Source organism: Yersinia vastinensis (assembly GCF_902726565.1).
GTDB lineage: Bacteria > Pseudomonadota > Gammaproteobacteria > Enterobacterales > Enterobacteriaceae > Yersinia > Yersinia vastinensis.
Map to the genome: position 1 here is coordinate 111,591 of NZ_CACVAF010000002.1, position 57,671 is coordinate 169,261.

Genomic DNA, 57,671 nt, shown 5'->3' on the forward strand with positions numbered 1-57,671 from the left:
TTTAGATATTATTCAGGGTTTATTAATTGGTGCGATTATAGGTTCCACTGATGCCGCCGCAGTCTTCTCGCTATTAGGGGGTAAAGGTCTGAATGAGCGCGTCAGTGCAACGCTGGAGATTGAATCGGGTAGCAACGATCCGATGGCAGTCTTTTTAACCATTACTCTGATCGCCATGATCTCCGCCGGTGAAACCAGCCTCAGTTGGATGTTCCTGGTCCACTTAATACAGCAATTTGGCTTGGGGATTTTTATTGGGCTAGGCGGCGGTGGGCTGCTGCTGTTGCTCATTAATCGTATTGAGCTGCCAAGTGGCTTATACCCATTATTGGCCGTCAGCGGCGGGATTTTAGTCTTCTCACTCGCCACGGCCATGAATGGTAGTGGCATTTTGGCGGTCTACCTCTGTGGCTTGTTGTTAGGTAACCGCCCAATTCGCAACCGCGCAGGCATTTTGCAAACCTTCGATGGGTTGGCATGGCTCAGTCAAATTGGAATGTTCGTCGTATTGGGGTTGTTACTTAACCCAAGTGAATTGCTGCCAATTGCCATCCCGGCGCTGATCCTTTCATTGTGGATGATTCTGTTCGCCCGCCCCCTGTCGGTGTTTATCGGCTTACTGCCCTTCCCAAGTTTTAATCTGCGGGAACGCATCTTTATTTCATGGGTTGGCCTACGTGGTGCAGTACCGGTTATTTTGGCCGTATTCCCGATGATGGCGGGTATTCCCAATGCGAATTTATTCTTCAATGTCGCCTTTTTTGTCGTGTTGGTCTCGCTATTATTGCAAGGTACCAGCCTGTCGTTCGCTGCGCGTAAGACAAAATTGGTGGTCCCCCCAGCCCTGGCTCCGGTGGCGCGTATTGGTTTAGACATTGATAAGAATAATCAGTGGGAGCAATTTATTTACCAACTCAGCTCCGACAAGTGGTGCATTGGTGCTGCCTTGCGTGATTTAAAAATGCCGGAGGAAACCCGAATTGCCGCACTATTTCGAGGAAAGGATCTGTTACACCCAAATGGCAGTACCCGCCTGAAAGAAGGCGATATCTTGTGTGTCATTGGTCAGGAGCATCATCTACCTGCTCTGGGGAAACTGTTTAGCCAATCCCCCAGCATTCAATTGGACGAGCGCTTCTTTGGTGATTTTATTCTCGATGCTGATGCAAAGCTTCATGACATCTCTCAGATTTATGGCCTCAATCTGGAGCCCGGTGTCGATAAGCAACAAACCCTCGGCCAATTTGTGCTTTATCTCTTTGGCGGCGAACCGGTTATCGGTGATCAGATTGAGTGGGATGGATTAACTTGGACCATTGCCGAAATGGAGTCTGATCGCGTCAGTCGGGTTGGGGTGAAGATAGTGACGGATAAAGCCTGATTCTCACACTGCGACTCTGGCATGCCGTAGCTGATTACACGGCATGCCAGCATAATCTGTCACTCAACATTAATCATCCAGCCGACCCCAAATTTATCCGTCAGCATCCCAAAGCCCTTAGCCCAGAATGTTGCGCCAAATGGCATAATCACTTGCCCTCCTTCAGATAAACCGTTGAATAGCGCTTCGCCTTTATCCATATCGGTCACATTAATTGAGAGTGAATAGCCCTTATGTGGGCTGTCACCGTCACTTGCACAACCATCAGACGCCATGATCACATTACTACCCACTTGTAAGCGGGCATGCATGATGGACTCAGGATTAGTACCGGGTGGGCAACTTTCGGGATCAGGAATATCTTTATAACGCATCATCGCAACTACATCGCCGCCCAATTGCTCGGCATAAAACTTAACGGCGTTTTCACAGTCACCATTAAAAAATAAATAAGGCTGAATCAACATGATTTTGCCCTCGTTAAAGCCCCTGAACACAATCATTGTGATGCAGAGGCCAGATAGTTATCACTAGCAATAATTGCTGGCAGTGACTTATTAGTGTAGTGCTGTAGTGACAAAAATGGTGAGGAATGCTCTCATTTTAAACAATCGTTTTGTGGCAAAAAGTTACACTCTGCTCGGCTTAATGCGGTTAACCAAAATAATCCCCACACAGACCAATACCAAGGCGATAGCATTTTTCCACTCGAGAATACTTTCGTTCAGGAAAATGGCCGACAGTACAGCTCCGGATACGGGGATAAGGAAGTTGAATGGGGCAACCATACCAACTCGGTTATATTTGAGCAGTAGACTCCATAATGCAAAAGCCGCTGACGATAACAGCACCAGATATGCCAGTAACAATAATGCCTGCCATCCAAATCCACTTAAGTTACCGCCAAAGAGATAACCGCCAACCGTCAATACCAGCCCGCCAATCGCCAATTGATAGCCTGTCATCACAGTCGTATCCATGGTTTGCGAAATACGTTTACCGTAGATACTGGCTGCTGAAAGAATGAATGCGGCCAAGACCACACTGCCTTCCCCCATCAGCGAAAAATTGAAGTCCATCAAGTCGGAGCCGAAATTAACCACCATGACACCGGCAAAACCTAATGCGCACCCAATAATTTTATTGAATGTCAGTCGGTCATTTTTATAAATGTAATGAGCTAATAGCACACTGAAAAATGTGCCAGTTGCATTCATAATTGACCCTTTTACACCCGTGGTGTATGCCAAGCCAATATAGAAAAAAACATACTGCAAAGCTGTCTGAGTTAACCCCAAAATAGCAATCTGCTTATACTGGCCTTTTCTAAGGCGCCCAATTGCCTTACCACTGGCAATTGCAAAAATGAGCAGCACAATCCCGGCCAATAAAAAACGATAACCCGCGAAAACCATTTTGCTTGGAATATCATCTGGAGCAATATGAAATAGCGCATAACCATTTTTAATGGCCGGATAGGCGCTCCCCCAAAGCAAGCAACAGAATGTTGCGACGAGAAAAACAAATTTTTTATTCGTAAAAAGCGGAGGACTACTGTCCACGTCAACATCCTTTTCAATCATGAAATGAAACATTGTTTCGTTATAACCATTTCTCATTAAAAAGTCCTGTCTGATGTCACCTTTTCCCTAAAAAGATCACAACCCTACCGTTGCTTCGCATCAATTGCCCATGATTAGCCTAAAACCCTCACAGGTCTCAGTGCGGTTTGCACAATATGTGTACAGCCATGTGGACATTTATTTACCATTTAGGCGGGCAGGTCGCGTAGCGCAATGTTTGCACTAACAATCAAAGATCGTGTACGATGTTGTTTTAACTAAATAACTTTGGTTTTTATTATGTTAAAACTCTTTAACGTAAACTTTAATAATATGCCGGAAAGAAAGCTGGACGAGGTCTTTTCACTCAGAAAAATAACATTCAAAGATCGGCTCGATTGGAAAGTGACCTGCATTGATGGCAAAGAAAGCGACCAATATGATGATGAGAATACCAACTATATATTGGGAACAATAGATAACACCATTGTTTGTAGTGTTCGATTTATTGAAATGAAACACCCAACAATGATAACAGGGCCATTCTCTCCTTATTTTTCGGATGTCGATCTGCCTATTGATGGGTTTATCGAGTCCAGTCGTTTTTTTGTGGAGAAAGCATTAGCCAGAGATATGGTGGGTAATAATAGTTCTCTGAGTACGATACTTTTTTTAGCCATGGTCAATTATGCAAAAGATCATGGATATAAAGGGATTCTCACTGTCGTCAGTCGAGGAATGTTTGTCTTGCTGAAACGCTCTGGCTGGAATATCACAGTGCTAAACCAAGGTGAATCGGAGAAGAATGAGGTTATTTACCTTTTACACCTTGGTGTTGATATTGATAGTCAACAAAAGCTAATAAATAAAATACGGAGAATTCATAAAATAGAACCCCGTACTCTTGAAAATTGGCCTCTGGTCGTGCCCGACATTGTTAAATAGATTTAATTAGCTTTAACTCAATGCCAAGTCTTATTGCATGCTTGGCATTTAAAACACCTAGTTTTCTGACCACATTGCCAATGTGGAACTTAACTGTACTTCTTTTTATACCTAATATTATTGAGATTTCAGAGTAAGTTTTACCCACGCTAGCCCAATACAGAATTTCATTTTCTCTAGGGGAAAATATGTCTCTCTCAATTTTATTATTACACGGCTGATTCTTTTCATCATTATTATGATAAAGACCTAACATTTTTTCATGTGTAAAAATGAGCAGCATTTGAATTTTTTCTTTATTTATTTCAATAAGTTCATCAAAGAATATGCTGTCATCACTGCCATTAGAAATGTTTAATGTTGCCATATTATTACTATTGTCGTGAAGCACAAAAGTATAGCCATTAACAATATTATACTCTCTAGCCAACTTAAACACGGCTGAGTCTGTTGATTTTTTATTAATAACGGAGTTGTCATCCCATGCAAAAGGGGAAATTTTGTCTTTCGCGGTCAAGATAACAGGATCAATAAGATGATAACTATTCTTTTTGTATTTTTTCACCCAATCTAATGGGTAGTTAGAAATAATAGTAGGATGCAAAGGTGTTTTCTTATTTATAACTAAATAAGAGTAGCGGAGATCACCATAAGACTTTATTCTTCTTTGAATATAGTTTTTTATGTCTTCATTAATACTTTCATTATCAAAATAATCAATTATCATAACAGACCAAATTCACCCAATGCATAATGTAACAATACATTTTTATCACATTGTTTTCAATAGAAAATACAGTATAGAATCCCCACACAGACATTTCTTATATAAAATTCGCTTATTCGATAAACTAAAAAAAACCTAGACCAAAGGTTAGTTTTGTAAGCTGGACTTAAGGCTAGCTATTATTATAGCCCTATGTTAATTAAACTGTTTTTGCTTTACAGAATTAGTTTTCAATATAATAGAACTAATATCTTAGCGCACTGGCGCTCAGAAAGTTAGTCTGCAAAGAATATATTTTCGCCAATACCAGGTTTTACCCCGCCATCTGGATGCTTTTACATTCAGATGGCGACCATCTCCTCCTAAAGTGCTCCCCCCATACCGGTGAAAATTCCGTCAATTCATCGCCACAAAACTCACCAATGTGTACGACTTTTCAACAATTATTTTACCGTTTTCATCACGCGCATGCGTATTAGCAACCCATCTTATGGCTTCAACTGCACCTGTTCGTAAAAAATATTCTTTAATGACATATAAACATTAAACATATTAATGTAATCTAGATAAAGTTGACTTAAGTCATGTCACTAACACAAATTAATCGTATGATAAATAAACGGTTATAATGTTTCCCTGGTGTTGGCCGAATTGGCATCCCTTACCAAATGAGATTGGTAAGGGTTTTTTTTGCCTATTATTTGGGTTAAATGCGAGGAGGAACTAAGGTGTTTGCTGCATGATCTGCGCTAAGGTGATGGCACGGATTATCATCGCGCGGTCAATCTCTGGGTTATCACTCTCAAGGAGCCGCTGCCAAATAGCGATGGCTTCACCATAACGGGCATGGGTAAAACCGTCGTTGGCTTGCAGCATCAGCGCGGTATATTGCAAAGGATCTTTTGCCAACGCCCGCTCTAACCAATAGGCCACATCGCCAGTCATTCTCTGCCCTGACTGGTAATAAAATATGGTCGCCCGCGCCGCATCTAATGCCGCACTGGCTCCCTGCAAACGTTCAGCTTGTTGCAGCGCAATCAGCGCATCCTCAAACTCATTACGATATAAATAATATTGCGCCAAACTGAACCACAACTCTCCCTTATCGGGTTCCTGACGGATGCGTTGCTGTAACCGAAATAGCGCTGGGTCATTGCTCTGTTTGTCCAGCATCGTATTCAGCCGCTTGGCTTCTTGTTGACGCAAAGCCTCCTGCTGTACCGCCGTGTAATGTCCTAACTGTTGATATCCCAGCAGAATAAGCAGGAGTACCAACAGACTAAAGCCTAAAGGCCAGCGCCAACTCAAACGACCATATTGCACCAACCAAGGCCACCAAAGGCCCATCAGAATGAGAAGTAAAAATATTGCCAGACCGGCAGCCAGTATCATTAGTGTGCCCCTCGCGAAGGTGAGCGAGCTCGGCGCCTGACTCGCCACACGACACCCCCCAAGACACAGATTAGTAGCACGCCAGGCCCAAACCACAGCACCAGCGTTGCCCCTCTCAGTGGAGGTCGATAAAGAACAAAATCACCATAGCGCTGAGTCATCTGGGCCACTATCTCTTCAGAACTGTGCCCGGCCTCTACCAGTTGATAAACCTCTACGCGCAAATCTTGTGCAATCGGTGAGGTTGACTCCAGCAAGTTCTGATTTTGACACTGCGGGCAGCGCAGTTCTTTGGCCAACGCTAATGCCCGCTGTTGATTTTGTGGCGAGCTAAAATGATAAGTGTCCACTAAATCTGCCGAAACCCCGGCTGAAAATAGCAGAGATAGCATCAGCAAAAAGGTTTTCATGGTGCTCCTGTCGTTGCTGATTGCGCCAATAGCGGCATAAACTGCTGCTGCCATATCTCTTGCGTCATCACTCCTGCATAGCGCTGGCGAATAAGGCCATTGGCATCAATTAGCCAGGTTTCAGGCGTACCATAGACCCCCATTGCCAAGGCTAACGTCCCTTGCGGGTCATACAAGCTCTTTTGGTAAGGATTGCCATAGCGCTGAAGAGTATTCAATGCTGCTTGACGAGAGTCGCGGTAGTTCAATCCATAGAACTGCACGCCATGTAGCCTGCTGGAAATCTGGGCCAATGCCGCCATTTCTTGCTGACAGCTAGGGCACCAACTGGCCCAGACATTAATCACGGTCACCTTACCCAGCAGTTGCTCCCGGGTGAGTTTTTGTGTTGGCTGCTCTAATTCAGATAATGAAAAAGCCGGGAAAGGCAGATTTTGCTCTGCTAACTCAATGCGATGCGGATCTCGGCTTAAGCCACTGTAAAGCACAATACCTAAAATCAAACCCAGCAGAGGAACAATCAACCAAGGCCACCGTTGTTTCATTTGACCTCCTTACTTTCATGGGAGCCGCGGGTTCGATGCCATAGCGCCAGTAATCCCCCGAAGACCATCATCAAAGTGCCCCCCCAAATCCAACTCACCAGCGGTTTATGATACAAACGCACGCTGTACTCCCCACGCCCGAGGCTGTCGCCTAAAACCGCATAAAAATCAGCCAATGGGCCACTGACAATAGCAGGTTCAATCATCAACATTTCTCGTACACTGTAGTGTCGCCGTTCAGGGCGTAGCGTCGCTATGGGTTGTCCTTCATGGCTTACCGTGATGAGCGCCCGTTCACTGGTATAGTTTGGGCCAACTAATAGCTCCGTTTCATGATATGTAAATTGATATCCCGCCAACGTAGCCTGACGACCAGGAGAAAGGCGACTGCCCTGCTCCACCGAGTAATATGCGGCAAACAGCATCCCCAACAAACTGACGGCAACGCCACCATGTATCAGCCATGAACGCCAACGTATCTGAGGTGCAAAAAGAGGGGCGGACAATGCCCAGAGAGCTAAGGCTACACCCGGAATCATTCCCGGATGCCAAGTTTGGCTCAACAACCCCGAACTGAGTAATCCACCACTGAGCGCTAATAATGCAGGAACCATAAGACGCCAGTAGTCTGTTTTGGGGCTTTGCTGCCAATGAGCAAAAGGTACACACCCCATCAATAACAGCATTAGCAGGACAAAAGGTGTCAGTGTCTGGTTAAAATATGGCGCACCAACGGATAATGTCCCCAGCCCTAATGCACTGAAAATCAACGGATATAGTGTACCAATCAGCACAGTGATAGCCGCAATCCCCAATAACACCAGCGCTGCCAGTAACAGTGTTTCCAATGAGAACACGTTAAAATCGGCACGACGAGGATTTCCGCGCACGCGCAAGGCAAATAATGTCAATGAAATCAGTGTTACAGTGCCAAATAATGCCAGTAAAGCCTCCCCTCGAGCAGCATCAACAGCAAAAGCATGCACTGAGGTCAACACCCCTGAGCGAACGATAAAAGTTCCTAACAAACAGAGTTGGAAAGTCACCAATGACAGCAAAATTCCCCACTGATGATACAAACCACGACGCGCGCTGATAGCTAACACATGCAGTAATGCCGAGGCGGTCAGCCAAGGTAATAGCGAAGCATTTTCGACCGGATCCCAGAACCACCAGCCGCCCCAGCCCAATTCACTGTACGCCCACCACGCACCTAACAAAATGCCCGCAGTCAGTAAGCACCAAGACGCCAGTACCCACGGGCGACTATAGTGCGCCGTATTTTGACCATAACTCCCCTCCAGCAAAGTCGCCATAGCAAAAGCAAAACTGATAGCAAAGCCGCTATAGCCCAGATACAACAAGGGGGGATGAAATATTAGCGCGAGATCTTGCAACATGGGGTTCAAGTCGCGCCCCTCGGCCAGAGTGGGAAACAATCGCTCAAATGGATTAGAGAAAAAGAGGATAAACAGGCTCAAAATAACCAGCAGCCAACCCATAACACCGAGGGCGCGGGCCACAAAACGCAGTGGATAGTGGCGACGAAACACCGTCAGTACACTGCTCCACACACTCAATACAAACAACAAAAACAACATGGAGCCTTCATGCCCACCCCAAATGGCTGCAATCTTATAAAACAACGGAAGCTGACTATTATTATGCTGCGCAACATACAGCACCGAAAAGTCATCAGTGACAAAACACCACCCCAGTGCCAATAAGGTTAGTGCGATAAATAAAGTGATGCCATAGCTGAGCGACGGCAACCAACACAGCAAAGGTAGCCGCCGCCCATGTAAAGCAATAAAGGGCACACAACCGAGCAATAGCGCCAATGACGTCGCTGCCAGCAGTGACAACAGCCCCAACTCACCTATCATGCCATTTTACTCGCCACTGAATTTTTCCTATCACATCACACGACCGTCATCTGACCGGCATAAAGAATGAAAAATCGTAATATAAAGACCCCGAACAAACTCAGGCCAGAAACGGCGAGTAAGAATGAAACCCGATGTCGTACGTTATGGCTGCAATAGCGGTTTAACGCCATTGGCAGCACCATGCCGCAACCTATCACCCCAAACCAGAACATCAATGCCCAGAAACCGCCACCGAGTGCCACCGTCACAGCCACTTCTTTTTGACCGCCACCGAACCAAAGCCCCGTGAAGAATGCCAGCAACAGAAACAGCTCCAGCCAGACCACCGGTTTCTCCAACCGATGCACAAAAGCCAAGGCTGGGCTGTGGGGAGGCTCTTTGAAAAAAGTGACCGAGCACAGCACCATTGCGGCGATACCAGAAGAGACACCCGAGAATAGAAATAACACCGGCAAGACCGGATTATTCAGTAATGGATAGCTCTTCAATGCGGATAGCAGAAAACCGGTATAAGCACCCAGCGCTACGGCCAGAAACATCATCACCGGTTCGAGTTTGCGTTCAATCGGGGCCAACCGGTGAAGCAACGTACCGACCCACACTAATTTTCGATAAGGCTGTAGTAAAGCCGTTAACCAATGACGAAATATCACCGCCAGCCAGACCAAAAGCACCACCATATAAAGCTGAAACAGCATGACCCCCAGCGACATCACTGAACTGGTGCTGTAGAAAAACATCAGTTTCCAGAACGTCCAAGGTCGAGTGAGGTGCAGAATCAAGATAAATAGGCCCAAGATAACCGCCAGTGGCGCGATAATCGCCGTGGACTTAAGCAGCCCGCTCTGTGGAGCATCGTCCCCCAATACACGCTGCTTAACCAGCAGGCTTACCACAACCATGCCAGCAGAAACGCCTATCAAAAACAGATAGATGGCGATCGGCCAATCCCAGACGAGTGAGTCAAAATGAAATGGCGTATTCAGTTCAGGATTCATCCGGTTATCTCCCCGTACTGGAAAGGAACTCGATATAGCTTCGGTTGTGTTCCCAGATGTAGCTTGGCGCGATAGACGGTGCGTTGATGTAACAGCTTCACCAACTCACTGTTAGGGTCATCCAGATTGCCAAAAATCAGTGCTTTGGTTGGGCACGACAGCACGCAAGCCGGTTGCTTGCCTTGCTTGAGATTGGTTTTCCGGCAAAAATCACATTTGTCGGCGGTCTTCGTCACTGGATGGATAAAACGCACCCGATACGGGCAAGCCGCAATACAGTACTGGCACCCGACACAAAGATCAGGATCAACATCGACAATCCCGGTCTCCTTGTCACGGTATGATGCACCTGTTGGGCACACGTCCACGCACGGTGCTTTATCACAATGTTGGCAAGAGTGGCGATAGAATTGATATTTCACCGCCGGAAACTCGCCAATGGGTTGGCTGCGAATAATGCTTAAGCGCGAGACTCCGTCCGGCACATGATTAACTTCACGGCAGGCATCCATACATGCCGTGCAACCAATACAGAGGGTTTCGTCATGCAACATGCCGTAGCGGACGCCATCAAGAGTGCCACTGACAGCCAGCGAACGCCGGGATGAACCCGTCATGAAAATCAGCGCCCCCATACCAACGATAAAATGACGACGATTCGTATTCATGGCGCGTCCTTCGGTATCAACTCCTGCTGGCGGCGGTGACAATCCACACAGATTTTGACCCGCCCTTTATCATCCAAACCATGCATTGGATCGGTTTTCGGGTGCAACTGATGACAACTGACACAGGAAAGCTTCAGCATATGCACATCATGTGGCCAGAAAGCTTCACGCAATTTCTCAGGTTGGTGACAACTCATACAAACACTGTTTTGTTGCGATACGCTGTACATTGCCTTATCCGCATTCAACATATCGCTGTTAAAGCGCATCACATCTTTGACGCCATTACGGTGCAAAATCGATGCTTTACCATGGCAGTTAGTACAGGTAACCGCTAATTGTGTGTTCGGATTTATGGCGCTGGCATGCTTGCCGTGCAGCTCATCTTTTTGCTCTTTATGGCATTGGACGCAAGCAGCATCCGGATTACGCTGCGGCTCAACAACATGACGCGAGTCGGTTGCTTTCAGCGTATCAGCCTGTGTTGTGGCAAGTGCCGGCAACTGATACAAGGCCAACACTGTCAGCAACACTGCGTGACAGAATGAACGTAAAACGCGCATAGTTATTCCACCTTTGCTATGGCCCCACACTGGAGCCAGTTTGTCCCTGGAATAGCTCCGGCTGGCGTTCTCGCCACACCGGAACGCCTCTTACTGGCTCAAACGGCCCGCTTTTTTGGCTTGCTCATCCCAAGCAGGCACCACTTTTTGCAGAAACTCCTGCTTCTCACTGTTCAACTTGTCCATATCCATCCCCAAGGCTTTTTGCGCATTGAGTTTGGTGGAAATGTCTGGCAGTGGAATTTCGTGGCTAATCCCTTTGGTGGCAAGTAAACGTGCTAGCTTGGTGCGGGCATCGGCCGCTTTATTCAACGCCCCGCCGAGCACCCTCAGGCCAACATCTGGTGCATGCATATGGATGCCGTGAGAGGCGATGGCATAATCCCAACGCCATTGCGCGTGACGAATATCTTGCATAATCGGCTGCATTTCCTGCTCAGTCGCCCCAGCATCCCAAGCCGCTTTCGCTTCGTAATGCGCATGAACCAACTGCTTCTCAACATTCAGTTTCAGCTCCTGAATGCTGGCTTTACGTTCGGCCACAATATCCTGCAAGGTTTTTTTGTCTTGGGTATGGCAGTTAACACAAGTGGTCTCGAAGCTATCAAATGGATTGCGGATTTGATGGTCGGTATACATTTTGCCTGCTGCGTTTTGGATTTTCGGCATGTGACAATCGATGCAAGTAACATTATTTTTACCGTGGATACCCGCACGTCAAGTTTCATACTCTGGATGCTGGGCTTTTAACATCGGTGTTTTCGAGAGTGGATGAATCCAATCGGAGAACGCAATTTCATCGTAATATTTCTCCATGGACTCCACATCGGTGCCTTTATCCCATGGGAATTTCACTGCTTTATCTTTACCGGCAAAGTGATATTCAACATGGCACTGGCTACAGACCATGGATTGCTGGTCTAAACGGCTGGCATGCTCAAACGGTTTATTGATAGATTGCAGGGCGCGCTCGGTATAAGGGCGTGATAACACCAATGCCGGTTTCCCCGCAGCAAAATCAGCCGACGCGGTATCATGACAATCAGCACAACCGAGTTGGTTGACCACTTCCGGCCCCCCTCTAGCCCACGTCCCTTTAAAATACCCGTCCTCGCCTTGTTCATTGATCAAGCGTGCAACATCTGGGCTTTTACAGCTCCAACATGCCATGGGTAATGGGCCATCTTCTGCAGTTTTTGGCGCAGCGGTTCGCAAGGTTTCGCGCACATCGGTGACGGCAAAAGCATGCCCACGAGGTTTGTTATAGTCTTTCGCGAAAGGATAACCCGCCCATAGAATGACCAGATTGGGATCTTCCGCCAAAGCATCTTCTCGTGGTCCACTCTCTTTGGTTTTCAGCCAAGAGGTGAATTGATCCACATGTTGCTCGGCGAATTTATCATTACGGGCCTCAATCGGCGGCGTTGGCGCAGCCGACAAAGTCCATACCCCGCCCAGAACGAAAAAAGCCAATATCCCTACCGACATCTGCCTTATAAATTTGCTCACAATATGTACTCCAGTGTATTTTTCCATACCGGACGCTACCAATGTCCGCACCAGACAGTTATTTTTATATTTTTAGACCCGCAATAGGATGAAACGCATTCGGTCAATAGACCCCCATGACGGATATCACCCTGTGGGGTTGTGGAGATAGTAAGGGGGATTTTCTGCAAATTATTTGTAGTAATGAGAATGCTTGTTTTAGATCAAACAATTATTGTGTGGGTATTCGCTTTTATGAACTAGCTCAAAAAAAACTCACTCCATCGATCAAATATTTCATAAAATCAACAATATACCTCTTTAGAGGTAGGTGATGACAATACTGTCTGATGGGGTCGCCCAACCCTAAAAAAAATATCTCCCTTAACGGATATCGATAAGGGAGATATTTCAAGAGGGTGTGGCGGGAAAAACTTATTTTCCTTGTTGGCGGAATTGCGTCACGGTATCCCAAGCAACCTGTTGTAAAGCACGAGCGGTCTGTTCTGTCATGTCGCTGTCTACCGGCAGCGCGCCCCCCACTGGAGATTGATCATAAATGGTGGCAAACAGCACACTGGCAGCCAGATAAGTGCCCGCCAAAGAGGGGTGATTACCATCACTGTGGTACAAATCTATCTCTGGATGAAGTTCGATTGCACGGCTAAACGCTAAACCGATTGGAGCAACGTAACCTCCTGTTTTACTGGCAATATCAATATAGGCTTTCGCCAACTTGTCCGTTTGCTCCTTTTTATCCTTATTGGCCCATGTCATGAAATAGACAACTTTAGATCCGGCTTGATGGGCGGTATCCGCCATTGTTTGGGCTGAATCAGTAAAATACTGGCGTGACTCGGCTTTGGCTGAAATAGGCTCCATAGAGTTACCCTGTAGAATAACCACATCCCATTTGCGAAGAGAATTCTGGAAATTCAGGTTAGGAACATGCCACCCTAATTGCCCACTGGAAATGGTAATTCCTCGGAACATATAGTCTTTCGCTTGATCAGGCAGTAATGAACGGCTTAAATCACGCAACCGGGTATTCACATGGTTGTTGTAATGCATGTATGAATTACCGTAGAGCGCGAATGTTTTTCTTTCTCCGTCCATTTTAGCTTGAGGCTGTGGCGCAATAAGCGTATCAGCCTGAGCACTGGCCATCGTGATTAATCCACATGCCAGCAACAACATTATTTTCTTCATTATTTTTATCCTCAGAAGTCGTAGCGTAACCCAAGAATAACGGCGTCATCGTTAATTTTGAGGTTGTTATTGGCCAGTACTCTGTCATAGGTCAGCGATAGATAAGCATTTTTAGCCACGGTTAACTGTGCTTCTGCTCTCCAGCCCTCTTTTTCGTAAATATCTTTGCCGTCTTCATCCAAGAAGCTATATCCCCCCAGAATTTTAATATGTTTAAACTGATATGAGGCCACTGAATCAAAACTGAAATAATCGTTGTCTGGCTTGTCATCACGTTCGATGGAGAGCTTACCAGCCGTTATCGCTAAAGACATGGCATCGTAATCAAGCTGTAATCCGCCCATTATTTGTTGATGTTTCTTACGGCCATCGGTGGTTTTTTTCTGCGGGTTTTCTTTACGTGTAAACTCACTGACAGCGACGGCTGGTGTTATTTTTAGATCACCCACCTTAATCATTTTGCGATAACTAATCATCATGCCGTTATCAAGCCCTTCATTGTCGCTGTTACCGTTACCTGCGACGTAGGCGGCCTGAATTTGGTGCCCGTCAAATTGACCATTCCACTGAAGAGTGGCGTCCTGACGGTTATATTGGAATGAAGTATCAATTGTGCTAATACCGTAGTTATAAACATTTGGCGTAAAGTTTTTATATTTGTCAGTCATTCTCATCACCTGATACAGCGGGTTCTGAGTACGTCCACCAATTAAGTCACCATAGCGCGCATGAGACACACCGAGCCAGGCATAACGAGCATCCAGATCTTTATCCTTGGTTTTATTATCGTTTTTCTCGGTTCTCACCTGCCATTCCAGACGACCAATAATTTTAGTATCTTCAAGCAATGGAAGATCACGAGTAACATAGATACCTAAGCGCCCGCCCAGTTGATTTCGCACATCATCTCCAGCGAATGAAGTATCACCATGTGCAAACTGATATTCCAAACGCCCATATATATCCAGCGTCGTTTCATTATTTTTATAGACGTTCATCGCTAATGCAGATGAACTCATACAGGTTAAAACAATAATCGGCATTATTTTAATTTTCATATTTTACCTATAATTAAAAACGTGTAGAGCACCCCAGTCAGAAAATTCAACTGATAAGAAGATAAAAATATTTTTTATCGTGGAAATTATTAATATCAAAAAGCAATGTGGGGTATGGGAATATTTCTTTCTCATTTTAAAACGTGATATTCCGCCCAAAACATTAATCAAATCTAATTCAAAACATAATTTCACCGTCAAATTTAATAAGTGATAAATAAAAGTTAAGTAATTAACCATTCTTTGTATTATACAAAAAGTTAGCAATATTACTTTTGTGTTAAGTTTGTCACGTTTTCAGTAATAAAATGGAGGTAACAGAAGGGAAATTCATATTCTCATTTTTATCATCAAGAAATTAGACCAGACTTTCAGCCAGTAAACAGATATAAATAGAACCAACTCACTGATATCGTTCATCTACTTATTTTGGAGTCAATAATGCGAGGTAGTCATAGTTCAGTATTTGATTCGGAACTGTATTCGTCCTTGTTTACTCACCCGGAAATGAAACAGATTTGGTCTGATGAGAATTTAATTCGCTGCTGGCTGGCATTTGAAATGGCGGTAGCCCGCGTACAAGCAGAATTAGAGATAATTCCGACACCAGCGGCTGAAGAGATCGTCGCGACTTGCCAATCGTTAGAGATTGATTGGCCGCGATTAGCAGCAGAAACCCGTTCAGTTGGAATGGCGATAAAACCGCTGGTTGACCAAATCACTGATGCTGGCACACCGCTGGTAAAAAAATATCTCCATTGGGGATGTACCACGCAGGATTTATTAGATTCTGCGCTAGCCATGCGTATGAAAGAGACATTGCTATTGCTGCGCCGTCAGTTGATTGAGCTGGGAGAGTGCCTGAAAACCATGGCGCTGGAACATAAAAACACGGTCATGGTCGCCAGAACCAATTCTGTGGATGCCTCTGCCACCACTTGGGGATTGCAGGTCAGCAGTTATCTGAGTGAGCTAACTCGCCACATTCATCGCCTTGATAATCTCTATCCAACTGCCATTACCGGTCTATTTGGTGGCGCAGTAGGAAACCTTGCCTCCGTAGGTCATCACGGGATGGAGACTCGAGATAATCTAATGAAATCGCTGGGATTATCTTCACCAGTGGGCATGATGAATGCCAGCCAAGATAATGTGGTCCAAGTCGTGCAGTTTTTTGCCTTGGTACACGGCACCCTGTGCCGAATAGCCAATGATGTGGAAACGATGGGCAGGCCCGCTTTTGGCGAAGTCAGAGAAGGTGAAGGTGGTGGTGGCTCCAGTACCATGCCGCACAAAACAAACCCTCGGGCCAGTAATATGATCCAAACCTTGTCCCGTATGGGTTGGATGTATGCCTCAGGTGCGACCAACTTGCTTGACCAGCAAGATGTGCGAGCCGCCTCAATGCGGGTACTCAATTGGACGCTGCTACCTGAATCGGCGCTCAGTCTTTCCACCAGCCTTGATCGCGCTTGTCGCCTTATCACTCATCTGGTGGTTGATAAGCAAAAAATGAATGACAATTTCAATACATCGAAATATTTCATTATGTCAGAGTCCGTATCAATGAAACTGGCTGATAAAATTGGCCGGGATCAGGGATACAACATAATGAAAGCGTTATTAAAAGAGGCAGATGGCACCCAAGACTTGCTGCAATTAGTGCTCGGTAATGCTCAAATTCGCGAGTTCTTAACAGAAGAAGAGATTATTGCCGCTTGTGATCCATCTTCTTATCTTGGCTGTAATGACGCGCTGATAGAAGAGACGGTGGCATTTTTTGATGCCACGAATAAAGAAATACCGTCAACCAATTGATTTAATACTAAAGATGCCCCTGAGAATATCCCTCGGGGGAATCTTAACCCCCTTACTTAGGTAAGGGTGAAAAGAGTTCAAAAAAGACAAATAGCTCTTCCAACTGCTCAAAATTTCCTTCACCCTCCCCTTTTTCATATGCCAAATGCAGAACTAACTCGACAAAAAAGAAACTGATAATTCTGCTTTTAAACACCGACTGTACATCGCTTGGCAACACAAACTGTAGATTACAGAATTTACCATAAGGATTTGATTCTGAATTAGTTATCAGTACCACTACTGCATCTTTCTTACGAAACCACTCTGTCACGCGAATGACAACACGGTTAAATCGATAATAGGAGAAAGTGATCAAAACATCTTTACTGGATATATTCAGCAAAGCTTTCGGTAAATCACCGACATCGACAGAGAGAAGTGTCACCTTATCCCTAAAATATTTAACCAGTGTGGTGAAATGTTTCGCCATCGCATGAGACGAAGAAGGACCAATAACATAGAGATGCCTATCGGTGTCCAAAATAAGGCTGATAAACTGATCCAGACTCTCAATATCAATATTATCCTTGAAGCTATCAAACAACATGGTCACATTTTTATTAAACTCAGAAACAATCTCTGCTGTGGTGATGTTGGTTTTCTCTTGAGCACGAGAAACCAGCTCAAAGGGGGGGACCAGTTTCTGCTGTGACAGAGCCTTTTCCAGCTCGCGCCTGAAAGATGAATACCCTGTGAACCCCAACTTATTTAAAAAACGCCCGACCGTGGCTTTACTCACCATTGCATTACGCGCGAGATCGACAATGCCATGAAAAGGTAATTCATTAAAATGCCCTTGAATATAAGCATCTAGGCGACATTCCGATTCTGTTAATGAATTTAATTGTATTGTTTGTGAAATATATTTCTCAAGTGTCAACAAATTATTAATTTTCATCCATTATTGCCTCTTGACATCCAATTTGACTCACTGACATATAAATATATTTCTGAAAGAATATCATTGTTAATGATCATGCAAACTACAGGTAAAATGAAATCATTAATCGATGTAACAAAGAATTTCAAGTTATGAGACACTGCGCACAAATTACTGTGAGAAAACTATTTTCTCATTCTGCCAACGGTTGCTTACTTCTACTATGACAACATTATAAGCAGGCATACAGATTAACCGTTCCCGCCTGAGATATATCTGTAAAGTTTTATTTAACAGTGGTTTTTCCACTCGGGAAAACAAATAAAAAGGGCTCATCTCATGATTGCATTTATAATCGCAATAGTGATTACTATCATTGCTGCATGGTTAATCATTAAGAATTATCAACCTCAAACGGTGTTGCTGCTGGCCGGTATTTCTTTACTGACTATCACCGCTATTTTTTACCCAGACCATAGCATTTTATACGATAAAGCGAAGTCAACAGGTTCTGTTTGGGTTGATATTTTTGCCTTTGCAAAAAATTCACTCTCCACTCAAGTGGCTGGTATCGGTTTGATTATCATGGCAGCCGGCGGTTTTGCTAGCTATATGGACCATATTAAAGCCTCAAATGCCATGGTAAATGTCTGCATTCGCCCTCTGCAGCTGATTAAAGCACCTTACCTCATTCTGGCTCTGGGTTATATTTGCGCACAGCTGCTACACGTGGCTATCTCCAGTGCCGCCGGATTAGCCATGTTATTGTTGGTGACTTTCTTCCCGGTGCTAGTGCGCTTAGGTGTCAGTAAAGCTGCGGCAGCATCCATGATTGGTCTTTGTGCCTTTATGGATCTCGGCCCTGCAGTGGGTACAGCTAACCTCGCAGCAAAACATGCAGGTATGGAAACGGCCATCTACTTTGCCCATTATCAGATGCCGGTGGCGGTTGGCGTTATGATAGTCGTGTCAGTCTTAGTCTTCTTTACTGCTAAATACTATGACAAGAAAGATGGCCACACGGTCGTCGTTCAAGAGGTGAATAACGTCGAAACGGCCGACGAGGAGAAAGTGCCTACTTTCTACGCACTATTACCTATTTTCCCGGTTGCACTAGTGCTGATATTCAGCCCACTGTTCGTTGATACCATAAAAATAGACGTGGTCACTGCCATGATTATCGGTACGTTGACAGCGTTTGTTTGTGACCTTCTGGTGAAACGTGATTTCCGCGCCTGTTGTAAAGGGGTTCAGGTCTTCTTCAAAGGTATGGGGGGCATGTTTACCAGCATCGTTTCGTTACTGGTTTGTGCAGATATCTACGCACAAGGGATGCAGAAAATCGGTGCGATAGACTACTTGCTGGTGTCAGTACAAAACGCCGGCTTTGGCTTCGCCAGTATGACCGTTCTGATGACACTGTTGGTGGGTGTGACCGCAGTATTAACCGGCTCTGGTGTCGCCGCCTTCTTCTCTTTCTCCGGGATGGCCCCTTCTATCGCCAGCAAGTTTGGTCAAGAAGCTGTCAGCATGATTCTGCCGATGCAGTTAATGGCAGGAATGGGGCGCTCTATCTCCCCAGTTGCCGGTATCATCATCGCGGTCAGCAAGGCGGGTGAATGTTCTCCGTTTATGATTGTGAGGCGAACACTTATTCCGGCACTCGGCGGTATCATCACCATGATGGTAACTAACTACCTGCTGTTCTAGACCTAAGACTCTTCATCATCGTTGGTATTTGGATATTTAATATGTTCCATGAAGAAAGCAAAGATTCACTCTATATTCCGTACACGGGCACATTATTGATGGATTCTCCCCTTTTAAATAAGGGGAGTGGATTCACCCGCCATGAACGGGAAACGTTTAATTTGCATGGGCTGCTACCCGCCGCGGTAGAAACCATCGAAGAACAGTCGCAGCGGGCCTACCAGCAATTTCTCGACATCAAGTCCGATATTGCTCGCCATATATATCTGCGCAATATCCAAGATACCAACGAGACGCTATTTTATCATCTGGTCGGCAAACATATTTCTGAAATGATGCCGATCATTTATACCCCAGTTGTTGGCCATGCCTGTGAGCATTTCTCTGATATTTACCGCCGAGCCAGAGGGCTTTTTATCTCTTGGCCTGACAGGCATATGCTCGATGATATTTTGCATAATGCAACTAAGCAGAATATTAAAGTTATTGTGGTAACTGACGGTGAACGTATTCTTGGCCTTGGAGATCAAGGCATTGGTGGGATGGGGATCCCCATTGGCAAATTGTCTTTATATACCGTATGTGGTGGCATCAGCCCGGCTCAGACATTGCCTATTTTACTTGATGTGGGAACCAACAATTCCCAATTACTCAATGACCCGCTGTATATGGGCTGGCGTCATCCACGAATTACCGCCGATGAGTATTTTGAATTTGTCGATATGTTTATCAGCGCCGTTAAGCGCCGCTGGCCCAACGTATTATTACAGTTTGAAGATTTTGCCCAACACACGGCTATTCCCCTGCTAAACCGCTATCGGGATGAGATCTGCTGTTTTAATGATGATATTCAGGGGACAGCAGCTGTCACACTTGGCACCTTGATAGCCGCCTGCCGCGCAGCTCAACATCAGCTACGGGATCAGCGAGTGGTCTTCCTTGGTGCAGGCTCTGCCGGATGCGGTATTGCTGAGCATATCGTGGCACAAATGGTGTCAGAAGGTTTAACCGACGCACAAGCGCGCGCCAATATCTATATGGTCGACCGTTTTGGCCTGTTAACCGACGATCAGACCCATCTTGCGCCTTTTCAGCACCATTTGGCACAACCACGTTCAAACTTGGCAAGTTGGGACAATCAAGGCGAAAACTGCACATTCCTTGATGTTATCCAGAACGTCAAACCTACCGTGCTCATTGGGGTTACGGGTCAACCGGGATTATTTAGCGAAGAAGTTATTCGAGCGATGTATTGCCACTGCCACAAGCCGATCATTATGCCGCTGTCTAACCCTACCTCGCGCATGGAAGCGCGCCCGGAAGATATTCTCCGCTGGACGGACGGTAATGCCATTATCGCGACTGGCAGCCCGTTCGAACCCGTCAACTATAAAGAGAAGCTCTACCCTATTGCCCAGTGTAATAACGTCTATATTTTCCCTGGCATAGGGCTTGGTGTCATTGCCAGTCAGGCGCGGCGTGTAACAGAGAGTATGTTGATGGCAGCAAGCCGAACGCTGGCGGAGTTCTCACCACGGGCACGAGATGGCGATGGTCCATTGCTACCGGACATTAAAGATATCCAACAAGTTACACAGGCTATTGCTTATCGCGTTGCTAAAGAGGCACAACTCGCACAAGTTGCTGTTGAAATTCCGGATGAAATGTTGAAAACGGCTATCACCAAGCATTTCTGGCATCCGCAATACCGTCTCTATAAACGGACGTCGTTTTAATTATGTGTGAGGGGAGTGGTGCTGAGAAAACAGAAGGATAAAGAGAAGTGATGGCGGAGGAGGAGAGATTCGAACTCTCGAACGGTTTCCCGTCGACGGTTTTCAAGACCGTTGCCTTCAGCCACTCGGCCACCCCTCCGCAACGAGCCGAACTATAAACAGAGCACCGCCGCTTGTAAAGCCTGTTTGTGATTAATTGCCCAAAAAGCCGCCACCTGATTATCAAATGCTGAATTAATCGTCATCACTGGTGATTCACTGTACAACACCCCTACCTTTCGATGGCATCAATAAAATCTCACACAGGAAAAGCACAGACTCCTTTGGGGAATCGCCCATTTTTTGCTAAATTAGCCACCGTTCCCTTCATTGAATCACCGAGGTCGTATGTTGGAGTTTGAAGGTCGGGTAATTGAAACCGACGCACAAGGGTATCTAAAAAACAGTGCGGACTGGAGCGAGGCTTTAGCCCCCCTACTCGCTGAACAAGAAGGTATTGCACTCACTGAGCCACATTGGGAAGTGGTGCGTTTTGTGCGTGCTTTTTATCAAGAGTTCAATACATCTCCGGCCATACGTATGCTGGTTAAAGCTATGGCACAAAAATATGGCGAAGAAAAAGGTAACAGCCGGTATCTATACCGCTTATTCCCTAAAGGGCCAGCAAAACAAGCAACAAAAATTGCAGGCTTACCAAAACCAGTGAAATGCATTTAACTGGCCACAAGTGGCAATTCTTGCTCTGGCATTGCACTCAAGTTAATAACGAATTTTAAATGTCTCAAACTGCGTGGGAGGATACGGCTCAGTCAGCAAACGCTCCACGCGCGCACCTCGCGGCCCGCCCTGCTTAATCCATTCCATCAAACGTTCAACGGCTTGCTGCTCGCCACAAGCCACGACTTCCACGCTGCCATCATCACAATTTTTAGCATACCCCGTTACTCCCAGTTCCAGTGCCTGTCGTTGAGTGCTATAGCGAAAACCGACACCTTGAACGATTCCGTAAACATAGGCCGCAGTACATACTTTTGGCATATCGATTCCTTATCTACGTGATAATTTGCATTTTCCGGCTCATACTCCGACAATACCGCTCTTTTTTACCTAGCTGGCAGCAACCTAATTATGACCGTACGCCTGATTCTTGCCAAAGGACGTGAAAAATCCTTACTTCGTCGCCATCCATGGATCTTCTCTGGGGCGGTTCAACGCATTGAAGGCAATGCGCTTCCCGGTGAAACCATCGATATTCTTGATAGCCAAGGAAAATGGCTGGCCCGTGCCGCCTACTCGCCTGAATCACAAATTCTGGCACGAGTTTGGACGTTCCAACAAGATGAAGTTATCGATAGCGAATTCTTTGTTCGCCGTCTACAGCAAGCACAAAATTGGCGGGATTGGTTGGCACAACGTGATGGTTTGAATGGCTATCGCTTAATTGCAGGTGAATCAGATGGCTTGCCGGGTATCACCATTGACCGCTTCCAGAACTTTCTGGTGCTGCAATTATTGTCAGCAGGCGCTGAATATCAACGTGCAGCGCTGGTCAGCGCATTGCAAAAATGCTACCCAGAATGCTCTATTTACGACCGCTCAGATGTTTCGGTGCGTAAAAAAGAAGGCTTACCACTGACGCAAGGCACCGTTTATGGTGAAATGCCTCCGGCACTGCTGCCAATTACCGAAAATGGCATGCAATTGCTGGTTGATATTCAGCAGGGGCATAAAACTGGTTTTTATTTGGACCAACGAGATAGCCGCCTTGCGGCGCGTAATTACGCTGATGGCCGCCGCGTTCTTAACTGTTTCTCCTACACCGGCGCCTTTGCGGTCGCTGCACTCATGGGGAATTGCAAACAAGTTATCAGTGTTGATACTTCACAATCGGTACTGGATATTGCCCAGCAAAACGTTGAACTAAACCAATTAGATTTAAGCAAAGCCGAATTTATTCGTGATGATGTCTTCCAATTGCTGCGCAATTACCGCGCACAAGGGGAAAAGTTTGACATGATTATCATGGATCCACCGAAATTTGTGGAAAACAAAAGCCAGTTGGCCAGTGCTTGTCGCGGCTATAAAGATATCAATATGCTCGCAATACAACTGTTACGCCCTGGTGGGATCTTGTTAAGTTTCTCCTGCTCAGGCTTAATGCCAACTGATTTGTTCCAGAAAATTTTGGCTGACGCTGCGTTAGATGCAGGCCATGATATACAATTTATAGAGCAGTTCCGTCAGGCAGCGGATCACCCTGTTATCGCGACATATCCAGAAGGTTTATACCTGAAAGGGTTTGCGTGTCGGATAATGTGACTTGAAATGCCCTACACTGCCCTCATATAGAAGGCAGAGTAATGTTTCTCAGGAGGTTATCATGATCGCCAGCAAATTCGGTATTGGGCAGCAGGTTCGCCATAGCCTACATGGCTATTTGGGTGTGGTGATTGATATCGATCCTGAATATTCTCTTGAGCCACCGGAACCTGATGAGGTAGCAAACAACGATATGTTGCGTTCATCACCTTGGTATCATGTGGTCATTGAGGATGATGAGGGGCAACCGGTACACACCTATCTGGCTGAAGCACAACTGACTTACGAAGATATGGATGCTCATCCGGAGCAGCCTTCATTGGATGAATTGGCCGCGTCTATTCGTCATCAACTACAGGCTCCGCGTCTGCGCAACTAAGTCTGAGACTCATCAATCAAACCCGGCTATCGTGCCGGGTTTTTTATCACCAAAATTTAGCTTATCGAGAGTAGAAAATATTACGCTTTCTCTAACCCCAGCCGTGGGATTTCAATTTTAGGGCAACGGTCCATAACCACCTTTAGCCCAGCATCTGCTGCCAATGTGGCTGCCAATTCGTTAATAACCCCAATTTGTAGCCAAAGTACCTTGGCTCCTATCGCAATCGCATCCTGTGCAACACCATATGCCGCCTCCGCATTACGAAAGACATCTACCATATCAATGGGATGTGGAATATCGGCTAACTCAGCATATACTTGCTGACCCAGCAACGACGTTCCCGCCAGTTTAGGGCTAACGGGTATCACCTGATATCCCTGTTGTAACAAATAAGCCATCACACCATAACTAGGCCGGGATGGTTTATCACTCGCCCCCACCAGTGCGATTGTTTTTACCTGTTGGAGTATGTCGGCAATGTCTTTATCGTGCATTTTTCAGTTCCTCTGATGCGCTAAAAGAAGGTTTTTAGTCCATTTGCATCCGGATGGATTTACAAATATTAGGCGACTCCCTAGCATCATGCGAAAAAACGATGATAAATGCTGCCTAATTGATTTGGTTTAATAGATAGAGAAGTAATCGCTGTTAGATTATCCTTTTTATCTTTAGAATTCATTAGGATAAAAGCGACTTCTTTATACTGAATATTTCAAAACGTAAATAAATATGGGCAGCCGGAAAGACTTTGACACATAATCTAGCTGATCTGACAATGTATGCAGATAACACCTTCAGGAGTAACACATGAAATTTGGTCTGGTGGTCGCAGGGATTTTGGCCGTTTGCTGTAGTGCTTCAGCTCTAGCCACGACCTTAAAACTCGCGCCGGAAATTGACCTGTTGGTGGTCGATGGAAAGAATATGTCGGGTTCTTTGCTCAAAGGTGCTGATAGCCTAGAGCTTAACAGTGGTCAGCACCAAATCTTGTTTAAAGTTGCAAAACCACTGCCAGCGGATCCGAAGATACTGTATGCCTCCCCACCATTAGTCGTGGCATTCAATACCCGTAATGTGCGTTCCGTGGCCATAAAATTACCGACGATTGAAACAGAACACGATGGACATAAATTCTCCAAAAACCCGGTATATCAGCTTATCGGCGATAATGGTCGCCCACTATCTGTACGCCACGACATATTGCATCAGGATAATCTCAATACTGCCACAACACTTGAAACAGCGATGGCAACCTATAATGTCGGGCAATTCAGTGCTTCAGTCCCCTCTTTTGCCACCATCCCGCCCTCGCCAGTGAGTGCCGTGCCAGGAACCACTATTCCCGTGGCCGGGACGAATGCTGCGCAAAAAACTAATCTGCAGGGTGAGAATGTCGCAGAGCAGATGTTGCAATACTGGTTCCTACAAGCAGACAAAGAAACTCAAAAACGTTTCCTTTTATGGGCCAAAAACCCACCCACGAAATAGCCTTACAACATCAAGGTCGTTCTTAAACATCAGGTTATGCTTGTTTCTTCGCATTTCTTTGCGCTACTACTATGCACAAAATTGCCATTTCAGTAATCTGTCAGTAAACCGCTGGCATTTATTGAAGGATATCTTGATGGAACTCACTACCCGCACTATTGCGGCACGTAAGCATATTGCCCTTGTTTCCCATGATCACTGCAAAAAATCACTGCTCGAATGGGTGATGGAGAACAGAGATCTATTATCTCAGCACGAACTTTATGCAACTGGCACAACGGGGAATCTGGTGCAGAATGCAACAGGTATTGATGTTCACTGTTTACTCAGTGGTCCGATGGGCGGAGACCAAGAAGTGGGCGCTCTGATATCTGAGAAGAAAATTGATATTTTGATTTTCTTCTGGGATCCACTTAATGCCGTTCCACATGACCCTGATGTCAAAGCCTTACTGCGTCTGGCAACGGTTTGGAACATTCCCGTCGCGACTAACCGCTCTACTGCCGATTTCTTAATCGGTTCAGCTTTGTTTAGCGGTGAAGTGACTATTGCCATCCCTGATTATGATCGCTATTTACAGCAACGACTGAAATAAATATGAAGCCCGGTGTTTATGGCACCGGGTTTCATTATCGATGTGTAACAGTTAAGTCTATTACGGTTTACGCAGAGTCGGTACACCTAGCTCACTAAGCTGGCGCACGAAAATAGAGGGGTTGGCTGTGTCTTGCAGTAACCAGACTTGATTTTTTGCTCGCGTCATTGCCACATAAAGTAACCGCCGTTCCTCTGCATCAGGGAAATCCTCTGGAGCGGGCAGCAAAACATCTTCCAAAATTGACTCGCGCGCTACCGCGGGAAAACCGTCATTTCCCTCGTGCAAGCCAACAATAATCACATAGTCAGCCTGTTGTCCTTTGCTGGCATGAATCGTCATAAAATCAATGGATAATTTTGGCCAGCGAGTCTCCGCTTTTTGTAAGATTTCTGGCCGCAAATGGTGATATCGCGCCAAAATAAGTACACGCTCATCATCTTTAACAAAACCACTAAATTTATCCAGCAGAGCTTCTAGCTGCTCGCTTGGCAGAATAACGACTGACTTTTTATTTCCTTTACTCAAGCTGTTTAGCGGCTTTTTCAGTTGATAGGGATTCTGCTGAATAAACTGGTTAGCCACTTCACCAATACGATCATTAAAACGGTAAGTCGTATCCAGTGCGCATTCCGCACCCTCACCAAAATTATGGTTAAAGGCGGTCGTGAGAGAAAGTTCTGCGCCACTGAAGCGGTAAATAGCCTGCCAATCATCACCAACGGCAAATAAGCAGGTTTGTTTATTTTGTTTGCGTAAAGCCGTAAGTAACATCGCGCGTTGTGGTGAAATATCTTGAAACTCGTCAACCAAAATATGCTTCCACGGGCTAACAAAACGCCCTTTATCCAGCAAATTAACGGCCTGATGAATCAATCCGGAAAAATCAACAGCCCCTTCTTCTTTCAGGGCTGTTTTCCATGCTTTCAATAAAGGTGCCATTAGCCGTATACGCTTTTGGAAAAGATCACGCACTTCTTCATCAGCCTGCTCTATCATTTCAGCCTGACTCCCTCCATGCATGCGCATCAACCCTAACCAGCGCTCAAGCCGCCCTGCTAGCCGGGCCGCCAATCGTTTATCCTGCCAAAAATTGCCCTCATCAACATCCCATTCCAGCTCATCAGTTAACCACTCGCGCCACCCTTTCGCTTGGGCTTTTTTCTCACTGCACTGTTGTTGCCAATTTTTGATCAACAATGCTCTTCTGGCCTGACTATCAGACTCAAGCTTACTGATCACGGGTGTTTTACGGCTGCCTTGTTGGATTATCTGCAAAGCAAGAGCATGGAAAGTTTTGGCCTGAATATCCTCTACCGCCAGACGTTGTTTGATACGGCTATTCATTTCATCAGCCGCCTGACGACCAAAAGCCAGCAGTAAAATTTGTTCTGGCAATGCTTCATTACGGCGCAATAGCCAACCGGCACGAGCAACGAGCACTGATGTTTTGCCACTTCCCGCCCCCGCCAAGACTAATACTGAATCTTCACCATTCACTACAGCGCGGCTTTGCGACTCATTCAGCGGAGAAGTTTCTACACTTTGGAAGAAATCTTGATACTCCTCCAACATGCGGAGGGTCCATTGTTGATTGCGGCTATCAACACTGCGGTTACCCTGCTGCAACCAGCGCAAACAGAGTTCGTAATCGGCGCGACAAGACTCGAATTCAGTTAAACGCTGAACCGGCATGGGTAGTGATGCAAAAGCCTCGCGAATGGATGCTTGTACCTGACCTAATTCACTGCGTTTAAACCATTTATCCTGATGTTCAATTCGCTTGATTGATTCGACTTGTTTATGCAAAACGTCAACACAAACCTGGCTCATCTCCTCACTCCATTGCTGCCAGATGCCCAGTAAGTGATGGTAAAAACGCTGAGTTTCCTGCCATTCAGTGCCATGTAAACGGACTACTTGCTGGTTTGGTAATTCAAATTCCATCTCGCCCCAGACGATACCGCGTTTACATTGGATACTGACCAACTGATTAAAAGGAATCAGGTATTGATGTTTATCACCGCATACTTCGATGCCAGCATTGAGCAGACGCACCCGATTATAGGGGTGTTGAGCCAAATGCTTGCCAAAAGATGTCGCTTTAAGTTCCATATCTGCGCGCCATAACTCGTATTAAGTGAATTGAAATAACATATAGGAGTGTAAATATAATAATTGAGTTTAAACAACAGGTATCCGATAGTTGTTTAAAGAAACTAACTTGCGCTATCTCTATAGAATAGATAGCACCTGTTATTATTCATCCGCATTGCGGTTTTTTTATTCAGCTAGGCAGATTAATCACTATGCGTACTGTACTCAATATTCTTAACTTTGTTTTAGGTGGTTTCTTCACCACATTAGGCTGGCTATTAGCAACAGTGGTCAGTGTTATCCTGATTTTCACCTTACCATTAACCCGCTCTTGCTGGGAGATTACTAAGTTATCATTTCTGCCTTATGGTAATGAGGCGATCCATGTCAATGAATTATACCCAGAAAAAAGTAATCCTCTGTTATCCGCAGGCGGTTCTCTACTGAATATCGTTTGGTTTATTTTATTTGGTTGGTGGCTGTGTTTATCACATATTGCAACCGGGATTGTGCAATGTATAACCATCATTGGCATTCCGGTCGGTATCGCCAATTTTAAAATCGCAGCTATTGCGTTATGGCCGGTGGGTCGACGTGTCGTTTCTGTAGAAATGGCACAACAGGCAAGAATAGCCAACGCCCAGCGCCAGTATCAGCAACGCTGAATTTTCTGTTTTTAGAGGTTTTTTTGTGCTCACTTTCGTTACTGGTTTACGCCGTTATGTCTACAACAGCAGCCTGCTCTATCATGTTCGGATTTTTATCGCATTAGCAGGAGTAACGGCGGTGCCATGGTGGATTGATCAGCCTAAACTGACCATTCCCTTAACGTTGGGTGTTGTCGCTGCAGCACTGACTGATCTCGATGACCGCCTAGCTGGGCGGTTACGTAATTTATTCATCACCTTAATTTGCTTTTTTGTTGCATCAGCCTCTATTGAGCTGTTGTTCCCTTACCCATGGTTCTTTGCCCTTGGGCTCACCCTATCGACCTGCGGTTTTATCCTGTTGGGAGCCTTAGGGCAACGTTATGCAACAATCGCCTTTGGTGCATTATTAATTGCCATTTACACCATGTTGGGTACTTCGATGTACCATATCTGGTATCAGCAGCCTCTGTTACTGATACTGGGGGCTGTTTGGTATAATCTTCTGACCTTGTGCGGGCATCTTATTTTCCCCATTCGCCCCTTGCAAGATAACCTCGCTCGTTGCTATCAGCAGCTCTCTCACTATCTGGAAGCCAAAGCCAACCTATTTGATCCTGATATTGAATCTGATGTGGATCAGCCACTGATTGATGTAGCAATGGCAAACGGCATTCTGCTATCAACATTGAATCAGGCCAGAATATCTCTGGTTTCACGTCTGAAAGGTGACCGCGGGCAACGCGAAACCAGGCGAACTCTTCATTATTATTTTGTTGCGCAAGATATTCATGAGCGCGCCAGTTCATCGCATGTTCAATATCAGCTACTCCGGGAAAAATTCCGCTATAGCGATGTTTTGTTCCGCTTTCAGCGCCTCCTCAGCATGCAAGCCAGAGCGTGTATGCAGCTGTCCCAATCCATTTTGATGCGCCAAAAATACCAGCATGACCCGCGTTTTGAGCGTGCTTTTACATTCTTAGATGCTGCGTTAGCCAGAGAGTTGGCTCAAAATGAGAATGTGCCACAAGTGAAGGCTTTATCACTGTTACTAAAAAACTTACGCGCCATTGATGCGCAACTGGCAGGGATTGAATCGGAGCAAGTATTAGCTGAAGGCCCGCAGTCTGAGAGTCGCTTATCTGATGATCGTCTCACCGGGTGGAGTGATATTAAGCTGCGTATCAGCCGCCATCTGACGCCACAATCTGCGCTTTTCCGTCATGCCATACGCATGTCAGTCGTGCTTTGTGTCGGATACGCATTTATTCAACTGACTGGTATGCGCCATGGCTACTGGATCCTATTAACCAGTCTTTTTGTCTGCCAACCAAACTACAACGCAACACGTAGCCGCCTAACCCGGCGTATTGTTGGCACCCTCGCAGGCATACTTATCGGGTTACCTATCCTTTATTTTGTGCCTTCAATTGAGGGGCAATTAATCTTGATAGTTATCAGTGGGGTGCTGTTTTTTGCTTTTCGCAATGTTCAGTATGCCCATGCAACGATGTTTATTACTTTGCTGGTCTTATTGTGTTTTAACCTTTTAGGAGAAGGATTCGAGGTCGCCGCTCCACGTGTGTTTGACACGCTGCTCGGCTGTGCAATCGCATGGGTCGCCGTAAGCTATATCTGGCCGGACTGGAAATTCCGCCATCTCCCTGCGGTTGTGCATAAAACACTGAATGCAAACTGCCGTTACCTCGATGCTATTTTAGTGCAATATCATCAAGGCAAAGATAATAGCCTTACCTACCGTATCGCCCGTCGTGACGCACACAATTGTGATGCAGAACTCGCATCCGTTATTTCAAATATGTCAGCGGAGCCGCAAAACGACAAAGAGACTCATGAAGCAGCATTTCGGTTGCTTTGCCTAAACCACACCATGCTAAGTTATATATCGGCTTTGGGTGCTCATCGTGAAAAGCTGAGTAACGCCGACACACTGAACCTACTCAATGATGCGATTTGCTATATCGAAGGTTCACTGGAGCAAGAACAACCTGACAGCACCCAAATGGCGCGAGTGCTGACGGGTTTATCTACCCGGCTACAAAATTGCAATCCTGAGCCGGAAAGCATAGACCAATTGGTTTTACAACAAATTGGCCTATTGCTGGAACTGTTGCCTGAACTTAGCGAGCTTAATAAACGTATTGGTCAACCACCAACACACTAACATCTCGGGCCATTTTCTATCTATGGACCATCGCTATGCTGCCTCGTATTGTGCCGCCTTGGGGGAACGAATATGTATCTCAAACCATTCGATAAGCTCACTGCGCATCATCAGTGGCAGCACAGCAGAGTGATGGCCACTGATTGCCCCCGCTAAAGCCAGCAAAACATTCACCCCGAGTGAGCGCCTTAAAGTACGCAATTTAAGGTAACAGCGTTTAGCCCCCTCAAGGCGCAACTCATCCGCACTTGTAATCCCAGCTTTCCATAAGAGCCGTTCGAGGCTAGCACTGATATTGGGCAAGTCTTTCAAACGAATAGAGGAACTATTCTTACTGAGAACCTCGGTTTTGGCGCCTTGATGGGCCTGCCAGACAAAATTACGCAGAACGAGGTCATCATCCCACAATATTGTATCTACCCAATAATAACGCAGTAAAACAGGAAGCCCACGTTTGGCATACACAAGATTGGCCATTCCTCTGAGGCGAAAGCGGTATTCAATCTGGTCATTCGCTCGTAAATAAAGTTCCCCCTCCGAGACCACAGCAAACATAATACCGTTGGCTAGTAGGCCATAACCGCCAAATTGTGAGCGAGCAGCGATTTGACCTAAAAAATCAAAACGAGATTGCGCCCGCCTTATCATGTTTTCTGATACGTATTTCATTACTACTCCTTTAGTAAAAATCTGACCTATCGTCCCTGTTTTGTTGCAATAAGTGTAAGAGGAACAACTAATTAAAAAATACGCAATATAGCTAACCGAGCCAAACACAAAATGGTTTTGCGCCCATTTACATCGCAATAATGCGAAGCGCCTTGTAAAAATTTAGTTGATCTTCGAACAAACAGTGACTACTGTATATACATACAGCACACTACAGGCGAGGTTCATAATGCGTACTCAATCACTAAAACCTTATCATGCTAATTATCATTCTCTTCTTACCGGAAATACGCAGGAGCGAGTTGATGCACCAACAGATAGTGGCCTTATCAGTGAACTTGTGTACAGTGAAAACCAGCCTGCGGTAACCCAGCTATTGCTTCCTCTATTACAGCAATTAGGCAAGCAATCACGGTGGCTCCTATGGTTAACACCACAACAAAAATTAAGCCGCTCATGGATACAGCAATCTGGTTTGCCCGTGAGTAAAATCGTTCAGGTAAGGCAGATAAATCCATTATCAACCGTCGATGCGATGGAAAAAGCCTTGTTGACAGGAAATTATAGTGTCGTTCTTGGTTGGCTACCGGAGTTGTCAGAAAATGATCGTATCCGATTACGTTTGGCAGCAAAGTTAGGGAATGCTTATGGGTTTGTGATGCATCCTTTGGATGACACAAAATCGAATCAAGGACAGTGCGCAACGTTAAAAATTCATTCTTCTTTGTATCATTAAGTAAATTTAGGATTTATCCCATGAATTTTTACAATATTTAGCGCTTACTCCTGCAAAATCGGCATAAAGCGAGTCAGAATGCGGCTTACAGCAAAAAATAACGTCTAGAAAAAGCTGCCTTTTACCGCTAAATCGTTAAAGATTATGCACAATTTCGTTTTTTTTTCAGGCGGTTTATCACATCACACTTGTAACTTTCTCGCCACGTTGTAGACTTTACATCGCCAAGGTTGCTCTAAAACGCCAAATTATACTGGCAGCGTGATTAACGGGAGCGCGAATACCTTGACGAAGAATTTTAACCAAGGGCTTAGCTTTTAAAGCTCATTGCCTATTTGGATGATAACGAGGCGTAAAATGAAAAAGACAGCTATCGCATTAGCAGTGGCACTGGCTGGTTTCGCTACAGTAGCGCAAGCCGCACCGAAAGATAACACCTGGTACACCGGTGGTAAACTGGGCTGGTCCCAGTATCAAGATACTGGCACTGGCGGTATCTATGGCGACCTTGGCAACGACGGTCCTACCCATAAAGACCAATTAGGTGCTGGTGCGTTCTTGGGTTACCAAGCCAACCAATACCTGGGCTTTGAAATGGGATACGACTGGCTTGGCCGTATGCCTTACAAAGGCGACGTTCGTAACGGCGACTTTAAAGCACAAGGCGTTCAGCTGGCTGCTAAACTGAGCTACCCAATTGCTCAGGACTTGGACCTGTACACCCGTCTGGGTGGCCTGGTTTGGCGTGTAGACTCAAGCGCGTTTGACGCGACTTCTGGCGCACGTTCTAGCAACCATGACACCGGTGTATCTCCACTGGTAGCTCTGGGTGCTGAATACGCGTGGACCAAAAACTGGGCTACTCGTATGGAATACCAATGGGTTAGCAACATCGGTGATAAAGGTACCGTTGGTGCTCGTCCAGACAACGGCATGCTGAGCGTAGGTGTTTCTTACCGTTTCGGTCAGGACGATGCAGTAGCTCCAGTAGCTCCAGCTCCAGCTCCAGCTCCAGTTGTTGACACTAAGCGCTTCACTCTGAAATCAGACGTGCTGTTCGCTTTCAACAAGTCAACTCTGAAACCAGAAGGCCAGCAAGCTCTGGACCAACTGTATTCACAGCTGAGCTCTATCGATCCTAAAGACGGTTCTGTAGTTGTTCTGGGCTTTGCTGACCGTATCGGTCAACCAGCTCCTAACTTAGCTCTGTCTCAACGTCGTGCTGACAGCGTGCGTGACTACCTGGTTTCTAAAGGTATCCCTGCTGACAAAATCACCGCACGCGGTGAAGGTCAAGCAAACCCAGTTACAGGCAACACCTGTGACAACGTGAAACCACGTGCTGCTCTGATCGAGTGCTTGGCACCAGATCGTCGCGTAGAGATCGAAGTTAAAGGCTACAAAGAAGTTGTAACTCAGCCACAGGCTTAAGTTTACGGCTTTCATAAAAAACCCCGCTTTGCGGGGTTTTTTTTTATCATCTAATTCTAAAAAAATTATTCAGCTAAATTCGATCATGCCGGATTTTTTAATCTCTTAATCGTGGTGTCTCAATGATCTTAATATTCAGTCATACCGAAACGGATTAAATCTCCTTACCAAGAATATCCTGTAAGTCCTGTTTCAAGGATGACATTTTACTTTCATACTTCTCTTTGCGTTCAGCATCTTCAATTAGCTGAACTACCGTCTCTGACAGAGTGATACCGCGACGTCGGGCAAGGGCCGCTAAACGTTGCCATACCAAAAACTCTAAATCGATTGATTTCTTGCGGGTATGCTGATGTTCTGCATTAAAATGTCGCTTGCGTCTGGCACGGATCGTCTGCTTCATCCTATTGGCCAGTTGCATATTCATGTGGGTTTCAATCCATTCCAGCACTTTTACCGGCTCATTTTCAAGCTTCAGCAGCTGGTCGACAGCTTCCTGCGCTGCACTATTTTCGATATGGCGGGTAATGGCCTCACCTTCACGGTGTTTTTTTACCAAATATGCCCATTTCCAACCGCTTTCCAGATTTTCCAGTTGTTGATATTTCATCGTGAGCTCTTTAGTGACCGTGTAACTTAACGCAAGCATAACAGCTTTACACAGAATTTCACCCTACTAAAAGCACATGATTCGTTTATTTTTTGTACGGAACACTGTCGATATCTTACTCCTTACCATCAACTACCACTCTACGTATATGCAGTCTGCTTTATTCTTGTATAATCGCACTTTCCCTTTTTGACGATTGCATCTATCACTTTGACCAATAACAGACTTGAATGGCAGTCACTGCTGCCGAACACAACGCCATATGAAGCGTTATTTGCTACTGCCTCCCAGTTGGAACCTGTTCCTTTCGCGGCAATTCAACCCCGGTTAGAAAATGGCATGACATTATTCTGTCATCCACAATTTAAACCGCGTTTTATGCTGATCAAAGCACAGGAAAGTACTGAGTACTTGGCATTGATCGCCCAAGCTGTTAAAGAGCTGCAACCTGAGGCCGCTGCCCTGTTTGGCGGTGATTATCAGGTGCATGGTCACCAAGTCACTTGGCAACCAGCACAGCGTGGTGACGAGCCGTTTGCGGCTATCTCACGCTGTCTCTATCAGGAGTGGGTCGAGCCAGAACAGCTATTTGGTTGTGTCAGGTGGCATAAAGATCAAATCAGTCTACAACCCGGTTTGGTTCACCAGGCTAATGGCGGCATATTGATCTTGTCGGTGCGTTCACTGCAGGCGCAGCCATTAATGTGGCTACGGCTAAAGCAGATGATTGTTCAGCAACGCTTTGACTGGCTGTCACCGGATGAAACCCGCCCTCTGCCTGTGCATATTCCCTCTATGCCACTCGATTTACGCCTGATCCTTGTGGGTGACCGCTTAGGACTAGGCGACTTCCATGACATGGAACCCGAGTTGGGTGAGTTGGCCATTTATGGCGAGTTCGAAGTTGAACTACCGCTGGTCGATATTGATGGCATGACTTTATGGTGTGGTTACATCAATACACTGTTGCAGCAAAAACAGTTGCCGTCATTATCTGCCGATGCTTGGCCTGTGCTCTTTCGGCAAGCGGTACGTTATAGCGGTGACCAGGGTAGCCTGCCATTGTGTCCACAATGGCTAACTCGCATACTTGCTGAAGCAGCGCTTTATACTGAAGAAAACATCATCACTGCTAATGCGCTCGAGACTGCACAGAATGCCCGCGATTGGCGCAATAGCTACCTTGCCGAACGGATGCAAGATGAGATTGAGCTGGGGCAAATACTGGTCGAGACCGAAGGGCAAGTTGTTGGTCAAATTAATGGTCTGTCAGTATTGGAATATCCTGGGCATCCTTATGCCTTTGGCGAACCCGCACGTATCAGTTGCGTCGTCCATTTAGGTGACGGCGAATTCGTTGATGTGGAGCGGAAAGCAGAACTGGGCGGCAATATTCATGCTAAAGGCATGATGATTATGCAAGCCTTCTTGATTTCAGAATTGGAGCTTGATCAGCCGCTCCCCTTCTCAGCCTCTATTGTTTTTGAACAATCCTATGGTGAGGTTGATGGCGATAGTGCATCGCTGGCAGAGCTTTGTGCCCTGATCAGTGCCCTTTCACAGCAGCCAATCAATCAACAAATCGCCGTGACAGGTTCGGTCGACCAATTTGGTAATGTACAACCTATTGGTGGTGTGAATGAAAAGATCGAAGGTTTCTTCGAGGCTTGCCAACGCCGTGGACTAACGGGTAATCAAGGGGTTATCTTACCCACAACGAATGTCCGTCATTTGTGTTTGAATCAAGCAGTGGTTGATGCGGTGCAGAACGGTCAATTCCATTTGTGGGCTGTGGATACAGCCGCTGAAGCATTACCGTTGTTAACGGGTGTGATTTATGCCGATGAGCAACAACCCAGCTTGTTAGGTATAATTCAAGAGCGAATCTCACAAGTAAATCCGCAGGACAGGCACCGTTGGCCATGGCCACTACGTTGGCTGAACTGGTTCAACCAGGGCTGATCGGACTTGCTCGGCGTACAGCTGTACGCTATTCTGCGCACTTCATTAAAATAAGGCTTACTGAGAACATGGTAGATAAACGCGAATCCTATACGAAAGAAGACCTTGAAGCATCAGGCCGTGGCGAACTGTTTGGTGCTGGCGGGCCACCATTGCCGGCAGGCAATATGTTAATGATGGACCGTGTCGTTAAAATGACAGAAGACGGCGGCCTCTATAACAAAGGTTATGTGGAAGCGGAACTGGATATTAATCCAGATCTATGGTTCTTCGGTTGCCATTTTATCGGCGATCCAGTAATGCCCGGCTGTCTGGGCCTTGATGCCATGTGGCAGTTAGTTGGTTTCTATCTTGGCTGGCTGGGTGGCGAAGGCAAAGGCCGCGCCTTGGGTGTCGGTGAAGTGAAGTTTACTGGTCAGGTACTGCCTGACGCCAAGAAAGTGACATATCGTATTAATTTTAAACGCGTGATTATGCGTAAATTGATTATGGGTGTTGCTGATGGCGAAGTATTAGTGGATGGCAAAGTGATTTATACCGCTACCGACTTGAAAGTAGGCCTGTTTAAAGACACTAACGCTTTCTAATCTTTTTATCCGTTATTCTGATGCAGGGGCAGTTAAATCCCCTGCATTGTTATCATGATGCCAATGGCATTTTTTTTACCGCAAGTGACTACAATAAATGTAGTGACTTGTTGGTAGCAGCCCGTGATATGCCATCATTCGAGGAGTGGTATGCAAAGAACTCGCCTACAAGACATGCCCTGTCCAGTTGCCCGTGCACTAGAACGAGTGGGAGAGTGGTGGAGCATACTGATCATTCGAGATGCCTTTCAGGGACTAACTCGATTTGATGAATTCCAGCAAAGTTTACAACTTTCTCCGACCATCCTAACTCGTCGCTTAAAGTATTTGGTGGAAAGCGGCATCCTTGAAAAACGCCTCTACCATACTCGCCCTGTTCGTTATGAGTATCTGCTGACTGAACGTGGTAATGATTTCTTCCCGGTCATTGCCGCATTATTTCACTGGGGGAATCAGCATTTTGCCCCAGAAGGAACTGTGGCGATGCTCGCAGATAGCCGCACAGGTGTTCCTGTGGAACCTATCCTGCTGGACAACGCGAGCCGACAACCTATCCACGCACAAAATGTCACCCTCGCGGCAGGCTCCGTCAGGAGCGATATAATTAATAAACGGTTGGCACTGATGCAGGACAAACGATCAGCGGATGCCAGATACCCCTCTCATTCAATTAAGTCTCAAAAGGAAAAATGATGAATACACGTCGTGTAGTAATTACAGGCATGGGAGTAGTTTCCCCATTAGGCTGTGGTACTGAGATAGTTTGGCAACGTCTGCTGGCGGGGCAATCAGGTATCCGTGTTCTACCAGATGAAATTGTTGACGATTTGCCGGCAAAAATTGGTGGGCAAGTCCCTACCCTTGCAGAAGATCCTGATGCTGGCTTCGATCCCGATAAAGCTGTTGCACCAAAAGACCAGAAGAAAATGGATCGTTTCATTGAGTTTGCAATGGCTGCGGCAGATGAGGCTATTGCTCATGCGGGTTGGCAAGCCGATGATTTAGAGAAGCAAGAGCGCACGGCGACAGTCATTGGCTCGGGTATTGGTGGATTTCCTTCCATCGCACATGCGGTTCGCACCACTGATAGCCGCGGGCCAAAACGGCTATCGCCTTTCACTGTGCCCTCATTTCTGGTGAATTTGGCCGCTGGCCATGTCTCTATCAAGCATCATTTTAAAGGGCCGATTGGTGCCCCAGTGACGGCCTGTGCGGCAGGTGTTCAAGCGATTGGCGATGCGGTGCGGATGATTCGCAATAATGAAGCAGATATTGCGCTATGTGGTGGTGCTGAAGCCGCGATTGATAAGGTCAGTCTGGCCGGTTTTGCCGCGGCTCGAGCCTTATCAACAGGCTCTAATGACGCACCAGAGAAAGCCTCTCGCCCCTTTGATAGTGCGCGTGATGGATTTGTAATGGGCGAAGGTGCTGGCCTGCTGATTATTGAAGCACTAGAGCATGCTTTGGCTCGTGGTGCACAACCGTTGGCCGAAATTGTCGGTTACGGTACCAGTGCCGATGCTTACCATATGACTTCGGGCGCAGAAGATGGTGATGGTGCCTATCGTGCGATGAAAATTGCATTGCGTCAGGCAGGCATTGAACCAGCACAGGTTCAGCATCTCAATGCACATGCAACGTCAACCCCGGTTGGTGATCTTGGCGAAATCAATGCGATTAAGCACTTGTTTGGCGAGAATGCGACTTTAGCGATTACATCTACAAAATCAGCGACAGGACATTTACTGGGGGCGGCAGGCGGGCTGGAAACTATTTTTACAGTCTTGGCATTACGGGATCAAATTGTTCCAGCAACGCTGAATTTGGAAAATCTGGATCCTGCGGCTCATGGACTCAATGTGGTGTCGGGCCACGCTCAAGCCCGTGAAATCACTTATGCGCTTTCCAATGGTTTTGGTTTCGGTGGGGTCAATGCGAGCATACTACTGAAACGCTGGTAAGTACGATTAACAACCTCCGCGATATGCGCATAAAGCGGAGGTGTTCCCTCAGTCTGACAGAGAGCCGCTTAAGCGGTCACAGCCCTGTCCTCCATGGCTTGTCGCCAACCTCCTAACCAATGTGATCTGGCGTCTAAAGCTTGGTAAGGGCAAATTTCCCTTGAACGCCCAGAAATACCTGCTTGATACCCACGTGACAACGCCCTTTCCAAGCGATCTCTTTTCTGTCTCTTCATGCCTCGTTTCCCTCATCTTTCTGTCTGGTGGAAAGAAAACAGTGACCACTTTATGTGCAGTCACAATTAAGTGATAGACCTTAGGAAACAGAAAAGCAATGCGCAATATTCACGCCAATGTCACATTTGTGAGCTAGGCACGCAGAATTAGCTAAGTGATTGATTTGAGATGAACGAAGGTAACTACTTGATATTTATTGACAACCCTCTTTCACGATAAATTCATTATTATCAATGAAAGAGGGTTAGACCGATTTAGAACAAAATATTATTTAACTTGTTGTAAACGAGCGGCAATCGTCTTAGCTTCCTGTTGCCACCCCTGAGCCAGAGTGCGAATAAGCGCATCATAACCGTCTTCGCTCTGTTTTAGCTCTAAATCGAATGGCTGCTTAATCAGTTGGCCCTGATGTTTTAGTATCCAGACACCGCGGATGATAGCGCGCCCATCGTAGCGGCCATGAAAACCAGTGACAGTCACATTGAGAACATCCTGATCGCTATCAAGGGGTTGTGAAGACACCAACCACCCCGGCAACGCACTGCTCAGATTTGTCACCAACGTTTGCTGCAATTGCTGATCCAGTGGGCTGGCCCAAAGGTTGTTACTGGCTATCACATACTGCACATCGTTGGTTTGATACACCACTCCCGCTGCAGCAAGATAATCAGCAACACCGACATGCTCAATCCATAATTGCCGTGATGCAACACTGCTACTTGCTGTTGCGGGTGCACTCAGCGCGGGCAATTGATAGTACGTCTTGCTCGGTTCGCTGCTGCATGCGCTAAGTAATAGCGCGGCGATAACTGCCATCCATTTCATCATTTTTTGGCCTTCTTAGGCTGAGGATCCTGACTTCCCGCCGCTTCAAATACTAGCGCGTTGCTCTTTTCATTCAACGTCCGTAATACCGGTTGTAATTCACGCAGGACCTGATCTAGCCGCTGCATATCACCCACCATTTTATTGTATGCCGGTGATCCTGGTTGGAAGCCTTTCATGCTGCGATTCAACTCATTCAACGTCTTTTGCAGATCTTTTGGTAGGTCTTGCATGGCCGGACTGGAGGTAATCGCAGTCAGTGACTCTAGCGTTTTCTGAGTTTCATGCATCGTTTTCTGACTTTCGACCAGTGTTTTGGTGACTTCATTAAGCATTGGCGTCAACGGCAAATTATTGATTTTATCTAACGTTTGCGTCAGTTTCTGCTGAATTTGCGCTAAACCACCGCTGACGGTTGGCAGTAATGGATAACCCACGACTTCCAAAGGCCCTTTCCACGGTTTAGCATCTGGGTAGAAATCCAGATCGATGAACAACGCGCCAGTCAGCAAGTTTCCTGATTTCAAGGATGCACGCAGGCCACGCTCTTTCGCTGCTTTCAATGTTTGTTCGAAATTGGCATCCGGTCCTAAATCATTACGGAAACGGCCTGGCTCAATACGAATAAGCACTGGGATACGGAAGTCATTATCAACACGCTGCCTCATCCCCTCGGCAAAGAAGGGAACTTCACCCACAGTACCGACGCGGATCCCTCGGAACTCAACGGGTGCGCCCGCCTGCAAGCCACGAACAGAATCAGAAAAGAATAACAAGAAATCTTCATGTTCAGTGTACAGAGAGTTTTGAATACTGCTGCGGTCATCAAACAGTTTAAATTCCGGTTTTTCTTGAGTGATAGGCTTACCGAGCTCCAGACCATCCGGGACATCAAAACTGACACCACCGCTGAATAATGTTGCCAGCGATGCCATTTCTACCCGCATTCCTTGCGAGGAGAGGTCGACGGCCACGCCACTGTCTTTCCAAAAGCGAACATTGGTCGTCACTAAGCTGTCATAAGGCGCGCCAATAAAGAGCTGATAACGCATCAGGCGCAATTTAGCATCAAAAGTACTGGTTTCCACTGAACCGACTCGATAACCACGGAACAGTACCGGATCACCGGCATTCAACTGCCCCGCTTGTTCGCTGTCGAGTATGATGCGCAGCCCTTTTGCATCAGGAGCTGCAAGTGGGGGGGAGTCAAGTAATGTGAATTTATCTAATGCCTTGCCTTTACCACCCGGCTGCAGTTCGATATAGGCACCAGAGAGCAGCGTCCCTAAACCAGAAATACCTTCACGGCCAATTTGTGGTTTAACCACCCAGAAAACGGTGTCGCTGTGCAGCAAATTCTTCATGCCTGAATTCAGCCGCGCTTGTACGATAACATGGTTAAGATCTTCGCTCAGAGTGACCTGTTCAACGATACCAATATCCACACTACGGCTTTTTATTTTTGTTTTACCCGCTTCGATGCCTTCAGCATTCAACGTGGTCATTACCACCTGAGGTCCCTGATGGCTAAAATGATAAAACAGTATCCATGCACCAATCAGCACAGTCACAATAGGGATTATCCACACCGGGGACCATCGCTTGATTTTTTCTATTTCTGCCACACCTTGGCTGGGATTATTGTCCGTCACCTTGCGGCTCCTTCTTGGGTTGTTTCACTTATTCGATCCCAGGTTAACCGGGGATCAAAGGTTAATGCAGCAAACATGGTCAGGATCACTACCATTGCAAATAGTAGTGCACCAATCGCCGGGTAGATACTCATCAGTTGCCCGATACGAACTAATGATGAAAGCACAGCAATAACAAAGACATCAATCATTGACCAACGGCCAACAAATTCGACGACTTCATAAATAAAATGCATTCGTTCAGTGTCTGTTTTGCCTTTACCTTTTGCATCCCAGCATAGCCAACCGATCGCGAGCATTTTCAAGGACGGTACCATGATACTGGCAATAAAAATCACCAACGCCACCGGATAAGAGCCCTCACTCCATAGGAAAATCACCCCAGACATAATGGTGGATCCCATCTGGCTGCCTAAACTTTCTGTGATCATGATGGGCATTAGATTGGCAGGAATATATAGCAATATTGATGTGGTCAATAATGCCATTGTCCATTGCAAGCTATTGCGACGACGGACATGCCCATGACTATGGCAACGTGGGCACTGTTCTTGGGATTGCGGCAAGATGGCCGTGCAGCACGAACAGGAGCGTAAACCTTGACGTAGCCCGGTACGCCCCGCAATAAGAGGGTAAGGTAATGCAGGTGCGGGCGCGATATCCTGCCACATCCAATGTCGGTCGATACATTGAAAAGCACGAACTTGCAACACGCAGAATATACAGTAAGGGATAAAACTGCTGCCAACGCCAATATCGCCATAGGCCATCAATTTAACAAAACTCACTAATACACCGGCGAGGAAAATCTCAACCATGCACCAAGCTTTAAATTGAAATAATATTTTTGCTATGAATGTTTTCCAACGCGTCGGCATACGCACCCGTAGGCAAAGCAGAATTATGGCCACCATACAAAAAGCCGGTATTAACTGCACCAACACCATAAATAGCGTCGCCATGCTGGCATAATCATCTGCCACCATCACTTTGGGTATTTGGATCAAAGTGATTTCGCTGGTGATCCCCGCCACTCGCATGCTGACAAAGGGAAACATATTTGCCAGCAGTAGCATAAATAATGCACTGAAAGCATAACCGACGGGGCGCTTACGTGGCTCATCCCACCTCGCCGTTAGTGTCGTTTTGCAACGCGGACATACCGCTTTAGTACCATAAGGCAGTGAGGGTAAGACCACTGACATATCACACTGCCGGCACAGGATCACATTCCCTGTCTGCCCGGAGTGTTCAGGCTGAATTACAGAACACAATATCTCATTCCTCAATACCCTTTAACTTTCCAAGCACAGGTGTATTTGCTGCACTCACTGACCCGAATCGCTCACCTCAGCCAGCTTATCGGTACTTTTTTGCTTGCCGCCTTCCTGTACTTGGAAATCTTATTGGGTAGTACTCATATCGCTGAGTGCCGTTTTGTCAGGGGGCCTAATATAACAATAGACATAATATTGCACAGCACCTCATCAGACAGAACGGCTATTACAGATTTTTAACCGTTTTTCTGAGCTTCCAGCTCTTCCCAACGACTAAATGCGATCTCTAATGCCTGTTCAGCATCCGCGAGTGCCTTTAAAACCTGCTGTGTTTCTTCATGTGGGCGAGAGAAGAAATCAGTATGACTGACCTGAGCCTGTAACTCACTGATTTCATTTTCCAGCTTTTCCAATTGCTGAGGCAATTGATCCAACTCACGTTGCAGGTTATAGCTCAACTTGCCAGGGCGTTTTGCCGCTGGTGTCGTATTTTTTACCGGCGCAGTCGCTTTGGTCTCTTCAGCTTTAGCGGCAACCTGACGAATAGGTTTTGCTTCAGCGCGTTGTTGATGAGCATCATAATAGCCCCCGACAAAGCTGTTGATTTGACCATTCCCTTCAAAGATCCAGCATTCAGTTACTGAGTTATCAACGAATTGGCGATCATGGCTGACCAGCAATACAGTGCCCTGATAGCTATCGACCATCTCTTCCAACAGTTCCAGTGTTTCTACATCCAGATCGTTGGTCGGTTCATCGAGGATCAATAAGTTGCTTGGCTTAAGGAATAATTTTGCCAATAACAGGCGGTTACGCTCACCGCCAGATAACGCTTTCACTGGGGTCATCGCGCGTTTCGGGTGGAACAAGAAATCTTGCAGATAGCCCAACACATGGCGTGAACGGCCATTGACCATCACTTCCTGCTTACCTTCCGCTAGGTTATCCATCACTGTGCGTTCTGGATCAAGTTCTGCGCGATGCTGGTCAAAATAGGCGACTTCCAGCTTAGTACCGCAATGCACTTTACCGCTATCTGCTTTAAGCTGACCGAGCATCAGTTTCAGCAAGGTGGTTTTACCGCAACCGTTTGGACCCACCAGCGCAATTTTATCGCCACGCTGTACTTGAGCAGTAAAATCTTTCACCAGCACTTTGCCATCGACCTGATAATTAACATTTTCCAGATCAAAGACGATTTTGCCTGAGCGCACGGTCTCTTCCACTTGCATCTTGGCCGTACCCATCACTTCACGGCGCTGTGAACGCTCCATCCGCAATGCTTTCAGGGCGCGAACACGACCCTCGTTACGCGTGCGTCGTGCTTTGATGCCTTGGCGAATCCATACTTCTTCTTGCGCCAATTTGCGGTCAAATTCGGCATTTTGCAGCTCTTCAACCCGCAACGCTTCTTCTTTGCTAGCCAGATACAATTCGTAGTTACCCGGCCATGACACTAATTTGCCACGATCCAGATCGACAATGCGAGTGGCCATTGCGCGGATAAAGGAGCGGTCATGGGAGATAAAGACGATGCTGCCTTGGAATTCTTTCAAGAAGCCTTCCAACCAGTTGATAGTTTCAATATCCAAATGGTTAGTCGGTTCGTCCAGCAGTAACACTTTCGGTGAGCTGACCAACGCGCGACCTAATGCCGCTTTACGCAACCAACCCCCTGACAGAGAAGAAAGTTCTGCATCAGCCGACAAGCCTAACTGAACCAGTACTTCCTGAATACGGCTGTCTAGCTGCCATAATCCCTGATGATCCAAAATTTCCTGCAAGGCCGCCAGCCGATTAAGGTTTTTTTCGCTCGGGTCAAGTTCAACCTGATGCAGTGTTGCATGATACGCTTTCAGATGCTCTGCCTGTTCTTGCACGCCTTCAGCCACAAAATCAAACACTGTGCCCGCGACATTGCGCGGTGGATCTTGCTGTAAACGGGCAACAATCAAATCCTGTTCATAAATGATGCGACCATCATCCAAAGGCACTTCTTTGCTCAGAATTTTCAGCAAGGTGGATTTGCCCGCGCCATTACGGCCCACCAGACAAACGCGTTCGTTTGCCTCAATATGCAATTCAGTATTATCTAATAAAGGTGCATCGCTGAACGACAGCCAAGCACCGGACATGCTAATTAACGACATAGTTTTTACTTTTCCTCGCGGCTGTGAGTGACCAGCCAGCAGTTGTGGATCTGACGATTACGGGCAAAGTCTTCAGATTGCGTCTGTGCTGTTATTTCTTTCGCTTCCAGCCCTAACGCCTCTATAGCGGCCAAATCCATCTGGAAACCGCGCTTGTTGTTAGAGAACATGATGGTCCCCTGACGACGCAGTAACCGTTTAAGTTCTTTCATCAGCACGACATGATCGCGCTGCACATCAAAGGTGGTTTCCATACGCTTGGAGTTGGAGAACGTCGGCGGATCGATAAAGATCACATCGAATTGCTCATCCGTGTTACTGAGCCAAGACAGGCAATCAGCTTGGATCAAACGGTGTTGCTGGCCCGTTAAGCCATTCACCCGCAGATTTTTCTCTGCCCACTCCAAATAAGTCCGTGACATATCGACCGTGGTCGTACTGCGCGCGCCTCCCAGCCCTGCATGAACACTTGCAGTTCCGGTATAAGCAAACAGGTTAAGGAAATCTTTACCCTTACTCATTTTGCCCAACATTTGACGCGCAATGCGGTGATCGAGGAATAAGCCTGTATCAAGATAATCAGTCAGGTTGACCCACAGTTTGGCGTTATATTCATTCACCAACAGGAATTCACCCTTCTGAGCCAATTTTTCATATTGGCTTTTACCCTTTTGGCGTTCTCGTGTTTTCAGTACCAATTGATTTGACGGCAGATTCAACACCGCCAGAGTGGCATTAATCACATCAAACAAGCGTTGACGTGCTTTTTGCGCGTCAATGGTTTTCGGCGGGGCATATTCCTGTACCACGACTTTGCTGCCATAACGATCGACGGCGACGTTATAGTCTGGTAAATCAGCATCATATAAGCGATAACATTCGATACCCTGCTGTTTCGCCCACTTATCCAGCTTTTTCACATTCTTGCGCAGACGGTTAGCATAATCTTCAGCGACCTGAACCCCCGCGGCACCTTGTGGGTTCGCGGCCAACTGATAGTTTTTCTGCACACAATCAAGCGGGCCATTTTTGGCTTTGAATTCGCGCTCTGCACGTAATTGCAAACAACTTAGCAATTCAGGTGACGCACTGAACAGTGATAAACGCCAGCCACCGAATGCACTTTTCATGATGCGGCCCAGCATATTATGCAGGGCAATCAATGCCGGTTCACTTTCCAACCGTTCACCGTAAGGTGGGTTACTGATAACCGTACCTACCGGCCCTTCTGGTAATGGATTAACTAGTTTACTGACATCGTTCGCATTAAAGGTAATCAGTTCTGACACCCCAGCACGGCGGGCATTGGCCCGAGCCATTTCAATGACTCGCCGGTCAATATCTGAGCCAAAGAAACGCGATGTAGTCTCTTGTAAACCGCGGCGAGCGCGCACTTGTGCTTCAGTAGTCAATTCACGCCAGAGTTCCTCGTTAAAGGCGCTCCAAGCCGTAAAGCCCCAATGTTCCCGATGCAGGCCCGGCGCACGATCAGAAGCCATCATTGCCGCTTCAATTAGTAACGTGCCGGAGCCACACATTGGGTCAACCATTGGCGTGCCTGACTGCCAGCCAGAACGCAAAATAATGGCCGCTGCCAGATTCTCTTTCAATGGTGCCTGCCCTGTCAGATCACGGTAACCGCGCTGATGCAGGCCTTCGCCACTCAGATCGAGTGCCACACTGGCCATTTCTCGTTGCAGGAATACGTTGACCCGAATATCAGGTTGCTGTTTGGCCACTGTTGGGCGCTGTTCCAATTTACGAGTAAAGCTATCGACGATGGCATCTTTGACTTTTAATGCCCCGTACTGACTGTTGCGGATCTCGTCATTGACGCCACTAAAATGCACGGCAAATGTTTTATCCACACCAAAAATTGACGGCCAATCAATTGCCTGTACACCAAGGTACAAGTCTAAATCACTGTAAACTTTGAATTCGTTAAGCGGTAACAAGATGCGCGAAGCCAAACGGCTCCACAACAGGCTTTGGTACATGAGTCGATCGTCGCCCTGAAAATGTACCCCACCCTGTACTATTTTACAGTCGTGAGCGCCCAGCGCTTCGAGTTCGCTTTTTAACAGTTCTTCCAGTCCACGCGCCGTGCTGGCAAACAGAGAGTTCATATCGCACTATCACCAAAAAGAAAATTGTTGCGCATTATAGCTAATCCCAGCAGCTTGTCATAAAGTTGCTCCCTCTAATTTAATACTCGCACGGAGATAATGGTGATTACCCTCTCCCGACTTTATGTTCATCCAGTGAAATCCATGCGCGGCTTGCAGCTTTCTCATGCTCAAGTTTGCAGTAGTGGGCTGGCTTTTGACCGCGCATTTATGATTACCGAACCGGATGGCACTTTCATTACTGCGCGCCAATATCCGAAGATGGTCATGTTTACCCCGGCATTAATGCCAGATGGTTTATATCTCACTGCCCCCGATGGCGAGAGTGCCAGTATCCGCTTTAGTGATTTTTTAGCCAATGCGGAACCGACTGAAGTATGGGGGAACCATTTTACCGCGCTCATCGCTCCAGCCGCTATCAACAACTGGCTCAGTGACTATTTTCAGCGCGAAGTCCAATTACGCTGGCTTGGACCAGAATTAACCCGCCGGGTAAAACCGATGCCGGAAATTCCACTCACCTTTGCTGATGGCTTCCCTTATTTACTGATCAATGAAGCATCGTTTAAAGAATTACAGCAACGTTGCCCTGGCAGTATTAAGCTGGAACAGTTTCGGCCCAATTTAGTGGTGACGGGTGCTACGGCATTTGCCGAAGACGGTTGGCAGGTCATCCGAGTGGGTGATATTACCTTTGATTTGGTTAAACCGTGCAGCCGCTGTGTATTAACGACCGTCAGTGTTGAACGCGGACGAAAACACCCTACCGGCGAACCTTTGCAGACTTTACAGACATTCCGAACCGCTGAAAATGGTGATATTGATTTTGGTCAGAATATGGTGGCCAGAAACAGCGGTATTATTCGGGTTGGAGATGAGGTCGAAATTCTGTCAACCAAACTGCCACGTCCATACCGTGCCGGTGCCGTGGTTGAAAGCCTTGCAGCACCACAAGATCAATCGAAAACTGTCTCTATTGAATATAACGGTATCCGTTTTAACGGTAATAACCAGCAAGTATTGTTGGAACAATTAGAACAGCAAAATATTCGTATACCCTATTCTTGTCGGGCGGGGATATGCGGTAGTTGCAGAATTACCTTGGTCAATGGCGAGGTCGCACCTTTAAAACAGAGTGCTATCGGTAATGATGGGACGATTCTTTGCTGTAGCTGTATACCCAAAGGGGATATTACCCTCGGCGGCAAATAAACTGCTTAATAACACAATCAGCCAACGCCACTGGGCTTGAAAGATGAAAGGAATTACATCGCCCGGTCATAGGCTGGTGCGATGTAGCTGGTTTCAATCACTAGCGGCAACAAACGGTCATTCATTATCTTTATTGCATCACCCAATATTAGCTGACGCCCAGCTAATATTACCTGAGGCTGTGCTAATAAGCACAAACTGGCAGAGTCGCCAGATTCAACCACCAACAAACTAATTTCTTCACCACTGTCCAAAACTTTGACTGCGGCCAGTTCAGCATTTTGCGGCACCCAGTTTTTTGTCTGTTGTGCAAAATACCAGCTTTTAGGCATTAATGGTTTTAAAAAGCGAAATGCAACCAGAGCATTTAATATCAATTCTGAACGTTGTTCATGGCCCATTTTAATTTGGCGACATTGATCTTCGAATTCAAAATAGAGCGCAGCATCATCAACACAGAATGCAGCTTCACCAAAAGCATCAGGAGTGAGCATTTTTGACGGGAAACGCGAACGAAATATCATACCATTAGCTAAATCCAACATAAGTCGGTCATGTTCGGTATCAAAATACCAACGCCATTTATCGTCTGGTTTAATCCGCATATTTTATCCTTCCCGCCATACTGCCAACATCATTGATTCAATGACTGGGTTTTCACCCATCAAATGAGACTAAATTCATATAAGGTTTTTGGTGTATATTTAATCTATGGAACAAAATATAGACGAGCTGGGGGAATAAATAAACCCCCAGACAAGTAAAGAAGATAAATAATTAGATATGAGTAACGATATTCTTAATCAAACCTGGTCCGCGGAAGATAAATCCGGAATAAATTTGAATCAATGAAGCACCGGCAGCCATTTTTTCACGGGCGGCAATAACAGAGTCAATTCCACCCACACCGATAATAGGCAAACGCCCTTGCAGTTCTTGTGATAAGCGACGAATCACTTCAGTACTGTGTAATTGTAATGGACGGCCGCTTAAACCACCGGCTTGTTCGCAATAATTTAAACCTTGAATGAGAGAACGGTCTAAAGTTGTATTCGTAGCAATTACACCATCTATATTATGACGAACCAAACTATCGGCTATTTGGATCAATTCTTCTTCAGTAAGATCCGGGGCGATCTTTACTGCTACTGGAACATACTTATGATGTCGTTGGTGTAATTCAGTTTGTTTATTTTTAATTGCGGCTAACAAATCATCCAGAGCTTCACCATACTGTAAGGAGCGTAACCCCGGTGTATTAGGTGAGGAGATATTAATCGCAATATATCCAGCGTAAGGATATATTTTGTCCATACAAATCAAGTAATCGTCTTTACCTTGTTCTACCGGAGTATCTTTATTCTTACCAATATTAATGCCTAAAATACCGCCGAAATGTGATTTCTTGACGTTTTCAATTAAGTTATCAACCCCGTGGTTATTAAATCCCATACGGTTGATCAAGCCTTCGGCTTCAACGATCCTAAAGAGTCTTGGCTTGTCATTACCTGATTGTGGCCGTGGTGTCACAGTCCCCACTTCGATAAAACCAAATCCCATAGCGCCTAAAGCATCAATACACTCGCCGTCTTTATCCAGACCCGCAGCCAGGCCCACTGGGTTTTTAAATGACAATCCCATACAGCTTACCGTTTTGGTTGGCACTGACTGGCGAACCAGAAACTCAAGCGGAGTGCCAGTGACTCGTTTTAACTGACGGAAAGTGAACTCATGGGCACGTTCTGGATCAAGCTGAAACAGTGCTTTTTTGACGAGAGGATAGTACATGTAATCTCCTGAGCGAGCGATGACAAGCCGTTGATGCGGGAATGGTAAATTCATCTTTCAGGAAAGTAAACGTTTGCGAGGTAAAGCCATGCAAAGAGTATTGATATCAACTGCCGTGGTAATCATAAAATAGAGGGCATCACTGCCCTCTATTTTTTTATGTGCCTACATCTTATGCCGCTAAGGCTTTGGTGATCTTCTCGAACAAATCACCGGATAGATTTTCCAGTACTTTGAGTTGTTCCAATGCCTGGCGCATCAAAGCTTGACGCCCTGCGTCGTAGCGTTTCAAGCGAATCAGTGGCTCAATTAAGCGAGCAGCAACTTGCGGATTACGGGTATTCAAGTCACTGAGTATTTCCACCAGGAATTGATAACCGCTGCCATCTGTTGCGTGGAAAGCTGCTGGATTACCGGAGGCAAAACTACCTACCAGTGAACGAGTACGGTTTGGATTACTCAAACTAAAGGCGGGATGTTTCAGCAACCCACGCACCTGCGCCAATACATCCACGGCAGGACTCATTGCTTGCAGTGCGAACCATTTATCCATCACCAAGCCATCATGGTTCCAGCGGACATCAAAGGCCGCCAGTAATTCGTCCCGGCATGGCAACTGCGCAGCAACAGCCGCGGCCAAGGCTGCCAGAGAGTCCGTCATATTATCAGCCTGATGATATTGTGAAGAGACCAGCTTGTTAGCAAAGTCTTCATCACCAAACGCCAAATAATTCAAGCACGTATTGCGCAGTGCTCGCTTGGCAATATCGCCATGTTCAATACGATAGACCGGCGTTATATTCGCCACGTAAACAGCCAACAGCTCATCAGACAATTCATTCGCCAGACAGCGGGTTATCGCTTCATGTACTGCGCTGATCGCCTGCGGATCAATAATGGTAAACAGCTCCGCAATTTCATTTTCCGATGGCAATGTCAGGATCTGTGCAGCTAAAGCCGGATCAAGATTTTCATCAAGTAATATTGCGCGGAAAGCATCTGCCACGTGACTCGGTAAGCTCAATGGTTGTTTCTGTTGGTATTTGGCAACATTGAGTTTGATATAGGTTGCCAGCAAACTTTGTGCCGCATCCCAACGAGAAAATTCATTGCGCGCATGCTGCATCAGGAACGTCAGTTGCTGGTCACTGTAGGTATAATCCAATTTGACCGGCGCGGAAAACTCACGCAATAAAGAAGGAATCGGTGGGTGCTCAACATTATCAAAGGTAAAGGTCTGTTCAGCTTCCGTCACATTCAACACATGATGCACCGGCAAACCATTTCGCTGTAGTGCAATCACATTACCTTTGCTGTCATATAACTCAATATCCAATGGAATATGCAGTGGCAACTTTTCCGGCTGATCAGCGGTTGGTAATGTTTTTTGACTCACGTGTAAATGATATTGCTGCTTTTCGGCATCATAATCATCACGAACGGTCAGTATTGGCGTGCCCGATTGGCTATACCAGCGACGGAATAGAGACAGGTCAACATTCGAAGCATCCTCCATTGCCTGCACAAAATCATCACAGGTGGCCGCGCTGCCGTCATGGCGTTCAAAATAGAGCTGCATACCCGCTTGGAATTGCTGCTCACCCAATAATGTATGCATCATGCGGATAACTTCTGAACCCTTCTCATACACCGTTAAAGTGTAGAAGTTGTTCATTTCAATCACTTTATCCGGGCGAATGGCATGAGCCATCGGGCTGGCATCTTCTGCAAACTGTGCTGCACGCATGACCCGCACATTCTCAATGCGGTTAACAGAGCGTGAACCTAAATCAGAACTAAACTCCTGATCACGAAATACGGTTAACCCTTCTTTCAGACTTAACTGGAACCAATCTCGGCAAGTCACACGGTTACCAGTCCAATTATGGAAATACTCATGACCAATAACAGCTTCGATATTCAGATAATCTTTATCTGTCGCTGTTTCAGCCTTTGCCAAAACATATTTTGAATTAAATACATTCAGCCCTTTATTTTCCATTGCACCCATATTGAAGAAATCAACCGCCACAATCATATAGATGTCGAGGTCGTATTCTAGGCCAAAACGGGTTTCATCCCATTTCATGGCATTCTTCAACGAGGTCATTGCCCAATCGGCACGATCCAAATTACCACGGTCAACAAAAAGCTCCAGAGCAACTTCGCGGCCAGAACGAGTAATAAATTTATCACGTAGGACATCAAAATCACCGGCCACTAGCGCAAATAGATAGCAAGGTTTTGGGAATGGGTCTTCCCACTTAATCCAATGGCGACCATCGTCTAAAATGCCTTTCCCCACCGGGTTACCGTTAGAGAGTAAATATGGATAAAGCGATTTATCCGCAACGATGCGTGTCGTAAAACGAGCCAGCACATCTGGGCGGTCTAAATAATAGGTAATATGACGGAAACCTTCAGCTTCGCATTGTGTACACAATGCCTCACCGGATAAATATAACCCTTCCAACGCACTGTTTTTCGCCGGATGAATATCATTAATAATTGTCAGTGTGAAATGCGCTGGCAGCTGTTCAATCACTAGCGAATTATCTTGTAGCTGATAATGAGGCCATGCTTGCCCATCTACGCTGATACTGATTAACGTGAGATCTTCACCATTGAGGACCAGCGGTGCTCCGTCTACTCCCTGACGTTTAACTTTACTGACCGCCGTTACTGTCGTTTTCTGCGCATCTAGCGCGAAGTCCAGATCGATATCGGTAATGGTGTAATCCGGCGATTTATAATCGTGACGGTATTTAGCTTGCGGCTGTTGTGTCATAAAAACCCTTTTGACGTCATCAGTGAATATGGTTATCCAGTCTGCCGTTATGATTGTTTAGGCTCAGAAGCGCGGAATGACAGAGAATATCGCTCAGTAAAAAACCATGCAGTTAGCGGCTTTGCCCCAGACTCAGATAGTTTTTCAATGTATCACAACTGTGAAAAAAACCTAGTTGATAACCCATGCGGATCAAGTTAATAACCCTATATTTTTTAAGACAATATATTTCTTTGCATCATCTAACTGCCTAAAAAATTAGCTTTTATCGCACTGCTCATTTAAGAAAAGAGTCACTTGGCGGATAATGGCACGTTTAATCCTAGACCTCTGATTAGCATTTATGGTGTGATGAGGCTTCAATAACAGGATAATACCGGTATACTCCTGCGACTTTTAGATTATGCCGACTGTGGAAAATGCTCCTACGAGGATGCTGTATAGCGCCATGACCCAAGACGCCTCACCGATTTTGACTTCATTGCTTGATACAGATGCTTATAAGCTTCATATGCAACAAGCAGTGTTCCATCGTTATCGCCATATTACCGTTGCCGCGGAATTTCGCTGCCGTGGTGATGAGTTGCTGGGCGAATATGCCGACGAGATACGCCATCAAATAACGCTGATGAGCCAATTGGCGCTGTCTGATGACGAGTTTACCTATCTCTCGGGCTTACCTTTCTTCCAAGATGACTACCTGAGCTGGTTACGGGATTTCCGTTTTAACCCTGAGCAAGTCACCGTATCGGATAAAGAAGGAAAATTAGATATTCGTATTACCGGGCTATGGTGTGAAACGATTCTATGGGAAGTACCATTACTGGCGGTTATCAGCGAAATAGTACATCGCCGTCGCTCTGTGCATGTCACGCCAGCCCAGGCTGTCGAGCAATTACGCCACAAATTGCAGCAATTTAAAGCACTCAGTGCCGATATCGACATTACTCATTTTAAGTTGATGGATTTTGGTACTCGCCGTCGTTTCTCTCGCGAGATACAAAATGCGATTGTCAGCAGCTTGAAAGATGAGTTCCCCTATCTGGTCGGAACCAGTAATTATGATTTAGCACGCGAGTTGGCTTTAGCGCCGGTTGGCACTCAGGCCCATGAATGGTTTCAGGCTCACCAACAGATAAGCCCGGTTCTGGCTAACAGCCAGCGCGTCGCGCTACAAGTTTGGTTAGATGAGTATCCCAGTCAACTTGGGGTCGCATTAACCGACTGCATAACCATGGATGCATTTCTGCGCGATTTTGGTGAAGAGTTCGCTAATCGTTATCAGGGTTTGCGACACGATTCAGGTGATCCTGTTGAGTGGGGTGAAAAAGCCATTGCTCATTATGAAAAACTGGGCATTGACCCTATGAGCAAAACATTGGTGTTCTCGGATAATTTGGACTTGGAAAAGGCACTATCGCTGTATCGCCATTTCTACCAGCGGATTAAATTAGTCTTTGGGATTGGCACGCGGCTCACCTGTGATATCCCAGGAGTGAAACCACTTAATATTGTGATTAAGTTGGTTGAGTGCAACGATAAGCCAGTCGCTAAACTTTCTGACAGCCCAGGTAAAACTATTTGTCAGGATCCCGCTTTTGTAGCTGAATTGCGTGAAGCCTTTGCCCTGCCCTTGGTTAAAAAAGCCAGCTAATATACTGCCAATACGTTGAGGGATAGTCGGGTTAATATTATCCGACTATCCCAAATACAGACACTTTCCACCCGCAACTTTCCCTTCGATTAAACTTCACTTCGATTTATGCCGTCTTTATTTAAGCTAACGACAGAAATGTTGCACTGATCTGGTGATTTCTACTTGTGTCCTGCCCTGCCACAAGTAACATAGCAATATCCCCATTTTGTTGGGTTATTCACTATTTTTATACCCAAAGTCATTGGCGCAACAGGTAGGCTGCTAACCCTCCCTGTCGCTTCAAGTGCAAAGGGCTAACTATTAAAGAGAGAAATCTATGAGCGTAGTGCCTGTAGTCGACGTACTGCAAGGCCGTGCTGCGGTTGACAGTGAAGTCACCGTACGCGGTTGGGTGCGTACCCGGAGAGATTCTAAAGCGGGTATCTCCTTCGTTGCCGTTTATGACGGTTCCTGCTTTGACCCGTTACAGGCCGTCGTGAATAATACTTTGCCGAATTATCAGGATGAAGTGCTGCACCTGACTACTGGCTGTTCCGTTGAAGTGACCGGAACCGTGGTTGCATCACCGGGTGAAGGCCAAAGTTTTGAGATTCAGGCAACGGCTATCAAAGTGGTCGGTTGGGTGGATGATCCCGATACCTACCCTATGGCCGCTAAACGTCACAGCATCGAATATTTACGTGAAGTTGCACATTTGCGCCCACGTACCAACCTGATCGGTGCCGTTGCACGTGTTCGCCATACTTTGGCGCAAGCCATCCATCGTTTCTTCGATGAGAATGGTTATTTCTGGGTTTCTACCCCATTGATCACCGCTTCAGACACTGAAGGGGCTGGTGAAATGTTCCGTGTATCTACATTGGATCTGGAAAACTTGCCACGCACAGAGTCGGGTGCAGTTGATTTCAGCGAGGATTTCTTCGGTAAAGAAGCCTTCCTGACCGTATCTGGCCAGTTGAACGGCGAAACTTACGCCAGCGCGTTATCAAAAGTTTACACTTTTGGCCCAACTTTCCGTGCGGAAAACTCCAACACCAGTCGTCATTTGGCTGAATTCTGGATGGTCGAACCTGAAGTTGCTTTCGCTTCATTAGATGACGTTGCCGGTTTGGCCGAGAAAATGCTGAAGTACGTTTTCCAGGCTGTGCTAAACGAACGTGCTGATGATATGAAATTCTTTGCCGAGCGCGTCGATAAAGATGCTGTCGATCGCTTGCAGCGCTTTGTCACCTCTGACTTTGCTCAAGTTGACTATACCGACGCCATTGAAATCTTGCTGGCATCCGGCCAGAAATTTGAGAACGACGTGTCTTGGGGCATTGATTTGTCCTCTGAACATGAGCGCTATTTGGCTGAGAAACACTTTAAAGCACCGGTGGTGGTTAAAAACTACCCGAAAGACATTAAAGCTTTCTATATGCGTATGAATGAAGATGGTAAAACCGTGGCAGCAATGGATGTTCTTGCTCCAGGTATTGGTGAAATCATCGGTGGTTCACAGCGTGAAGAACGTTTAGATGTGTTGGATGCCCGTCTGGCGGAAATGGGCCTCAATAAAGAAGATTATTGGTGGTATCGTGATCTGCGTCGCTACGGCACTGTGCCACATTCGGGTTTTGGCCTTGGATTTGAGCGCTTGCTCTCATATGTAACAGGGGTTCAAAACGTTCGGGATGTCATTCCATTCCCACGCACACCAAGAAATGCCAGTTTCTAAGTTTGTCATTTAGAAAATAATTGTCTTTTTGTATAAAAAAAAGCCAGCCCTGCTGGCTTTTTTCATTTTTCAAAGTTCGATCCAAGTCACAAAGTTCCCTGATATTTACATCTTGTAACACATAGTATCCCAATGAAACATATTCTGGTAATTGGTAGCATTTTCGGTGTGGATTATAGGGCCTGTGAATGGAACACTGCGTTCAGACACAGACGACACCAAACTCTCAACAATAGTTCCAAAAAAATTATTGGCGGCAGTGGCAGGTGTCCGAATAACACCAATGAGGGTAATAATAATGATGAAGCGCAATATTCTTGCAGTAGTAATCCCAGCATTGTTAGTGGCTGGCGCGGCTAATGCAGCAGAAATCTACAACAAAGACGGCAACAAACTTGACCTGTACGGTAAAGTTGACGCGCGTCACCAGTTCTCTGATAACGCTAAACAAGACGGCGACGAATCTTATGTTCGTTTCGGCTTCAAAGGTGAAACCCAAATTACTGACCAACTGACCGGTTACGGCCAGTGGGAATACAACATTCAGGCTAACAATGCTGAATCTCAAGGCGCTGATGGCAACAAAACTCGTCTGGGCTTCGCTGGTCTGAAATTTGCTGAGTTCGGTTCATTCGACTACGGCCGTAACTACGGCGTTATCTATGATGTCAACGCATGGACTGACATGCTGCCAGTGTTCGGTGGTGATTCAATCTCCAACTCTGACAACTACATGACTGGTCGTTCTACTGGTCTGGCGACTTACCGTAACACCAACTTCTTCGGTCTGGTTGACGGCCTGAACTTTGCCCTGCAATACCAAGGCAAAAACGAAAATGGCCGTGATGGTCTGTTGACTACTCAGAACGGCGATGGCTTCGGTCTGTCTTCTACTTATGACATCGGTTACGGCGTAAGCTTCGGTGCTGGTTACTCTACAGCTAACCGTACCACTGCTCAGAAAAATGCTCACCTGAGTAATCTGTATGTTGCTGAAGGTGATAAAGCTCAAGCATGGAACGTTGGTGCTAAATACGACGCTAACAACGTATACTTGGCAGCAATGTATGCAGAAACTCAGAACTTGACTCCGTTCGGTAACGACGCTATCGCGAACAAAACTCGTGATATTGAAATCACTGCACAGTACCAGTTCGACTTCGGTCTGCGTCCATCTCTGGGCTACGTTCAGTCCAAAGGTAAGGATCTGAACAACAACACAGATACTAACCATGACCTGTTGAAATATGTTTCTGTTGGTACTTACTACTACTTCAACAAAAACATGTCTACCTATGTTGATTACAAAATCAACTTGCTGGACGAAGACAAGTTTACCGTTGCTAACGGTCTGAACACTGATGACGTTGTTGGTGTTGGCTTGGTTTACCAGTTCTAAGTCAGACTTAATCATGCAGTTTACCTGCTGAAGTAAGTTAAAAAAGACAGAGCCTCGGCTCTGTCTTTTTGTTTTATCCCATCGCCAATATAGGGATATTCCGCTGTAGATTGGCCTATTGTGCCGATTTTTCACCCTGAATCCTCCTGCCTC

General features: G+C 46.2%; 48 protein-coding genes, 1 tRNA gene and 2 pseudogenes (1 of these 51 only partly in view). 22 read left to right on the plus strand and 29 right to left on the minus strand.

Annotated elements, in window-relative coordinates; genetic code table 11:
• Window positions 1–1,381: the 3' portion of a potassium/proton antiporter gene (locus tag HUZ92_RS03265; protein WP_050097184.1), read on the plus strand. Its footprint begins 347 nt before the window's first position; only the last 1,381 of its 1,728 coding nucleotides appear in the window; its start codon lies beyond the left edge, outside the window; the stop codon is at window positions 1,379–1,381.
• A 59-nt stretch (window positions 1,382–1,440) separates the two neighbouring features.
• On the opposite strand, the gene HUZ92_RS03270 is transcribed toward HUZ92_RS03265, so the two are convergent.
• Together HUZ92_RS03270 and HUZ92_RS03275 are read right to left on the minus strand one after the other, a co-directional pair.
• On the minus strand, window positions 1,441–1,848 hold the full coding sequence (locus tag HUZ92_RS03270; RefSeq protein WP_050097183.1) for a VOC family protein: 408 nt from the start codon (window positions 1,846–1,848) through the stop codon (window positions 1,441–1,443).
• A 162-nt stretch (window positions 1,849–2,010) separates the two neighbouring features.
• A complete protein-coding gene (locus HUZ92_RS03275) occupies window positions 2,011–2,943 on the minus strand; it encodes a DMT family transporter (RefSeq protein ID WP_050097739.1) in 933 nt (310 codons plus the stop codon).
• A gap of 300 nt (window positions 2,944–3,243) precedes the next feature.
• Here HUZ92_RS03275 and HUZ92_RS03280 point away from each other — a divergent pair, with 300 nt between their 5' ends.
• Window positions 3,244–3,888: an acyl-homoserine-lactone synthase gene (locus HUZ92_RS03280; protein WP_050139683.1), complete on the plus strand. Its 645-nt coding sequence runs from the start codon at window positions 3,244–3,246 to the stop codon at window positions 3,886–3,888.
• Here the strand turns inward: HUZ92_RS03280 and HUZ92_RS03285 are convergent.
• From HUZ92_RS03285 to HUZ92_RS03335, 11 genes and pseudogenes are all read right to left on the minus strand, one after another.
• Window positions 3,881–4,615 (minus strand): helix-turn-helix transcriptional regulator, encoded by a 735-nt coding sequence (locus HUZ92_RS03285; RefSeq protein WP_050097181.1) that lies wholly within the window; start codon window positions 4,613–4,615, stop codon window positions 3,881–3,883. The two genes, HUZ92_RS03280 and HUZ92_RS03285, sit on opposite strands and share 8 nt — an antisense overlap.
• A gap of 723 nt (window positions 4,616–5,338) precedes the next feature.
• Complete coding sequence (locus HUZ92_RS03290) at window positions 5,339–6,007, minus strand: cytochrome C heme lyase (protein WP_050097180.1); 669 nt, start codon at window positions 6,005–6,007, stop codon at window positions 5,339–5,341.
• Window positions 6,007–6,417: a heme lyase NrfEFG subunit NrfF gene (gene nrfF, locus HUZ92_RS03295; protein WP_145579697.1), complete on the minus strand. Its 411-nt coding sequence runs from the start codon at window positions 6,415–6,417 to the stop codon at window positions 6,007–6,009. The genes HUZ92_RS03290 and nrfF overlap by 1 nt, the downstream gene beginning before the upstream one ends.
• Window positions 6,414–6,962: a DsbE family thiol:disulfide interchange protein gene (locus HUZ92_RS03300; protein ID WP_050139684.1), complete on the minus strand. Its 549-nt coding sequence runs from the start codon at window positions 6,960–6,962 to the stop codon at window positions 6,414–6,416. Before HUZ92_RS03300 ends, nrfF begins: the two co-directional genes overlap by 4 nt.
• Window positions 6,959–8,848 (minus strand): heme lyase CcmF/NrfE family subunit, encoded by a 1,890-nt coding sequence (locus HUZ92_RS03305; protein WP_145579698.1) that lies wholly within the window; start codon window positions 8,846–8,848, stop codon window positions 6,959–6,961. Before HUZ92_RS03305 ends, HUZ92_RS03300 begins: the two co-directional genes overlap by 4 nt.
• A 35-nt stretch (window positions 8,849–8,883) precedes the next feature.
• Complete coding sequence (nrfD, locus tag HUZ92_RS03310; protein ID WP_050097176.1) at window positions 8,884–9,849, minus strand: cytochrome c nitrite reductase subunit NrfD; 966 nt, start codon at window positions 9,847–9,849, stop codon at window positions 8,884–8,886.
• A complete protein-coding gene (gene nrfC / locus HUZ92_RS03315; protein ID WP_050097175.1) occupies window positions 9,846–10,517 on the minus strand; it encodes a cytochrome c nitrite reductase Fe-S protein in 672 nt (223 codons plus the stop codon). Before nrfC ends, nrfD begins: the two co-directional genes overlap by 4 nt.
• Window positions 10,514–11,080 (minus strand): cytochrome c nitrite reductase pentaheme subunit, encoded by a 567-nt coding sequence (gene nrfB, locus HUZ92_RS03320; RefSeq protein ID WP_050097174.1) that lies wholly within the window; start codon window positions 11,078–11,080, stop codon window positions 10,514–10,516. The genes nrfC and nrfB overlap by 4 nt, the downstream gene beginning before the upstream one ends.
• Window positions 11,081–11,170: 90 nt before the next feature.
• Window positions 11,171–12,568: pseudogene (nrfA, locus tag HUZ92_RS03325) on the minus strand (ammonia-forming nitrite reductase cytochrome c552 subunit).
• Window positions 12,569–13,003: 435 nt separating this feature from the next.
• A complete protein-coding gene (locus HUZ92_RS03330; RefSeq protein WP_050097172.1) occupies window positions 13,004–13,777 on the minus strand; it encodes an SGNH/GDSL hydrolase family protein in 774 nt (257 codons plus the stop codon).
• Between the two features lie 11 nt (window positions 13,778–13,788).
• On the minus strand, window positions 13,789–14,835 hold the full coding sequence (locus tag HUZ92_RS03335) for a porin (RefSeq protein WP_145579699.1): 1,047 nt from the start codon (window positions 14,833–14,835) through the stop codon (window positions 13,789–13,791).
• Window positions 14,836–15,276: 441 nt separating this feature from the next.
• Here HUZ92_RS03335 and HUZ92_RS03340 point away from each other — a divergent pair, with 441 nt between their 5' ends.
• A complete protein-coding gene (locus HUZ92_RS03340) occupies window positions 15,277–16,653 on the plus strand; it encodes a class-II fumarase/aspartase family protein (protein WP_050097170.1) in 1,377 nt (458 codons plus the stop codon).
• A gap of 52 nt (window positions 16,654–16,705) precedes the next feature.
• On the opposite strand, the gene HUZ92_RS03345 is transcribed toward HUZ92_RS03340, so the two are convergent.
• Window positions 16,706–17,593: a MurR/RpiR family transcriptional regulator gene (locus tag HUZ92_RS03345; RefSeq protein WP_050097169.1), complete on the minus strand. Its 888-nt coding sequence runs from the start codon at window positions 17,591–17,593 to the stop codon at window positions 16,706–16,708.
• A 321-nt stretch (window positions 17,594–17,914) separates the two neighbouring features.
• On the opposite strand from HUZ92_RS03345, the gene dcuC reads away from it, so the two are divergent.
• Both dcuC and HUZ92_RS03355 read left to right on the plus strand, forming a co-directional pair.
• Entirely contained in the window at window positions 17,915–19,285 is a 1,371-nt protein-coding gene (gene dcuC, locus HUZ92_RS03350; protein WP_050097168.1) for a C4-dicarboxylate transporter DcuC, read from the plus strand.
• A gap of 41 nt (window positions 19,286–19,326) precedes the next feature.
• Entirely contained in the window at window positions 19,327–21,021 is a 1,695-nt protein-coding gene (locus HUZ92_RS03355) for an NAD-dependent malic enzyme (RefSeq protein ID WP_050097167.1), read from the plus strand.
• A 51-nt stretch (window positions 21,022–21,072) separates the two neighbouring features.
• Here HUZ92_RS03355 and HUZ92_RS03360 read toward each other — a convergent pair.
• Window positions 21,073–21,160 (minus strand) — tRNA-Ser (locus tag HUZ92_RS03360).
• Between the two features lie 248 nt (window positions 21,161–21,408).
• On the opposite strand from HUZ92_RS03360, the gene tusE reads away from it, so the two are divergent.
• Entirely contained in the window at window positions 21,409–21,738 is a 330-nt protein-coding gene (gene tusE, locus HUZ92_RS03365; protein WP_050097166.1) for a sulfurtransferase TusE, read from the plus strand.
• Window positions 21,739–21,780: 42 nt separating this feature from the next.
• On the opposite strand, the gene yccX is transcribed toward tusE, so the two are convergent.
• Window positions 21,781–22,059, minus strand: a complete 279-nt coding sequence (gene yccX, locus HUZ92_RS03370) for an acylphosphatase (RefSeq protein WP_050097165.1) — start codon at window positions 22,057–22,059, stop codon at window positions 21,781–21,783.
• A gap of 90 nt (window positions 22,060–22,149) precedes the next feature.
• Here yccX and rlmI point away from each other — a divergent pair, with 90 nt between their 5' ends.
• Both rlmI and hspQ read left to right on the plus strand, forming a co-directional pair.
• Window positions 22,150–23,340 carry a 23S rRNA (cytosine(1962)-C(5))-methyltransferase RlmI gene (gene rlmI / locus HUZ92_RS03375; RefSeq protein WP_128450862.1) on the plus strand — a complete coding sequence of 397 codons (1,191 nt, stop codon included), beginning with the start codon at window positions 22,150–22,152 and terminating at the stop codon, window positions 23,338–23,340.
• A 61-nt stretch (window positions 23,341–23,401) separates the two neighbouring features.
• Window positions 23,402–23,719 carry a heat shock protein HspQ gene (hspQ, locus tag HUZ92_RS03380; RefSeq protein ID WP_050097163.1) on the plus strand — a complete coding sequence of 106 codons (318 nt, stop codon included), beginning with the start codon at window positions 23,402–23,404 and terminating at the stop codon, window positions 23,717–23,719.
• Between the two features lie 80 nt (window positions 23,720–23,799).
• Here hspQ and HUZ92_RS03385 read toward each other — a convergent pair whose 3' ends face one another.
• Window positions 23,800–24,216 carry a CoA-binding protein gene (locus HUZ92_RS03385; RefSeq protein WP_050097162.1) on the minus strand — a complete coding sequence of 139 codons (417 nt, stop codon included), beginning with the start codon at window positions 24,214–24,216 and terminating at the stop codon, window positions 23,800–23,802.
• 313 nt (window positions 24,217–24,529) lie between these two features.
• Here HUZ92_RS03385 and HUZ92_RS03390 point away from each other — a divergent pair, with 313 nt between their 5' ends.
• Window positions 24,530–25,210 (plus strand): DUF2057 family protein, encoded by a 681-nt coding sequence (locus HUZ92_RS03390; RefSeq protein ID WP_050097161.1) that lies wholly within the window; start codon window positions 24,530–24,532, stop codon window positions 25,208–25,210.
• Between the two features lie 136 nt (window positions 25,211–25,346).
• Entirely contained in the window at window positions 25,347–25,805 is a 459-nt protein-coding gene (locus tag HUZ92_RS03395; RefSeq protein WP_050097160.1) for a methylglyoxal synthase, read from the plus strand.
• Between the two features lie 60 nt (window positions 25,806–25,865).
• Here the strand turns inward: HUZ92_RS03395 and helD are convergent, their stop codons facing one another.
• A complete protein-coding gene (gene helD, locus HUZ92_RS03400) occupies window positions 25,866–27,920 on the minus strand; it encodes a DNA helicase IV (RefSeq protein WP_128450863.1) in 2,055 nt (684 codons plus the stop codon).
• 194 nt (window positions 27,921–28,114) lie between these two features.
• Here helD and HUZ92_RS03405 point away from each other — a divergent pair, with 194 nt between their 5' ends.
• On the plus strand, window positions 28,115–28,567 hold the full coding sequence (locus HUZ92_RS03405) for a YccF domain-containing protein (RefSeq protein WP_004709948.1): 453 nt from the start codon (window positions 28,115–28,117) through the stop codon (window positions 28,565–28,567).
• A 25-nt stretch (window positions 28,568–28,592) separates the two neighbouring features.
• A complete protein-coding gene (gene yccS / locus HUZ92_RS03410) occupies window positions 28,593–30,734 on the plus strand; it encodes a YccS family putative transporter (protein WP_050097158.1) in 2,142 nt (713 codons plus the stop codon).
• A gap of 33 nt (window positions 30,735–30,767) precedes the next feature.
• On the opposite strand, the gene HUZ92_RS03415 is transcribed toward yccS, so the two are convergent.
• Complete coding sequence (locus tag HUZ92_RS03415) at window positions 30,768–31,403, minus strand: TfoX/Sxy family DNA transformation protein (RefSeq protein WP_050097157.1); 636 nt, start codon at window positions 31,401–31,403, stop codon at window positions 30,768–30,770.
• Window positions 31,404–31,632: 229 nt separating this feature from the next.
• Here HUZ92_RS03415 and sulA point away from each other — a divergent pair, with 229 nt between their 5' ends.
• Together sulA and ompA are read left to right on the plus strand one after the other, a co-directional pair.
• Complete coding sequence (sulA, locus tag HUZ92_RS03420) at window positions 31,633–32,139, plus strand: SOS-induced cell division inhibitor SulA (RefSeq protein ID WP_050139691.1); 507 nt, start codon at window positions 31,633–31,635, stop codon at window positions 32,137–32,139.
• A gap of 357 nt (window positions 32,140–32,496) precedes the next feature.
• Entirely contained in the window at window positions 32,497–33,570 is a 1,074-nt protein-coding gene (gene ompA, locus HUZ92_RS03425) for a porin OmpA (RefSeq protein WP_050097155.1), read from the plus strand.
• Window positions 33,571–33,724: 154 nt separating this feature from the next.
• Here the strand turns inward: ompA and matP are convergent, their stop codons facing one another.
• The gene (gene matP / locus HUZ92_RS03430; protein ID WP_050097154.1) at window positions 33,725–34,180 is read right to left on the minus strand and encodes a macrodomain Ter protein MatP; all 456 of its coding nucleotides are present in this window, start codon (window positions 34,178–34,180) and stop codon (window positions 33,725–33,727) included.
• Window positions 34,181–34,390: 210 nt separating this feature from the next.
• On the opposite strand from matP, the gene HUZ92_RS03435 reads away from it, so the two are divergent.
• The 4 genes from HUZ92_RS03435 to fabF all read left to right on the plus strand — a co-directional run bounded on the left by HUZ92_RS03435 (window position 34,391) and on the right by fabF (window position 38,690).
• Entirely contained in the window at window positions 34,391–36,142 is a 1,752-nt protein-coding gene (locus HUZ92_RS03435; protein WP_050097153.1) for an AAA family ATPase, read from the plus strand.
• A 68-nt stretch (window positions 36,143–36,210) separates the two neighbouring features.
• The gene (gene fabA, locus HUZ92_RS03440; protein ID WP_050097738.1) at window positions 36,211–36,729 is read left to right on the plus strand and encodes a bifunctional 3-hydroxydecanoyl-ACP dehydratase/trans-2-decenoyl-ACP isomerase; all 519 of its coding nucleotides are present in this window, start codon (window positions 36,211–36,213) and stop codon (window positions 36,727–36,729) included.
• 150 nt (window positions 36,730–36,879) lie between these two features.
• On the plus strand, window positions 36,880–37,422 hold the full coding sequence (locus HUZ92_RS03445) for a winged helix-turn-helix transcriptional regulator (protein WP_145525377.1): 543 nt from the start codon (window positions 36,880–36,882) through the stop codon (window positions 37,420–37,422).
• Window positions 37,422–38,690 (plus strand): beta-ketoacyl-ACP synthase II, encoded by a 1,269-nt coding sequence (gene fabF, locus HUZ92_RS03450; RefSeq protein ID WP_050097151.1) that lies wholly within the window; start codon window positions 37,422–37,424, stop codon window positions 38,688–38,690. The genes HUZ92_RS03445 and fabF overlap by 1 nt, the downstream gene beginning before the upstream one ends.
• 68 nt (window positions 38,691–38,758) lie before the next feature.
• Here the strand turns inward: fabF and rmf are convergent, their stop codons facing one another.
• The 6 genes and pseudogenes from rmf to rlmKL form a co-directional block, all read right to left on the minus strand.
• Entirely contained in the window at window positions 38,759–38,926 is a 168-nt protein-coding gene (gene rmf / locus HUZ92_RS03455; protein WP_005170911.1) for a ribosome modulation factor, read from the minus strand.
• Between the two features lie 268 nt (window positions 38,927–39,194).
• Entirely contained in the window at window positions 39,195–39,755 is a 561-nt protein-coding gene (gene pqiC / locus HUZ92_RS03460) for a membrane integrity-associated transporter subunit PqiC (protein ID WP_050097150.1), read from the minus strand.
• Window positions 39,752–41,404 carry an intermembrane transport protein PqiB gene (gene pqiB / locus HUZ92_RS03465; RefSeq protein ID WP_050097149.1) on the minus strand — a complete coding sequence of 551 codons (1,653 nt, stop codon included), beginning with the start codon at window positions 41,402–41,404 and terminating at the stop codon, window positions 39,752–39,754. Before pqiB ends, pqiC begins: the two co-directional genes overlap by 4 nt.
• Window positions 41,391–42,678 (minus strand): annotated as a pseudogene (gene pqiA / locus HUZ92_RS03470) (membrane integrity-associated transporter subunit PqiA). The gene pqiB and the pseudogene pqiA overlap by 14 nt, the downstream one beginning before the upstream one ends.
• Before the next feature lie 239 nt (window positions 42,679–42,917).
• On the minus strand, window positions 42,918–44,831 hold the full coding sequence (locus HUZ92_RS03475) for an ABC transporter ATP-binding protein (RefSeq protein WP_050097148.1): 1,914 nt from the start codon (window positions 44,829–44,831) through the stop codon (window positions 42,918–42,920).
• Between the two features lie 5 nt (window positions 44,832–44,836).
• Window positions 44,837–46,957 (minus strand): bifunctional 23S rRNA (guanine(2069)-N(7))-methyltransferase RlmK/23S rRNA (guanine(2445)-N(2))-methyltransferase RlmL, encoded by a 2,121-nt coding sequence (gene rlmKL, locus HUZ92_RS03480; RefSeq protein ID WP_050097147.1) that lies wholly within the window; start codon window positions 46,955–46,957, stop codon window positions 44,837–44,839.
• Between the two features lie 99 nt (window positions 46,958–47,056).
• Here rlmKL and HUZ92_RS03485 point away from each other — a divergent pair, with 99 nt between their 5' ends.
• A complete protein-coding gene (locus HUZ92_RS03485; protein ID WP_072086449.1) occupies window positions 47,057–48,169 on the plus strand; it encodes a YcbX family protein in 1,113 nt (370 codons plus the stop codon).
• Between the two features lie 53 nt (window positions 48,170–48,222).
• On the opposite strand, the gene HUZ92_RS03490 is transcribed toward HUZ92_RS03485, so the two are convergent.
• The 3 genes from HUZ92_RS03490 to pepN form a co-directional block, all read right to left on the minus strand.
• The gene (locus HUZ92_RS03490; protein WP_050097146.1) at window positions 48,223–48,774 is read right to left on the minus strand and encodes a cell division protein ZapC; all 552 of its coding nucleotides are present in this window, start codon (window positions 48,772–48,774) and stop codon (window positions 48,223–48,225) included.
• Window positions 48,775–48,946: 172 nt separating this feature from the next.
• Entirely contained in the window at window positions 48,947–49,957 is a 1,011-nt protein-coding gene (gene pyrD, locus HUZ92_RS03495; RefSeq protein ID WP_050097145.1) for a quinone-dependent dihydroorotate dehydrogenase, read from the minus strand.
• A gap of 172 nt (window positions 49,958–50,129) precedes the next feature.
• Window positions 50,130–52,745 (minus strand): aminopeptidase N, encoded by a 2,616-nt coding sequence (pepN, locus tag HUZ92_RS03500; protein ID WP_050097144.1) that lies wholly within the window; start codon window positions 52,743–52,745, stop codon window positions 50,130–50,132.
• Between the two features lie 448 nt (window positions 52,746–53,193).
• Here pepN and pncB point away from each other — a divergent pair, with 448 nt between their 5' ends.
• From pncB to ompF, 3 genes are all read left to right on the plus strand, one after another.
• Entirely contained in the window at window positions 53,194–54,399 is a 1,206-nt protein-coding gene (gene pncB / locus HUZ92_RS03505) for a nicotinate phosphoribosyltransferase (RefSeq protein ID WP_128450868.1), read from the plus strand.
• Between the two features lie 319 nt (window positions 54,400–54,718).
• Window positions 54,719–56,119: an asparagine--tRNA ligase gene (gene asnS / locus HUZ92_RS03510; RefSeq protein ID WP_145579981.1), complete on the plus strand. Its 1,401-nt coding sequence runs from the start codon at window positions 54,719–54,721 to the stop codon at window positions 56,117–56,119.
• A 301-nt stretch (window positions 56,120–56,420) separates the two neighbouring features.
• Window positions 56,421–57,518, plus strand: coding sequence for a porin OmpF (gene ompF, locus HUZ92_RS03515; RefSeq protein WP_164908309.1), 1,098 nt, complete (start codon window positions 56,421–56,423; stop codon window positions 57,516–57,518).
• The last annotated feature ends 153 nt before the right edge of the window (window positions 57,519–57,671 follow it).

Bases quoted from the DNA above. Each gene is read 5' to 3' on its own strand.
- HUZ92_RS03270 (WP_050097183.1), bottom strand. From the start codon at position 1,848: ATGTTGATTCAGCCTTATTTATTTTTTAATGGTGACTGTGAAAACGCC.
- HUZ92_RS03280 (WP_050139683.1), top strand. From the start codon at position 3,244: ATGTTAAAACTCTTTAACGTAAACTTTAATAATATGCCGGAAAGAAAG.
- HUZ92_RS03285 (WP_050097181.1), bottom strand. From the start codon at position 4,615: ATGATAATTGATTATTTTGATAATGAAAGTATTAATGAAGACATAAAA.
- HUZ92_RS03290 (WP_050097180.1), bottom strand. From the start codon at position 6,007: ATGATACTGGCTGCCGGTCTGGCAATATTTTTACTTCTCATTCTGATG.
- nrfF (WP_145579697.1), bottom strand. From the start codon at position 6,417: ATGAAAACCTTTTTGCTGATGCTATCTCTGCTATTTTCAGCCGGGGTT.
- HUZ92_RS03300 (WP_050139684.1), bottom strand. From the start codon at position 6,962: ATGAAACAACGGTGGCCTTGGTTGATTGTTCCTCTGCTGGGTTTGATT.
- HUZ92_RS03305 (WP_145579698.1), bottom strand. From the start codon at position 8,848: ATGATAGGTGAGTTGGGGCTGTTGTCACTGCTGGCAGCGACGTCATTG.
- nrfD (WP_050097176.1), bottom strand. From the start codon at position 9,849: ATGAATCCTGAACTGAATACGCCATTTCATTTTGACTCACTCGTCTGG.
- nrfC (WP_050097175.1), bottom strand. From the start codon at position 10,517: ATGAATACGAATCGTCGTCATTTTATCGTTGGTATGGGGGCGCTGATT.
- nrfB (WP_050097174.1), bottom strand. From the start codon at position 11,080: ATGCGCGTTTTACGTTCATTCTGTCACGCAGTGTTGCTGACAGTGTTG.
- HUZ92_RS03330 (WP_050097172.1), bottom strand. From the start codon at position 13,777: ATGAAGAAAATAATGTTGTTGCTGGCATGTGGATTAATCACGATGGCC.
- HUZ92_RS03335 (WP_145579699.1), bottom strand. From the start codon at position 14,835: ATGAAAATTAAAATAATGCCGATTATTGTTTTAACCTGTATGAGTTCA.
- HUZ92_RS03340 (WP_050097170.1), top strand. From the start codon at position 15,277: ATGCGAGGTAGTCATAGTTCAGTATTTGATTCGGAACTGTATTCGTCC.
- HUZ92_RS03345 (WP_050097169.1), bottom strand. From the start codon at position 17,593: ATGAAAATTAATAATTTGTTGACACTTGAGAAATATATTTCACAAACA.
- dcuC (WP_050097168.1), top strand. From the start codon at position 17,915: ATGATTGCATTTATAATCGCAATAGTGATTACTATCATTGCTGCATGG.
- HUZ92_RS03355 (WP_050097167.1), top strand. From the start codon at position 19,327: ATGTTCCATGAAGAAAGCAAAGATTCACTCTATATTCCGTACACGGGC.
- tusE (WP_050097166.1), top strand. From the start codon at position 21,409: ATGTTGGAGTTTGAAGGTCGGGTAATTGAAACCGACGCACAAGGGTAT.
- yccX (WP_050097165.1), bottom strand. From the start codon at position 22,059: ATGCCAAAAGTATGTACTGCGGCCTATGTTTACGGAATCGTTCAAGGT.
- rlmI (WP_128450862.1), top strand. From the start codon at position 22,150: ATGACCGTACGCCTGATTCTTGCCAAAGGACGTGAAAAATCCTTACTT.
- hspQ (WP_050097163.1), top strand. From the start codon at position 23,402: ATGATCGCCAGCAAATTCGGTATTGGGCAGCAGGTTCGCCATAGCCTA.
- HUZ92_RS03385 (WP_050097162.1), bottom strand. From the start codon at position 24,216: ATGCACGATAAAGACATTGCCGACATACTCCAACAGGTAAAAACAATC.
- HUZ92_RS03390 (WP_050097161.1), top strand. From the start codon at position 24,530: ATGAAATTTGGTCTGGTGGTCGCAGGGATTTTGGCCGTTTGCTGTAGT.
- HUZ92_RS03395 (WP_050097160.1), top strand. From the start codon at position 25,347: ATGGAACTCACTACCCGCACTATTGCGGCACGTAAGCATATTGCCCTT.
- helD (WP_128450863.1), bottom strand. From the start codon at position 27,920: ATGGAACTTAAAGCGACATCTTTTGGCAAGCATTTGGCTCAACACCCC.
- HUZ92_RS03405 (WP_004709948.1), top strand. From the start codon at position 28,115: ATGCGTACTGTACTCAATATTCTTAACTTTGTTTTAGGTGGTTTCTTC.
- HUZ92_RS03415 (WP_050097157.1), bottom strand. From the start codon at position 31,403: ATGAAATACGTATCAGAAAACATGATAAGGCGGGCGCAATCTCGTTTT.
- sulA (WP_050139691.1), top strand. From the start codon at position 31,633: ATGCGTACTCAATCACTAAAACCTTATCATGCTAATTATCATTCTCTT.
- ompA (WP_050097155.1), top strand. From the start codon at position 32,497: ATGAAAAAGACAGCTATCGCATTAGCAGTGGCACTGGCTGGTTTCGCT.
- matP (WP_050097154.1), bottom strand. From the start codon at position 34,180: ATGAAATATCAACAACTGGAAAATCTGGAAAGCGGTTGGAAATGGGCA.
- fabA (WP_050097738.1), top strand. From the start codon at position 36,211: ATGGTAGATAAACGCGAATCCTATACGAAAGAAGACCTTGAAGCATCA.
- HUZ92_RS03445 (WP_145525377.1), top strand. From the start codon at position 36,880: ATGCAAAGAACTCGCCTACAAGACATGCCCTGTCCAGTTGCCCGTGCA.
- fabF (WP_050097151.1), top strand. From the start codon at position 37,422: ATGAATACACGTCGTGTAGTAATTACAGGCATGGGAGTAGTTTCCCCA.
- rmf (WP_005170911.1), bottom strand. From the start codon at position 38,926: ATGAAGAGACAGAAAAGAGATCGCTTGGAAAGGGCGTTGTCACGTGGG.
- pqiC (WP_050097150.1), bottom strand. From the start codon at position 39,755: ATGATGAAATGGATGGCAGTTATCGCCGCGCTATTACTTAGCGCATGC.
- HUZ92_RS03475 (WP_050097148.1), bottom strand. From the start codon at position 44,831: ATGTCGTTAATTAGCATGTCCGGTGCTTGGCTGTCGTTCAGCGATGCA.
- rlmKL (WP_050097147.1), bottom strand. From the start codon at position 46,957: ATGAACTCTCTGTTTGCCAGCACGGCGCGTGGACTGGAAGAACTGTTA.
- HUZ92_RS03485 (WP_072086449.1), top strand. From the start codon at position 47,057: ATGGTGATTACCCTCTCCCGACTTTATGTTCATCCAGTGAAATCCATG.
- HUZ92_RS03490 (WP_050097146.1), bottom strand. From the start codon at position 48,774: ATGCGGATTAAACCAGACGATAAATGGCGTTGGTATTTTGATACCGAA.
- pyrD (WP_050097145.1), bottom strand. From the start codon at position 49,957: ATGTACTATCCTCTCGTCAAAAAAGCACTGTTTCAGCTTGATCCAGAA.
- pepN (WP_050097144.1), bottom strand. From the start codon at position 52,745: ATGACACAACAGCCGCAAGCTAAATACCGTCACGATTATAAATCGCCG.
- pncB (WP_128450868.1), top strand. From the start codon at position 53,194: ATGACCCAAGACGCCTCACCGATTTTGACTTCATTGCTTGATACAGAT.
- asnS (WP_145579981.1), top strand. From the start codon at position 54,719: ATGAGCGTAGTGCCTGTAGTCGACGTACTGCAAGGCCGTGCTGCGGTT.
- ompF (WP_164908309.1), top strand. From the start codon at position 56,421: ATGAAGCGCAATATTCTTGCAGTAGTAATCCCAGCATTGTTAGTGGCT.